The 57,671-nt window shown below is 38.7% G+C and carries 55 protein-coding genes and 1 tRNA gene (2 of these 56 cut by a window edge); 32 read left to right on the top strand and 24 right to left on the bottom strand.

What is annotated here, in order from left to right:
- The 3 genes from ACINWC141_RS06690 to yccS all read right to left on the bottom strand — a co-directional run.
- On the bottom strand, positions 1–1,654 hold the 5' portion of the coding sequence (locus tag ACINWC141_RS06690; RefSeq protein WP_009389600.1) for a PepSY domain-containing protein. Its footprint begins 929 nt before the window's first position; only the first 1,654 of its 2,583 coding nucleotides appear in the window; its start codon is at positions 1,652–1,654; its stop codon lies beyond the left edge, outside the window.
- Between the two features lie 155 nt (positions 1,655–1,809).
- The gene (locus ACINWC141_RS06685; protein ID WP_009389622.1) at positions 1,810–2,385 is read right to left on the bottom strand and encodes an SdpI family protein; all 576 of its coding nucleotides are present in this window, start codon (positions 2,383–2,385) and stop codon (positions 1,810–1,812) included.
- A gap of 100 nt (positions 2,386–2,485) precedes the next feature.
- Positions 2,486–4,660 carry a YccS family putative transporter gene (yccS, locus tag ACINWC141_RS06680; RefSeq protein ID WP_034677895.1) on the bottom strand — a complete coding sequence of 725 codons (2,175 nt, stop codon included), beginning with the start codon at positions 4,658–4,660 and terminating at the stop codon, positions 2,486–2,488.
- Between the two features lie 127 nt (positions 4,661–4,787).
- On the opposite strand from yccS, the gene ACINWC141_RS06675 reads away from it, so the two are divergent.
- A complete protein-coding gene (locus ACINWC141_RS06675) occupies positions 4,788–6,002 on the top strand; it encodes a multidrug effflux MFS transporter (protein WP_009389560.1) in 1,215 nt (404 codons plus the stop codon).
- A gap of 25 nt (positions 6,003–6,027) precedes the next feature.
- On the opposite strand, the gene ACINWC141_RS06670 is transcribed toward ACINWC141_RS06675, so the two are convergent.
- Positions 6,028–6,735 (bottom strand): nitroreductase, encoded by a 708-nt coding sequence (locus tag ACINWC141_RS06670; RefSeq protein ID WP_009389341.1) that lies wholly within the window; start codon positions 6,733–6,735, stop codon positions 6,028–6,030.
- Between the two features lie 507 nt (positions 6,736–7,242).
- Between ACINWC141_RS06670 and ACINWC141_RS06665 the strand changes: the two genes are divergently transcribed.
- The 6 genes from ACINWC141_RS06665 (at position 7,243) to sbmA (ending at position 13,364) form a co-directional block, all read left to right on the top strand.
- Positions 7,243–7,446 (top strand): hypothetical protein, encoded by a 204-nt coding sequence (locus tag ACINWC141_RS06665; RefSeq protein WP_009389704.1) that lies wholly within the window; start codon positions 7,243–7,245, stop codon positions 7,444–7,446.
- A 157-nt stretch (positions 7,447–7,603) separates the two neighbouring features.
- Positions 7,604–7,771 (top strand): hypothetical protein, encoded by a 168-nt coding sequence (locus tag ACINWC141_RS20045; RefSeq protein ID WP_009389685.1) that lies wholly within the window; start codon positions 7,604–7,606, stop codon positions 7,769–7,771.
- Between the two features lie 99 nt (positions 7,772–7,870).
- Positions 7,871–9,346, top strand: coding sequence for an alanine/glycine:cation symporter family protein (locus ACINWC141_RS06660; RefSeq protein ID WP_009389459.1), 1,476 nt, complete (start codon positions 7,871–7,873; stop codon positions 9,344–9,346).
- A gap of 171 nt (positions 9,347–9,517) precedes the next feature.
- The gene (locus tag ACINWC141_RS06655; RefSeq protein ID WP_009389695.1) at positions 9,518–10,492 is read left to right on the top strand and encodes a patatin-like phospholipase family protein; all 975 of its coding nucleotides are present in this window, start codon (positions 9,518–9,520) and stop codon (positions 10,490–10,492) included.
- A 203-nt stretch (positions 10,493–10,695) separates the two neighbouring features.
- Positions 10,696–11,931 (top strand): threonine ammonia-lyase, encoded by a 1,236-nt coding sequence (locus tag ACINWC141_RS06650; protein ID WP_009389407.1) that lies wholly within the window; start codon positions 10,696–10,698, stop codon positions 11,929–11,931.
- Between the two features lie 236 nt (positions 11,932–12,167).
- A complete protein-coding gene (sbmA, locus tag ACINWC141_RS06645; RefSeq protein ID WP_034677892.1) occupies positions 12,168–13,364 on the top strand; it encodes a peptide antibiotic transporter SbmA in 1,197 nt (398 codons plus the stop codon).
- A gap of 39 nt (positions 13,365–13,403) precedes the next feature.
- Here sbmA and ACINWC141_RS06640 read toward each other — a convergent pair whose 3' ends face one another.
- Positions 13,404–14,153 carry a DUF4850 domain-containing protein gene (locus tag ACINWC141_RS06640; protein WP_009389625.1) on the bottom strand — a complete coding sequence of 250 codons (750 nt, stop codon included), beginning with the start codon at positions 14,151–14,153 and terminating at the stop codon, positions 13,404–13,406.
- A gap of 124 nt (positions 14,154–14,277) precedes the next feature.
- Here ACINWC141_RS06640 and ACINWC141_RS06635 point away from each other — a divergent pair, with 124 nt between their 5' ends.
- The 3 genes from ACINWC141_RS06635 (at position 14,278) to ACINWC141_RS06625 (ending at position 16,778) form a co-directional block, all read left to right on the top strand.
- A complete protein-coding gene (locus ACINWC141_RS06635) occupies positions 14,278–15,342 on the top strand; it encodes a DUF1176 domain-containing protein (protein ID WP_009389424.1) in 1,065 nt (354 codons plus the stop codon).
- A 63-nt stretch (positions 15,343–15,405) separates the two neighbouring features.
- Complete coding sequence (locus ACINWC141_RS06630) at positions 15,406–16,149, top strand: hypothetical protein (RefSeq protein ID WP_034677933.1); 744 nt, start codon at positions 15,406–15,408, stop codon at positions 16,147–16,149.
- A 110-nt stretch (positions 16,150–16,259) separates the two neighbouring features.
- Positions 16,260–16,778: a hypothetical protein gene (locus ACINWC141_RS06625; protein ID WP_009389601.1), complete on the top strand. Its 519-nt coding sequence runs from the start codon at positions 16,260–16,262 to the stop codon at positions 16,776–16,778.
- A gap of 79 nt (positions 16,779–16,857) precedes the next feature.
- Here the strand turns inward: ACINWC141_RS06625 and ACINWC141_RS06620 are convergent, their stop codons facing one another.
- The 4 genes from ACINWC141_RS06620 to gatC all read right to left on the bottom strand — a co-directional run bounded on the left by ACINWC141_RS06620 (position 16,858) and on the right by gatC (position 20,921).
- A complete protein-coding gene (locus ACINWC141_RS06620; protein WP_009389640.1) occupies positions 16,858–17,436 on the bottom strand; it encodes a DJ-1/PfpI family protein in 579 nt (192 codons plus the stop codon).
- 169 nt (positions 17,437–17,605) lie between these two features.
- On the bottom strand, positions 17,606–19,075 hold the full coding sequence (gatB, locus tag ACINWC141_RS06615; RefSeq protein ID WP_009389620.1) for an Asp-tRNA(Asn)/Glu-tRNA(Gln) amidotransferase subunit GatB: 1,470 nt from the start codon (positions 19,073–19,075) through the stop codon (positions 17,606–17,608).
- Positions 19,075–20,553, bottom strand: coding sequence for an Asp-tRNA(Asn)/Glu-tRNA(Gln) amidotransferase subunit GatA (gatA, locus tag ACINWC141_RS06610; protein ID WP_009389302.1), 1,479 nt, complete (start codon positions 20,551–20,553; stop codon positions 19,075–19,077). The genes gatB and gatA overlap by 1 nt, the downstream gene beginning before the upstream one ends.
- Before the next feature lie 53 nt (positions 20,554–20,606).
- Positions 20,607–20,921, bottom strand: a complete 315-nt coding sequence (gatC, locus tag ACINWC141_RS06605; protein WP_000107699.1) for an Asp-tRNA(Asn)/Glu-tRNA(Gln) amidotransferase subunit GatC — start codon at positions 20,919–20,921, stop codon at positions 20,607–20,609.
- Between the two features lie 133 nt (positions 20,922–21,054).
- On the opposite strand from gatC, the gene ACINWC141_RS06600 reads away from it, so the two are divergent.
- The 6 genes from ACINWC141_RS06600 (at position 21,055) to ACINWC141_RS19470 (ending at position 25,870) form a co-directional block, all read left to right on the top strand.
- Positions 21,055–22,095, top strand: coding sequence for a rod shape-determining protein (locus ACINWC141_RS06600; protein WP_004789315.1), 1,041 nt, complete (start codon positions 21,055–21,057; stop codon positions 22,093–22,095).
- A gap of 16 nt (positions 22,096–22,111) precedes the next feature.
- Positions 22,112–22,969 (top strand): rod shape-determining protein MreC, encoded by an 858-nt coding sequence (gene mreC, locus ACINWC141_RS06595; protein ID WP_009389719.1) that lies wholly within the window; start codon positions 22,112–22,114, stop codon positions 22,967–22,969.
- The gene (gene mreD / locus ACINWC141_RS06590) at positions 22,956–23,447 is read left to right on the top strand and encodes a rod shape-determining protein MreD (protein ID WP_009389483.1); all 492 of its coding nucleotides are present in this window, start codon (positions 22,956–22,958) and stop codon (positions 23,445–23,447) included. Before mreC ends, mreD begins: the two co-directional genes overlap by 14 nt.
- Complete coding sequence (locus tag ACINWC141_RS06585) at positions 23,435–23,995, top strand: Maf-like protein (RefSeq protein ID WP_034677886.1); 561 nt, start codon at positions 23,435–23,437, stop codon at positions 23,993–23,995. Before mreD ends, ACINWC141_RS06585 begins: the two co-directional genes overlap by 13 nt.
- Positions 23,996–24,102: 107 nt before the next feature.
- Complete coding sequence (rng, locus tag ACINWC141_RS06580; protein ID WP_034677884.1) at positions 24,103–25,557, top strand: ribonuclease G; 1,455 nt, start codon at positions 24,103–24,105, stop codon at positions 25,555–25,557.
- Positions 25,558–25,696: 139 nt separating this feature from the next.
- Positions 25,697–25,870, top strand: coding sequence for a PA1571 family protein (locus ACINWC141_RS19470; protein ID WP_002116397.1), 174 nt, complete (start codon positions 25,697–25,699; stop codon positions 25,868–25,870).
- A 28-nt stretch (positions 25,871–25,898) separates the two neighbouring features.
- Here the strand turns inward: ACINWC141_RS19470 and ACINWC141_RS06575 are convergent, their stop codons facing one another.
- Positions 25,899–27,284 (bottom strand): WS/DGAT/MGAT family O-acyltransferase, encoded by a 1,386-nt coding sequence (locus ACINWC141_RS06575; protein WP_009389445.1) that lies wholly within the window; start codon positions 27,282–27,284, stop codon positions 25,899–25,901.
- Positions 27,285–27,455: 171 nt separating this feature from the next.
- Positions 27,456–28,190 (bottom strand): phosphoadenylyl-sulfate reductase, encoded by a 735-nt coding sequence (locus ACINWC141_RS06570; protein WP_004789321.1) that lies wholly within the window; start codon positions 28,188–28,190, stop codon positions 27,456–27,458.
- A gap of 184 nt (positions 28,191–28,374) precedes the next feature.
- On the opposite strand from ACINWC141_RS06570, the gene thrH reads away from it, so the two are divergent.
- Entirely contained in the window at positions 28,375–28,992 is a 618-nt protein-coding gene (gene thrH / locus ACINWC141_RS06565) for a bifunctional phosphoserine phosphatase/homoserine phosphotransferase ThrH (RefSeq protein WP_009389629.1), read from the top strand.
- 60 nt (positions 28,993–29,052) lie between these two features.
- Here thrH and ACINWC141_RS06560 read toward each other — a convergent pair whose 3' ends face one another.
- Both ACINWC141_RS06560 and ACINWC141_RS06555 read right to left on the bottom strand, forming a co-directional pair.
- The gene (locus tag ACINWC141_RS06560; protein ID WP_009389346.1) at positions 29,053–30,564 is read right to left on the bottom strand and encodes an OmpP1/FadL family transporter; all 1,512 of its coding nucleotides are present in this window, start codon (positions 30,562–30,564) and stop codon (positions 29,053–29,055) included.
- 600 nt (positions 30,565–31,164) lie between these two features.
- Positions 31,165–31,863 carry an NAD(P)H-dependent oxidoreductase gene (locus tag ACINWC141_RS06555; RefSeq protein ID WP_009389489.1) on the bottom strand — a complete coding sequence of 233 codons (699 nt, stop codon included), beginning with the start codon at positions 31,861–31,863 and terminating at the stop codon, positions 31,165–31,167.
- Between the two features lie 157 nt (positions 31,864–32,020).
- On the opposite strand from ACINWC141_RS06555, the gene ACINWC141_RS06550 reads away from it, so the two are divergent.
- Entirely contained in the window at positions 32,021–33,046 is a 1,026-nt protein-coding gene (locus ACINWC141_RS06550) for an AraC family transcriptional regulator (protein WP_009389475.1), read from the top strand.
- A 48-nt stretch (positions 33,047–33,094) separates the two neighbouring features.
- Here ACINWC141_RS06550 and ACINWC141_RS06545 read toward each other — a convergent pair whose 3' ends face one another.
- Both ACINWC141_RS06545 and ACINWC141_RS06540 read right to left on the bottom strand, forming a co-directional pair.
- Entirely contained in the window at positions 33,095–34,087 is a 993-nt protein-coding gene (locus tag ACINWC141_RS06545; RefSeq protein WP_009389501.1) for a fatty acid desaturase family protein, read from the bottom strand.
- Positions 34,088–34,192: 105 nt separating this feature from the next.
- A complete protein-coding gene (locus ACINWC141_RS06540) occupies positions 34,193–34,993 on the bottom strand; it encodes a PaaX family transcriptional regulator C-terminal domain-containing protein (protein WP_009389463.1) in 801 nt (266 codons plus the stop codon).
- Positions 34,994–35,346: 353 nt separating this feature from the next.
- Here ACINWC141_RS06540 and ACINWC141_RS06535 point away from each other — a divergent pair, with 353 nt between their 5' ends.
- The 4 genes from ACINWC141_RS06535 to hchA all read left to right on the top strand — a co-directional run bounded on the left by ACINWC141_RS06535 (position 35,347) and on the right by hchA (position 39,357).
- Complete coding sequence (locus ACINWC141_RS06535; protein WP_009389310.1) at positions 35,347–36,165, top strand: undecaprenyl-diphosphate phosphatase; 819 nt, start codon at positions 35,347–35,349, stop codon at positions 36,163–36,165.
- A 157-nt stretch (positions 36,166–36,322) separates the two neighbouring features.
- A complete protein-coding gene (locus ACINWC141_RS06530; RefSeq protein WP_009389614.1) occupies positions 36,323–37,219 on the top strand; it encodes an AraC family transcriptional regulator in 897 nt (298 codons plus the stop codon).
- A gap of 31 nt (positions 37,220–37,250) precedes the next feature.
- Complete coding sequence (locus tag ACINWC141_RS06525; RefSeq protein ID WP_081400043.1) at positions 37,251–38,261, top strand: NAD(P)H-quinone oxidoreductase; 1,011 nt, start codon at positions 37,251–37,253, stop codon at positions 38,259–38,261.
- A 220-nt stretch (positions 38,262–38,481) separates the two neighbouring features.
- Positions 38,482–39,357: a glyoxalase III HchA gene (gene hchA, locus ACINWC141_RS06520; protein ID WP_009389618.1), complete on the top strand. Its 876-nt coding sequence runs from the start codon at positions 38,482–38,484 to the stop codon at positions 39,355–39,357.
- Positions 39,358–39,370: 13 nt separating this feature from the next.
- Here the strand turns inward: hchA and ACINWC141_RS06515 are convergent.
- A tRNA-Arg gene (locus tag ACINWC141_RS06515) sits at positions 39,371–39,443 on the bottom strand.
- A 59-nt stretch (positions 39,444–39,502) separates the two neighbouring features.
- Complete coding sequence (locus ACINWC141_RS06510; RefSeq protein ID WP_004789335.1) at positions 39,503–40,882, bottom strand: amino acid permease; 1,380 nt, start codon at positions 40,880–40,882, stop codon at positions 39,503–39,505.
- Positions 40,883–41,260: 378 nt separating this feature from the next.
- Here ACINWC141_RS06510 and prpF point away from each other — a divergent pair, with 378 nt between their 5' ends.
- The 3 genes from prpF to ACINWC141_RS06495 all read left to right on the top strand — a co-directional run bounded on the left by prpF (position 41,261) and on the right by ACINWC141_RS06495 (position 43,948).
- Positions 41,261–42,448: a 2-methylaconitate cis-trans isomerase PrpF gene (gene prpF / locus ACINWC141_RS06505; RefSeq protein WP_009389563.1), complete on the top strand. Its 1,188-nt coding sequence runs from the start codon at positions 41,261–41,263 to the stop codon at positions 42,446–42,448.
- 161 nt (positions 42,449–42,609) lie between these two features.
- Positions 42,610–43,521 (top strand): polyprenyl synthetase family protein, encoded by a 912-nt coding sequence (locus tag ACINWC141_RS06500; RefSeq protein WP_009389335.1) that lies wholly within the window; start codon positions 42,610–42,612, stop codon positions 43,519–43,521.
- A gap of 58 nt (positions 43,522–43,579) precedes the next feature.
- Positions 43,580–43,948: an MmcQ/YjbR family DNA-binding protein gene (locus ACINWC141_RS06495; protein WP_009389408.1), complete on the top strand. Its 369-nt coding sequence runs from the start codon at positions 43,580–43,582 to the stop codon at positions 43,946–43,948.
- A 63-nt stretch (positions 43,949–44,011) separates the two neighbouring features.
- Here ACINWC141_RS06495 and ACINWC141_RS06490 read toward each other — a convergent pair whose 3' ends face one another.
- From ACINWC141_RS06490 to ACINWC141_RS06475, 4 genes are all read right to left on the bottom strand, one after another.
- A complete protein-coding gene (locus ACINWC141_RS06490) occupies positions 44,012–44,866 on the bottom strand; it encodes an SPFH domain-containing protein (protein ID WP_009389644.1) in 855 nt (284 codons plus the stop codon).
- Between the two features lie 28 nt (positions 44,867–44,894).
- The gene (locus ACINWC141_RS06485) at positions 44,895–45,356 is read right to left on the bottom strand and encodes an NfeD family protein (protein ID WP_009389571.1); all 462 of its coding nucleotides are present in this window, start codon (positions 45,354–45,356) and stop codon (positions 44,895–44,897) included.
- Between the two features lie 104 nt (positions 45,357–45,460).
- On the bottom strand, positions 45,461–46,378 hold the full coding sequence (locus ACINWC141_RS06480) for a patatin-like phospholipase family protein (protein ID WP_009389441.1): 918 nt from the start codon (positions 46,376–46,378) through the stop codon (positions 45,461–45,463).
- A gap of 66 nt (positions 46,379–46,444) precedes the next feature.
- Positions 46,445–47,071 carry a lysophospholipid acyltransferase family protein gene (locus tag ACINWC141_RS06475; protein ID WP_009389699.1) on the bottom strand — a complete coding sequence of 209 codons (627 nt, stop codon included), beginning with the start codon at positions 47,069–47,071 and terminating at the stop codon, positions 46,445–46,447.
- A 129-nt stretch (positions 47,072–47,200) separates the two neighbouring features.
- Between ACINWC141_RS06475 and ACINWC141_RS06470 the strand changes: the two genes are divergently transcribed.
- The 6 genes from ACINWC141_RS06470 (at position 47,201) to ACINWC141_RS06450 (ending at position 54,205) form a co-directional block, all read left to right on the top strand.
- The gene (locus ACINWC141_RS06470) at positions 47,201–48,460 is read left to right on the top strand and encodes an MFS transporter (RefSeq protein WP_009389481.1); all 1,260 of its coding nucleotides are present in this window, start codon (positions 47,201–47,203) and stop codon (positions 48,458–48,460) included.
- A 73-nt stretch (positions 48,461–48,533) separates the two neighbouring features.
- The gene (locus ACINWC141_RS19465; RefSeq protein ID WP_081400048.1) at positions 48,534–48,725 is read left to right on the top strand and encodes a hypothetical protein; all 192 of its coding nucleotides are present in this window, start codon (positions 48,534–48,536) and stop codon (positions 48,723–48,725) included.
- 272 nt (positions 48,726–48,997) lie between these two features.
- A complete protein-coding gene (locus tag ACINWC141_RS06465; protein WP_009389573.1) occupies positions 48,998–50,323 on the top strand; it encodes a DcaP family trimeric outer membrane transporter in 1,326 nt (441 codons plus the stop codon).
- Between the two features lie 184 nt (positions 50,324–50,507).
- Complete coding sequence (locus ACINWC141_RS06460; protein ID WP_009389689.1) at positions 50,508–52,157, top strand: phosphoethanolamine transferase; 1,650 nt, start codon at positions 50,508–50,510, stop codon at positions 52,155–52,157.
- 14 nt (positions 52,158–52,171) lie between these two features.
- A complete protein-coding gene (locus ACINWC141_RS06455) occupies positions 52,172–52,846 on the top strand; it encodes a DNA-binding response regulator PmrA (protein ID WP_009389484.1) in 675 nt (224 codons plus the stop codon).
- Between the two features lie 24 nt (positions 52,847–52,870).
- On the top strand, positions 52,871–54,205 hold the full coding sequence (locus tag ACINWC141_RS06450; protein ID WP_009389343.1) for a two-component system sensor histidine kinase PmrB: 1,335 nt from the start codon (positions 52,871–52,873) through the stop codon (positions 54,203–54,205).
- 1 nt (position 54,206) lies between these two features.
- Here the strand turns inward: ACINWC141_RS06450 and ACINWC141_RS06445 are convergent, their stop codons facing one another.
- The 3 genes from ACINWC141_RS06445 to ACINWC141_RS06435 form a co-directional block, all read right to left on the bottom strand.
- Positions 54,207–54,902, bottom strand: coding sequence for a phosphatase PAP2 family protein (locus ACINWC141_RS06445; RefSeq protein ID WP_009389244.1), 696 nt, complete (start codon positions 54,900–54,902; stop codon positions 54,207–54,209).
- Positions 54,903–55,138: 236 nt separating this feature from the next.
- On the bottom strand, positions 55,139–56,326 hold the full coding sequence (locus tag ACINWC141_RS06440) for an ammonium transporter (RefSeq protein ID WP_009389617.1): 1,188 nt from the start codon (positions 56,324–56,326) through the stop codon (positions 55,139–55,141).
- A 301-nt stretch (positions 56,327–56,627) separates the two neighbouring features.
- A complete protein-coding gene (locus tag ACINWC141_RS06435; protein ID WP_009389645.1) occupies positions 56,628–57,512 on the bottom strand; it encodes a LysR family transcriptional regulator in 885 nt (294 codons plus the stop codon).
- A 115-nt stretch (positions 57,513–57,627) separates the two neighbouring features.
- Between ACINWC141_RS06435 and ACINWC141_RS06430 the strand changes: the two genes are divergently transcribed.
- Positions 57,628–57,671, top strand: partial view of an AEC family transporter gene (locus ACINWC141_RS06430; protein WP_009389453.1) — the beginning only. Its footprint extends 862 nt past the window's final position; 44 of the gene's 906 nt are visible here — the first part of the coding sequence; the start codon lies at positions 57,628–57,630; the stop codon falls past the right edge of the window.

The raw sequence follows: 57,671 nt of genomic DNA, 5'->3' as shown, positions 1-57,671 counted from the left end.
GCAAATCTAATTTAGTTGCTTTCGCGAGTGCTTGATTCCAGTTTTGAATATCCGATAGGTTTGCATTATCAACTTCAATTGTATTGAAGAGGGCATGTGCACCACTGGTTTTAAGCCAAGCATCTACTGCATGTCCAAAACTACAATAAGTATCAGGATATTCTTTAGAACCCAATGCCAAAACGGCATAGTTCATATGCTTAAGGTCTAGTTCCACTTTTAAAAGCTTTTTGGCAAAGCTTGTAGCGAGGTCAGGCGCATCACCAGTACCATACGTACTGATTACAAATAGAACCTGCTCATGTTGCTCTAAATCAGATTGGGTTAGCTGCTGTACAGGTTTAACCTGAACTGGCTGATGAGCTTCTTGTAAACTTGTTGCCGTACTCCAGGCCAGTTGTTCAGCTACACCTGTTTGAGTTGCATAGGTAATAAGCCAAGGCTTTGCATTTGGATCAATGTATTGTCCAGCTAAAGACTGGCGAGCCGCCTGTGTTAATTTTTTCTGTTTACGGCGTTTAAGATAAAGCATCCATCCTGTAACCAAAAACAGAGGCATTGCCAATGAAGCCAGCATTGCTACAAATTGATAAATTGGTCCAAAGAAACTACCACGATGCACAGGTAACATGCTGCTCATGATCTTTTGATTAAGCTTTTTATCTTCGTAAAGCTCCATCTTTTCGATATTACCAGTTTGATAATTATAGATGGCTTGGTTACGTGCACGCTCATGTTGTGGCGTAGCATCGACAAAGCTTAACTCAACTTTTCCATCATCTTTTTTGGGTAAGTTCAATGTTAGTGTTGAATAACCACGCCCGACCTGACTATTGAAGCCACTCCATGTTTGATTAAGTGCTGTAATGAGTTGAGTATTATCTAATTGAGGTTCTGATTTTTTATCCTTATTACGGTCAGATTGTTTACCTTGTTGCATTCCGCGATTTTGAGGAGTGGTGCCATGACCTTGTGGTTTAGGTTGTTCAACTCCCATTACTTTGAACATACCACTACGCCACCAGTCATAAGACCAATATAGACCTGTACACGCGAAAAGCAGATAAAAAACAATGACCCACGTACCTACAACAGCATGTAGATCCCAAATAAAATTTCGGCCTTTGAGTTTCGGCTTCACAGCGAGCCATTGACGAGCAGAATGCTTTTTAGGCCAGCGTAAATATAGCCCACTGAGTACGAAGTAAATTAACATGAGTGCGCATGCACCAGTAATTTGTTTACCAACTTCACCAGCTGTTAAATTACGATGAATTTGTTGTATGAGTAACAACAACTTTCGGCCTTTTACATCTGGCAGAACTTGAGCGTTATATGGATTAACCATCATATTGTAGCCACGACGTTCACCTTCTTTTTCAATATTCACAACAGAAGAGGAGGTGGGATCCTTGGCAATCGTAATGCTATTAATTTTAATTTCAGGCTGAGTTGTATGGAAATGTTGATATAGCTGAGCAGGGGTTAATTTTGATGTGTTTTCAGCTTGAACAACATAACTGTCAGAATTCACCCATTTTAAAATTTGTTGGTCATAAGAATAAATTGCACCTGTTACACCCATAATGGATAAGATGAGGCCAGCAGTAATACCCAGAAACCAATGAATTTGAAATAAAATTTTTTTAAACATGGTCAAAAATGAAAATATGATGGAGATCTTGTAACGAAGTATAGCCGAAGATTGAGTAGATAATATGGATTTTGGAGATAATATTAATTTTCATTATCATTTGTCTTTAGCATAATAAAAAACCTCCATCAGGAGGCTTTTTATAAAATTAAAACTTACAAGGTTTTTGGTTCGCCTACAGCTTCTTTTAAATGCGTGCGAATTGTATTGAAAGAGAAGTTCTTAGAATCCATGCGTTTAGGTAAAATATACGCACCTTGTTGTTCTTGGCCTTTTGGGTCTTTTACTTTGAAATTAACCAAAATAAAATCAGGTGCATTGTACCATTCATAGATATTTTTCCATCCAATAGTACCCACGCCTTCTTGGTGGCCCATTTGTTGGCGCATTACAATACCATGAGGCTGTACACCTAAACGAATACCTTTGATTTCCTGTACTGGAAATTCATTCATTTTGCGTTTAACGTACCATTCTAATCCGTATTTACGACCTAGGTAGTAAAGTACTACAGCAACAATAGCAACCCAGCAAAAAACAGTAGAGTAGTTCTTAATAAAAATAAGACCTAAAATAGCTAGGGCTAAAACGACACCCATAATTGCCCAAATTTTTGTGCTGATTTTATTGGTGCTGCGCCAGATAAGAAGCTGTGCATTACGTTGTTCAGCTTCTGACACGTCATATGGAACAGGCTGAAGCGTATAAGCGTATAAAGTTTTCGCGGTCATAGTGCAAATAACAAATTGTAAACTGTTTTAAGTTTAGCACTAATTGGCATAAGTCAGGAAAGGATATTATGCCAATTTAATACTAAATTCCGAGGCAAATTTATAATGACGCAAGCTCACTGGCATCATTATCAAGATCATGACTTAGCCGTTGTTTTAACATACTAAATCGATTCAATACACCAAGCATGAGCGAGAGCTGCTGCAAAATAATGAGTGATTTTTGGTCATCTTCATCATTTTGGCTTAGTCGCTGACGTATCGTTTGGAGCATATTTTGTGCTGTAAGATCAGGCATTTCATCTCTTAAGAGAGCTCCTTGGATATCATCTAAGGCTTGGTCTAATAGTTTAAGGACAGCTTGGTCTTGAATGTTTTCTCGATGTGCTCCAAGTGCCGCGATATAACTTAAAAATGTATGATTTAAACATAAAAATTCAAAAATATCGGACTTACGAGTCGGGTCAAAGTCTGGTTCAGTTGCTAAAGTTGAAATAAGTGAAGCAACTTCAGCATCAGTATTATGTGCAGCTCGACGTACAATACGGTAATTCAACGCATGATTACGGCCTTCATGATACTGTTTGACGACTTCAGCTAAATAATTACATTGAGCTTGTAGTGAGCGTCTGATGTTACGAGGCAAACGTCGAAACTTCCAGTCAGGCCAAATAAATGTCACGCCAAACCAAGCTAAAGCACATCCCATTAAAGTATCTACAAATCTTGGAATCGCCGCAGCCATTGCTGAACCGTCTAGATTAAAGTTAATTAATGCCAAAATTGTAATGAAAGCAGTTGCTTGTGCATATTGTTTACTGCGTAATTCAAAAAACAGGACACCACTTAATATCAACATGAATAGCTGTCCTTCGGTTGAAGGAATTAAGAAGATAATCGCAAGGCCAACAATAATACCAACTAATGTTCCGACAATTCTTAGACGTAAACGGCGCTTGGTCGCGTTAAAGTTGGGTTGGCTTACAAATAGAGCCGTAAGCATAATCCAGTAGCCATATTCAATATGGGTCATTTGAATAAAGACATATCCAATAAATAAAACAATCGATACACGAATCGCGTGGCGGAACAGCACAGATTCAGGAGTTAAGTTCTGTTTTATTCGGATGACAATATCATTCCATCCTTGCAAATCATCATCTTTAAGCTGGTTTTCGGCTTGTTTCACTTTGTCCGATTGAATGTGTTGCTCTGTTTCTAAGTTGAGTAACTGGGAATCGATAGACTTTAAATTTTGGTATAAAGCGAAAAGAGCATTTACCCATAAAAGGTCATAATGCTGATCACGACGTAACTTCTCTAAAGAGAGGCGCAGGTTTTCAAAGCTTTGTTTAAACCTTTTATTATGGTTATAGGGTTTACGTTGCAAAATGCATTCATTTAACTCTTGGCAAGCTTTACCTTGAACTGCCAGAATTCGTTGGAATCTAAATAAAATATCACTATGCTGAAAAATTTTGGCTAATTTTTGATAGTCGATATGAGCAGAATCAGCTCGCTCGTGAATATCTTGAGCGACAAAATAATAATGTAAGCTTCGGCGCGTATCTTTTTGTCCACGGTCGCCTTTTAAGCGCGTCAATAACGCTGTTTTTAAGTCATTAAAAATCGTAATTAACTTACCGTTTTCTAATGACAGTTCGATCATACTTTGCTGATAGCTGGCAGCAGTCATATCCACATCAAACAAATTTGATTTTGCAAAAAGAAAATCGCCTAGAGATGCATAAGAGGCAGCCAGTTTGTCTTGTAGTTGTCGAACCGGAAATAATAAAAAACTAATAGTGGCAATTAAGCCATACCATGCCGCACCTGCAACTAAAAGGGCAGGTTGAATATACCAATGGTCAAAAAGGTGAACACCTAGCATGGTATAGACTGAAACAACCAAACAGCCATAAGAGATGGTTGCGTAACGGCGTCCTAATGAACCGAGTAAAATCCAGCCAATACACGAAGCAATCAACCCTAAAGCAAAAGCCATTGGGTAGGGGAAAAGTAATTGTACAGAAGCTGCGGTAACGAAGAACCCAATATACGTATAAATCAGGTTCATGATTCGCACTGAAAAGCGATCATCGATATCGCTTAACCCTGCTGCGACCACACCTAAAGTGAGGGGAATTGTTGCTAATTGATAGCCTAAAAAATAAGGCACGAAAGCAGTTCCTGAAAAGGCTATCAGCATTCGCACGTTATACATAAATGTTGTGTTGTAAGTCGCTCTTTTTAGGCGTTTAAACCAAGATTTCAAAGGAAGTCCTTGCTGATCAACCTGAGTGATAAAGGATTTGTGTATTTCTACACCAATGTTGCACAAATCATACGATAGACAGTGTAAGCTTGTCTGTATGCAAATGATTGAAAAATGAAATATCGTTATGTCTGAACAAACAGCCCAGCGTCAATACTCTATTGGCTGGATTATGTTGCTCGCTTTGCTTACGGCTTTAGGGCCATTATCCATCGATATGTACTTACCTGCTTTGCCTCAAATGGCACATGATTTTGGGGTAAGTACGCAAATGGTGGCAAATACACTGCCAGCTTACTTTTTTGGTTTAGCTGTTGGGCAATTGGTTTATGGCCCTTTAAGTGACCGGATTGGTAGAAAAAAACCACTTTATTTTGGCCTCGCACTTTACGCTGTCGCGAGCTTATTTTGCGTATTGGCTACAAATGAATGGAGCTTGATTGCTGCTCGTATTTTGCAAGCTCTAGGTGGCTGTGTCGGTGTGGTCATGGCTCGTGCAGCAATACGCGATAGATTAGATGTTCAAGGCTCGGCACAAGCTTTTTCAAGCATGATGATTGTCATGGGGCTTGCACCAATTTTGGCGCCTATGATCGGGGCATGGATTTTAATCTGGTTCCCATGGCAAGCTATTTTTATTGCTCTTTCAATTGTCGGCGCAATATGTTGGTTATGCGTGCATTTCTTCTTTAAAGAGACCTTGGCAACTGATAAAAGACTTAAGCTGTCCCTCTATCAAGTCGTTACCCTCTATGGGGCTATTTTCAAAGATGCGAGTTTCCGCTTACCTATGTTTGCAGGCTGTTTAACCGGGGCGGCGCTATTTTGTTATATCAGCTCAGCACCTGCAGTTTTTATGGATCAGTATGGACTCAATCAGCAAGAGTTTGCTTACGTATTTGGATTAAATGCTTTTGGCATTATGTTGATGTCATCTTTAAATAAGCATTTAACATCACGTGTTGAAATCACTAGACGGTTAAAAGCTGGTTCACTTGTTCAAGTGACTGGAGCCATTATCGTATTTATTGCGGGTTTAATTCCTGAAGCGCCTTTATGGCTCGTTATGTTAGGGCTATTTTTAGCTATTTCAGGCATTGGTTTGACAGGACCAAATGCAATGGCGCTCGCTATGTCCAAACAAGGTGCCCGCGCAGGCACAGCGAGTGCCATTATGGGAAGTATGCAATTTGCTTGTGGCCTCTTGGGTGGAGTGCTGCTTAACTTCCTTATCTGGTCTGCATCGCTCAATATGGGCGTGATGATGGTGTTATTTACGCTGAGCGGTTTTATTGTTGTGTTAAAAGCGGTGCAACAGGTAAAAAATAAGCCATTCTCATAGTTTCAAGAGAATGGCAACTTAGATTTTATTCGTCTAGAAAAACTGCGAAATTTTCAACTGGTTCTCTAGGTGTAATGAAGGTATTTACAATATGGTTAGGGTCAGCATGGCCTAACGCAATTGCACATACCAGTTCTTCATCATCTGATGCACCCAAAATATCTAAAACAATAGGGTGAAAATGGTTCCACGCTGCTTGTGGGCATGTATCTAAACCACGTCCCTTGGCAGCAACCATCACATTTTGGATCATCATTGCAATATCCATTTTTGATCCAATTCCCATCGTTTTATTTACTGTAAAGAATAGGCCGACTGGTGCATCAAACAGTTTAAAGTTACGTAACTGCTGTTCGGCCATTTTTTCCTTTTCGCCTTTTTTAATTTCGAGTAGACCATAGAGGCCCCAACCATTTTCGCGACGGCGATCAATAAAAGGCGATATCCATTTTTCAGGATAATAGGCAAAAGTTTCTTTATATTGTTCTGCAAGTTCCGGGTTTTTTGATACTTCGATTTGGGCTGCGCAGACACGTTCAACCATTTCATCACGCTTGTTGCCTGTTATTACATAGACTTTCCATGGCTGAGTATTTGTTCCAGAAGGAGCTCGACTTGCGACTCGTAATATATCTTTAATGACTTCTGGCTCAATTGGTGTATTTAAAAAAGCGCGGACAGAATGTCGAGAAGTGATCGCTTGATCAACGAGACGAACTTGTTCCAGATTCATGAGTACTCCTATATCTTATTTCATAAATATTTCATACTTTTTGAAGCTTAATTTCATGATTTGAAAGTAGTTCATTTATAAGCAAAAAATATTAGAAAAGAGAAATTCTTACAGGTATGATAATTTAATTAATTTAGACATATTGTCTGATTAATCATAATTCGAATATGCCACTTTAGATTTAAATAGACAAAATAGTGTGATTTTGTCGGTTATAAAAATAAAAGCATAACAGTAAGTGGGTGAAAAATATTCAATTGAAAGAAAGGTATAATATGTTTAAAAACAGTGCAAAACGGATAGTTTTATATAAAATATGACCATTTTTTATATAAAATTTTAATGAAAAACATACACAAAACTTTAAATTTCTGCATAATACCGACTTTTTTACGCAGGTATGATTTCTCCATACTCATGTTAGGAATAGTGGCTGCATACAAAATCCTTTTACAAAAGGGATCTGGGTGCAGAAATGGAGAAATACACGAGGTATAGGAGCTTTACATGAGTCTACCACTCATCAACAAGCAGTTCATGAAACAAGGATTGGCGATTACCATTGCAACCATGAAAATGAACGTAACTCAAGCAGCTACTGAGCCACAAAAAATACAACAGCTTAGTACAGGTCTAAACGCACTCTTCTTTGATCATGGAGAAAAGGGCGCAGATAGTCGCGTTATGGCGATGGCTCGTTACAGTCTTTGAAATTTATATCCAGTTTAGACATTTGCTCAAAAGTATATGTAAATATGCTTATTGGCTTAAATCCAGATTTTGTATAACTCGCTTAATTGATGGGAATCATTGGACGAGTTTATTTAGCGGTGGTCATTTGTTAGTTTCCAAGTTTGTAGCTGAGTCGATGCATACTGTTTTTCCAAAAGCGGAAAAGTTCGGTAGTGCAATGATATTATTTTATCTGAAGGTCGCGTTCTCTCATGCAACTTTCAAAGGCTTAGTGTTGGGCATGATGTTGCTTAAACTTGTGACGATAATTGCTATTCAATTGACATTAAAAGTTTTTTCTTGAATTTACTGAAAAGTCCCGGTTTTTAGGGGCTTTTTTGTTTATTGCAGTATTTTGGCATGTGCTCTTAGCACATTAGCAAGGAACGTAAGCGGACCGAGTATGAATGAACAACTCAATGCCACACTGATGTCGTGGGTAAAATTTTTTAATGACCCTTTATGGGACTTTTTGGTTATTTTCTTGCTGGCTGTAGGTATTTTTTATACGGTCTTAACAGGAGCTGTGCAAATTCGCATGTTCTTGCAAAGTATCCGTGTTATGAAAAGCAGTCGTACAGAAGGCGCAGATGAGCATGGTCTTACACCTTTTCAGGCGTTTGTAACTGGCCTTGCGAGCCGTGTTGGGGTAGGTAATATTGCTGGTGTAGCAATCGCTATCGCAATTGGTGGTCCTGGTGCAGTGTTCTGGATGTGGGTAACTGCTGTTCTTGGTATGAGCTCTGCTTTTATTGAGTCTACGCTTGCTCAGCTATTTAAAGTTAGAGATAGTAAGAGTAAACAGTTCCGTGGTGGTCCAGCCTACTATATTACTCAAGGTTTACGTAGTAAAACCTTTGGTGTGGTCTTCGCACTTGCATTGATCTTTACCTACGGTTTCGTATTCAACTCAGTTCAAATCAATGCGATTGCTAATGCATCTTCACATGCTTGGGGTTGGGATAAAGCCAATGTTATTGCTCATTTAGGTGGCGTTGATCTAGAAATTTCATGGGTTGGTCTTGCGCTTGTTGTTATGGTTGCATTGGCAATTTTTGGTGGTATTAAGCGTATCGCTAAATTTGCAGAGATGTTTGTACCTTTAAAAGCAGGTCTTTACCTGTCTGTTGCTCTTTATATTGCAATCAGTAACTATGCAATTTTGCCTGATATTTTAAAGCTGATTGTGACTGAAGCTTTCAATTTTAATTCTGCAGCAGGTGGTTTCTTTGGTGCGGCAGTGTCAATGGCAATGATGCAAGGGATTAAGCGTGGCTTGTTCTCTAACGAAGCTGGTATGGGTTCTGCACCAAACGCAGCGGCTGCATCTGATGTAAAACATCCTGTAAACCAAGGTTTGGTACAAATGCTCGGTGTATTTGTAGATACTTTTATTGTATGTACAAGTACTGCAATCATCATTTTGGTTTCTGGTGTTTACCAGGATGCAGGTTTTGTCGGTGTTGAATTAACTCAACGTGCTTTAGAAACTCAAGTTGGGCATTGGGGATCGGACTTCCTTGCTGTTCTATTATTCTTGTTCTGTTATTCAGCTGTACTAGGTAACTATGCCTATGCAGAAGGTAATGTGCAGTTTATTAATAACAACCCGAAAGTCATGTTCATCTTCCGTATTTTTGTATTGGTGATGGTGTACTTCGGTGCAATTGGTAGTGTTCCGCTCGTTTGGTCTATGGCTGACTTGTTTATGGGTATCATGGCAACCATTAACTTGATTGCAATCGTACTATTAACGCCGATGGCACGTACATTGTTGAAAGATTACCGTGAACAATTGAAAAAAGGCATTAAAGAGCCTGAATTTAAAATTGATAAGTATCCAGAATTGAAGAAAAAAGTTGATTCAGATATCTGGTAAGTTACAAAAGGCCTCTTATAAATAAGGGGCCTTTTTCATAAGGGGGATAGATAAAATACTTGAGTCTAAATTTTAAACATGACAAATTAAATAAATTCAATACAGCTTTTCACGAAACTAGCAACTAAAATTGCAATCCAAACTTAAAACCTCATAGTGCGAAGATGGGCCATGAAACAGCTTAAATTGTGGGTTCTCGGACTCTCTATGGTATTGGCGGGATGTCAAACCACCACACACTTGTCTGCTGCTCTAAAACCGCAAACAGCGGAGGCTTATGCTCGTTCTGTGGATCAGCCTTTTGCAAGAATCAAAAAACAGCAAAAACGACCTGTGGTTGCGCTCGTCTTGGGTAGCGGTGGAGCACGGGGTTATGCTCACATAGGGGTTATTGAGGTTTTAGAACAACACGGTATTCGACCAGATTTTATTGTAGGGACCAGTGCGGGTAGTATTGTTGGAGCACTTTATGCCAGTGGTAAAAGTCCTGCTGAATTGCGTAATACAGCATTAAAAATGAAAGCTGGCGATGTGCGTGACATTAGTATCGGATTAAAAGGTTTCTTTGATGGTAAAAAAGTAGAAAACTACGTTAACCAGCAAGTAAACAACATGCCGCTCGAAAAAATGAAAATTCCAATGTATGTGGTTGCAACCGAATTAAAGCATGGCACTAAAACCGTATTTAATTACGGCAATACGGGGCAAGCTGTTAGGGCTTCTGCTTCAATTCCGAGTATGTTTGTCCCCACCAAAATTGGTAAAGCTGAATATGTCGATGGCGGGTTGGTGAGTCCTGTGCCAGTGGAAGTTGCCCGAGATTTAGGGGCTGATGTGATTATTGCAGTTGATATTTTAGCTCAGCCTATTTACACAGAAACATCGAATGTCTGGGGGCTGTTTAACCAGAATATTAATATTATGCAAGGTCGTCTAGCAGCAGAAGAGTTGCAATATGCGGATGTTGTGATTCAGCCAGATTTAAGAGAAAAAGCGCATATTTTTGATGTAAAAGGCCGTGAAGCCACCATGAAATCTGGTATTGATGCGGCCAATGCCAAACTTTCCGATATTCAGTTTGCTATTGATGAAAAAATAGCTGAACAGAATATGTCTACTGAAGGATTAAGTGCACAAACTCAATAATATGACGTTAATTATTTGAAAATTAAATAAAAAGCCTGAATAGGGCTTTTTTTATTGCAGTTTAAATCTTTAATTTTTGAAATAAAAATTTTTGTATATTAGAAACATGTTGGATATGCTGAAAACTCTGATGACCAATAGGTAATATTGATGTCATTGTTAAAAAATAATTGATTTGTAATGTATTGAGGCTGACTAGATAAATGATACAGCAACAGGTTGAAAATGGGTTTCCAACATTAGATGATGTTCATGCTGCCGCAGAGCGTTTGGAAGGTTTAGTCGTAAAAACTCCTTTTGTTTTCTCTGAAACCATTTCTAAAACCTTAGGGGCTGAGATGTGGCTGAAATTTGAAAACTTACAATTTACAGCTTCTTTTAAAGAACGAGGTGCACTGAATAAACTGTTGTGCTTATCTGACCAAGAAAAACAACATGGTGTTATTGCAGCTTCGGCAGGCAATCATGCCCAAGGCGTAGCGTATCATGCTCAGCGCACAGGGGTGACCGCGACCATTGTAATGCCTAAATCTACGCCTAATGTAAAAGTACAACGAGTGCGTGAATATGGCGCACGCGTTATTTTGCACGGACAAGACTTTTCAGAAGCTGCTGCTGAAATGCATCGGGTTGCACAAGAAGAATCTTTAACGATTATCCACCCATTTGACGATGCAGAAATTATTGCAGGTCAAGGAACTATTGCGCTTGAAATGCTTGCAGCTGTTCCTGATTTAGACATTTTGGTGGTGCCAATTGGTGGTGGTGGCCTAATTTCTGGTATTGCCATTGCTGCTAAAGCAATAAATCCCAAAATTAAAGTGATTGGGGTGCAATCGGTTGTATATCCAAGTATGGCGAAACTTCTGTGCAATTATCAGCATGCTGTTTCAATGGGCTCTACTGTTGCAGAAGGTATTGCAGTTAAAACTCCAGGTGAGCTTACGACCCGAGTTGCTAAACAATATGTTGATGACATTGTCGTTGTTACTGAAGACATGATTGAAGAAGCAATTGCGCTGTTACTCAATATTGAAAAAACAGTGTGCGAAGGGGCTGGTGCAACAGGTATTGCTGCAATTATGTCTCGTCCTGATCTATTTTTAGGTCATAAGCTTGGTGTAGTTCTGTCTGGTGGCAATATTGATACACGCGTTATGGTTTCTGTATTGCAACGTCATTTAACGCGTACAGGTCGTATGGTTCGTATTCGCGTTGAATTACCAGATAATCCGGGTGCGTTAGCCCGTTTAACAGCAATTATTGCTGAGCAAGGCGGTAATATTTATGAATTGCGTCATGAACGCTTTGCAGCGACAAGCCGTGCCAAAGAAAGCGCCGTGAGTGTTGATGTTGAGCTTAAAAGCGCTTCAGACCTAGATTTGCTCATTCAGGCAATGCAGTTGGAAGGTTATATTGTTCGTAAAGAAGAGATTTAATCTCTGTATTGCTGTGTTATAAAAGCCGTATATGGCTCTATTGAGAGTCATATACAAGGTAATTTAAATGGATTAAATTGCCAAAAAGGGATGAATTTACAAAAAAACGATCAAATCCTTCAATGAAACGGGAAAAATTGACAATTCTCTAAACTTTGCCCTTCACAATTTTAAGGTTTAGGTTTTAGTATTCCTTCCATTGTAAATTTGAAGAAATATAAGGATATCCACGCTCAATGTTCAAATCATTTTTTCCATCACCACGGTATTTTTTTATATCTGCGGTTATTTGGATCGCATTAAATATGGTGCTCTGGTACTCAGGTGGAAACACATGGGGAACTTTTATCGGGTTTGCTAAGGGCTACCATGACGCACAACTACCCGTTGGTGTAAGCCGTTTTTGGTCTCCAACTTTCTTATGGTTTTACGTTTGGTTTTTAGTTTCTACAGCACTCTTTGCCGGCTTTTGGAAAATTATATCGAACAACCCATGGCAGCGTTGGTCTATATGGGGATCGGCATTTATTTTGTTTAATATCTGGTTTGGAGTTCAGGTCAGTGTTGCGATTAATGCTTGGTATGTACCATTTTGGGATTTAATTCAAAAAATGCTTTCTGATGGAGGTGGTGACCTCTCGGCATTATATAGTGAAACCCTAGTTTTTCTTTATATTGCTATGGTTGCTGTGACTCTTGCTGTAATTAATGCTTTTTTCACAAGCCATTACGTATTCCGTTGGCGTACAGCAATGAATGAATACTACACAGAACATTGGGAACAACTGCGTCATATTGAAGGTGCTTCGCAGCGTGTGCAAGAAGACACTATGCGCTTTGCAACTATTATGGAAGACTTAGGTGTTGAACTGGTAAAAGCAGTCATGATTTTAATTGCCTTTTTACCTATTTTATTTCAACTGTCTAAACATGTTCCCGTTTTACCAATTGTTGGTGAACTAGAACATTCTCTAGTATGGGCCGCAATTGTATGGGCTGCTTTTGGTACAGTTTTATTAATGGTAGTAGGTGTTAAATTACCTGGGCTACAATTTAATAATCAAAAAGTGGAAGCGGCTTATCGTAAAGAGTTGGTCTATGGTGAAGACCATGCAGAACGTGCAAAACCAGCTACTCTAAAAGAGCTATTTAGCCGAGTTCGTAAAAACTACTTCCGACTCTATTTCCATTATGCTTACTTTAACTTGGTAGCAACTTGGTATAAGCAGTTAGATATTTTATATAGTCTAGTCGTTTTATTCCCTGCAATTGCAAGTGGAAAGATGACGTTAGGCTTGATTAACCAAATTGGCGGTGTATTCGATAAGGTCCGTGAATCATTCCAATATTTAATTAGTTCATGGAAAACGATTATTGAATTACTTTCGATTTATAAGCGTTTAAAAGCTTTTGAATCGATACTACATAAATAAAAGAAAGCCCGCGAAAGCGGGTTTTTTACAGATGTGGATTTAATGAGTCGCGTTGTAAAAATTAAGGATAGGGCCTACAAGAGACTGTTGTGATTTATCTAAGGTGATTTGAATTTCTTTATAGTTAAAAGTGTTTTCATCGTAATATTTGGCAATACCGTGTGTTCGATTATTTACTTGTGGAATTTGATAACTAAAAAAAGCCACTTTTTTAGAGGGATGAACAATGTTGATGAGTTTTTTAGGGTCTTTAAACCCGCCAAACTCATTTTCCAGACTTTCTTTTAACAGCTCGGGAAAGTAAAGTGTTGCATTTGGTAGTCCGCAACCAACACAAAATGAAGAATCATAGAGTTCTATTGCTTGTTTTTGATCTGTACTCATTATTAGAGTAAAACCAGTCCCGTTAGCGCCTGCATTTGCTTGCACATCTTGCCAATTTCTTGGAACGAGCACTAAACCTGTTTCAGGTAATGCAAGAAGCTTGAGTTGTTTTGCATGCTGAGCATCGAGTTTAAAATTAAAACGACAACTTTTAGGTGTACAGGTTTCAAAATCTTTAAGTAAACCATTCTCTGTTGGGCTTTGTGCTGTAACACCATAAAACGGCACTGTAACGCCGTTTAAAAACTTTGCCTCTCCTAGAGCGTAGAATTGATTATCAGCTTTGCGGGTTGCAGCAGAGCTATAAAACTTTGGGAAATGGGGCGTAAAGCTTTTTACTTCTGCATAAGCAGTTGAAGTTAGACTGACCAATGCTGTGCATAATAAAAAATTTAGTTTTTTCATTTTTAGAAAGTAATCAATTTAATTCTTATATAAATCTAACATATTCTTTTAAACTATAAGGCAATTCAAAATTTAAAACTGTTTTTAACTTCATAATAAAACAGACCAGCAGAGACATGAAAAAATGAAAAAAATCCTTTCAATTTGCTGTTTATCAGTCATCAGTTCTTATGGTTTTGCTCAAGACATAAAAGGTATTTCATTTTCTCACCAAGAATGGGAAATTTCTTGTAGCAATACCGGCACATGTAAAGCCGCAGGCTATCAAAATGAAGAAAATGGCGATAATCCAGCATCGCTTTTATTGGTACGTAAAGCAGGGCCAAAACAAGCTGTGCAAGCTGAATTTGCTTTATCAGACTATGAGCAAAGCTTGCCAGCCAATCAGCTTAAAAATATTCATTTTTATGTAAATGGCAAAGATTTAGGCGCTGTGACTATAGATGCTACCGATTTGCCATTGATGGGGAAATTGAATAATTTACAAGTCAACGCTGTACTACAACAGTCTAAACAGAAACCTGAAATTATATTTAAAAATACTCAGCATGAATGGAAAATTTCTGATGCAGGAATGACCGCTGTGCTATTAAAAATGGATGATTTTCAGAAGCGTATTGGGACTGTTGGTGCTTTGGTTAAAAAGGGCAGTGCCAATGAAACTAAAGTACTTATGCCTGAGCCAAAACTGGTTGTTAAACATATTAAAACTACAGCTAAACCTTATTTAACGCTAGAACCGAAAAGCAAGCAGTATCAAGCAATACACCGTAGCTTGATGGGAGCTAATCCGAATCCTAAAGAAGACTTTTGTGAAGGAATTTATGGCGGTAATAGTGATGGAGCTGAACCACAAAAAATTGAGCTATATAAACTAACCAATAAGAAAGTTTTGGCGACTACATTGTGTTGGAGGGGGGCTTATAACGAAGGGTATGGGGCATGGGTACTCGATCAGTCTTTGGCTGGTAAGGCAACGTTTGTGACAGAAACAGCTTCTGATTTCGATAGCGGTATTATTAGTAGTGCTCAAAAAGGGAGAGGCATAGGCGATTGTTGGGCAAGTGAAGAATGGGTCTGGGACGGCAAGAGTTTTGTACATACTAAGGATATGTGGACAGGGATGTGCAAAGGCTTGGCAGCAGGTGGGGTGTGGGAGCTTGATCGAATTGAAGCTATTGTAAAATAATGCATTGAATATATAAGAATAGTCTAAGGAAGTAAGATTTTGAATTATAAAATTAATTTAAAAATGGTTGCTTTAGCAGCTGTATTAAGTTGTTCGGCCATATCCGTTTTTGCTGCGCCATTACAAATTTTGGAATTTAAGAAAGGGCAATTGAGTTCAACAGAGCAAAGTCAATTGTGTGAACAAATAAAAGATTTATGCCAGCAAGGCGCGCAATGGCGTAGTCTAAAAACTCCAGACCAGAATTTATGGATATTATCGAGCCGTGATGATATCGCACAGTTTAAACCTACATCTACAGGTTTTAAATTAGTCAGCAAATGGAATATTGTGACAACAGGAAGCGAAGATAGCTTTCATAAACAATATATATTTCCTAAGCTTTTTCCCATGACCCAAAATCGTTATGCAATTGCAATAATTGATCAGCTTTCTGAAATGTATTCGGGTGGTGGGGCTGGAATTGAACGGGTTAGCTTTTATGAGTTAAAAGATTCTGGAACGACACATCAATTTATTGCGAACTATCCATTTAGTTTTAGTCGGATGATTAGAGCATGTTTTTCTGAGCAAGATTATGAGAGTTCTAAAGGAAATTGTCATGATGAAGATAGTCTTAATCTAGATATTCGTCCGATTAAACCTATGTTGTGGCAATTTCGCTATCGTTATAGTTTAAGCGTATCACCTGCCTCAGATTCAGGTGAGAAATCTTATCAGGGCAGTAGAAACTTAAATATTGATTTAAATAAAGCACCAGAACAGCCAAGTATTCCAGAAGCATGGAATTATGCGGGAATGGGCTAATTATTAAAGTAATTGTTAAATTTGAAGAAATAGACGATTTACAGAGTCATAACAGGTAACACTACTAGCTCTGTGATACAAAGAACAGATTGTTTATTGGAGCTAGACCTATGTCACGTCAAGTTTATGCGATTGCCCGCCGTAAGTTTTCACATTTGAGCCGTTCAGTTTGTATGGCAGTTGCTGTACTGGGTACAACACAAATTGCGATGGCGGGTCCCACGGTTGATCAGTTAAGTGACTGTTTAGTTAAGGCTACAACGGCTTCAGACAAGACCACTGTGCTTCAATGGACATTTACAGCTTTAGCTGCTCACCCTGATTTAAAAGCATTTAGTAATGTAACGCTTGAGCAAAAGGATCAGTTAGATCAAAAATTGGCGCAGGTTTTACAACGTGTGATTGTGGAGCAATGTTCTACGCAAACTAAAGCTGTGATTCAGGCTGAAGGTGTGAAGGCAGTTGGGGAGGCTTTCCAGCAGTTAGGCCAAAGTGCTGGTGAAGATATTGTTAAAGACCCCGCAGTTAAACAGCAGTTGCAAGGCACATTACGCTATATCGACTTAAATAAATTGGTGACAACGTTTTTAACGCCAGAGATTTGGAATAAGTTGGGAATTACGAGATAAAAAATCTAGTTTTCTATTTTAGTAATAAAGCCTGCTATCTAAGAGCAGGTTTTATTGTATTTGGGATAAAGTGATTTATTTAGATTGTAATTGTAGCGCCTAAGACTTTCACGAATTGTGCTAACCAAGCTGGATGTGCAGGCCAAGCTGGGGCAGTCACCAAATGTCCATCTGTAACTGCTTCAGTTACAGTAATATCTGCGTATTGTCCACCTGCCAATTTTACTTCGGCAGCACATGCCGGATAAGCTGAGCAGAGGCGACCTTGTAATACATTTGCCGCAGCGAGTAACTGAGCGCCATGGCATACGGCTGCAATTGGTTTTTTCACTCTATCGAACTCACGTACAATTTCGACAACACGATCATTCATACGTAAATATTCTGGTGCTCGACCACCCGGAATAACTAGACCTACATAGTCTTCGGTATTAACGGCATCAAAATCATAGTTAATCGTAAAGTTGTGGCCACGTTTTTCGCTATAAGTTTGTTCACCTTCAAAATCATGAATAGCCGTCGCAATATGGTCGCCGTTCTTTTTATTTGGGCAAACAGCATGCACGGTATAACCTAAACCAGTTAAGAACTGAAAAGGAACCATGGTTTCATAATCTTCAGCGTAGTCACCGACCAACATTAAAATATTTTTAGACATGATTTATCTCTCTTTTTAAAATATAAGTTATCTAAATTCTGAATTTAAATTAGCACAGTCACTGAGTAATTCTTTAGCAAAAAGTCCATTCTTTAGTCGAAGAATAATTCATAGGTGATATAAAAAAGCCCCGATAAATCGAGGCTTTTTGTTGAGTTGACTAATGAAATTAACCAATCAATTTTTTCATTAATTCATTTACTTGAGCAGGGTTGGCTTTACCCTTAGATGCTTTCATGACTTGACCTACAAGACCGTTAAAGGCTTTTTCTTTACCAGACTTGTACTCTTCAACCATTTTCTCATTGGCTGCAAGCACTTCTTTAATGATTGCTTCAATCGCACCCGTATCAGTTTCTTGCTTTAAGCCTTTTTCCGCAATAATGTCATCGGCAGATTTACCTTCCGATTCCCACATAAAGCCAAAGACTTGTTTTGCAATTTTACCGCTAATGGTGTTATCAACAATACGAGCAATCATTCCACCTAGCTGTTCAGCAGAAACAGGCGAGTCAGCCAAATCTAGACTAGCTTTGTTTAACGCAGCTGAGAATTCGCCCATCACCCAGTTTGCAGATACTTTACCTTGTGTAGCGCCGCCCGCAGCAGCCACAACAGCCTCATAGAAGTCCGCCATTTCGCGTGAGAGTGTAAGTACATGTGCATCGTACTCGGTTACACCAAAGTCTGCGATAAAGCGTGCACGGCGTGCAGCAGGTAGCTCTGGAAGTGCAGCGCGAGCAGCTTCAATTTGCTCATCTGCAATAATCACGGGTAACAAGTCTGGATCTGGGAAGTAGCGGTAGTCATTCGCTTCTTCTTTAGAACGCATAGAGCGCGTTTCCATTTTGTTTGGATCGAACAAACGTGTTTCTTGGTCGATGCTTCCGCCGTATTCCAAAATTTCCATTTGGCGTTCAATTTCAACATTGATTGCTTGTTCAATGAAACGGAATGAGTTGAGGTTTTTAAGCTCACAGCGCGTACCAAACGGTTGACCCGGACGACGTAAAGACACGTTACAGTCTGCACGGAATGAACCTTCAGCCATGTTACCGTCAGAAATACCTAACCAACGCACAAGTGTGTGAATTGATTTGATATATGCCACTGCTTCTTCAACTGAACGCATGTCCGGTTCAGAAACGATTTCAAGCAAAGGTGTACCAGCACGGTTTAAGTCAATGCCAGACATGCCTTCAAATTGGTCATGAATAGATTTACCTGCATCTTCTTCAAGGTGAGCACGAGTTACTCCAATACGTTTAGTCGTACCATCCTCAAGCTGGATATCAATGTGGCCTAAGCCAACAATTGGGTTATCCATTTGACTAATTTGATAGCCCTTTGGAGAGTCAGGATAGAAGTAGTTTTTACGTGCAAACACAGATGCTTGGTCGATATAAGCATCGATTCCAAGACCGAAACGAATTGCAAGATCAACTACTTTTTCATTTAAAACAGGCAATACACCCGGCATAGCCAAGTCTACAAGGCTTGCTTGCGTGTTGGGGTCTTGACCAAATTCAGTCGATGAACCAGAGAAAATTTTAGAATTGGTTGCAAGCTGAGTATGAATCTCGATACCAATAACGACTTCCCAACCGTCAATCAATTTCAACTTTTGAGCTTCAGCCATTATGCATTCTCCTCAGCAATTGCCGCACGTTTGGTATGCCAGTCAGTGTTTTGTTGGTATTGATGAACAATCGACAATAATTGTGACTCTGACCAGTAGTTACCAATCAACTGTAAGCCTACAGGTAAGCTGTCTTTATCAAAACCAACAGGAGCATTAATCGCTGGTAAGCCTGCTAAGTTCACTGCAAGTGTATAGATATCACCTAAATACATTTCAGTTGGACTTAAGTTTGCACCAATTTTATAAGCTGTCGTTGGTGCAGAAGGAGCCGCGATCACATCTACATTTTCAAATGCTTTTAAGAAGTCTTGTTGAATTAAGCGACGTACTTTTTGTGCTTTTACATAGTAAGCATCGTAATAACCTGCAGAAAGCGCGTATGTACCAATAAGGATACGACGTTGAACTTCAGGGCCAAAGCCTTCTGAACGAGAACGCTTATAAAGATCCATCAAGTCGGCTGGGTTTTCACAGCGGTAGCCATAACGAACACCGTCATAACGAGACAAGTTAGAAGATGCTTCTGCTGGCGCAATCAGGTAATACGTTGGTACATAGGCTTCAGTCATATTGAGGTCAATCTCAACAAGGGTTGCGCCCATTTCTTCAAGCTTTTTCAAAGATTCTTCAACACGAGCTTTTACGTCTGCATCTAAGCCTGCAACGTTAAAGTACTGTTTAGGAATACCAATACGTAAGCCTTTTACAGATGTGCTATTTAAGTTCGCAACGTAGTCATCCACTTCTTTTTTAACCGAAGTCGAGTCTTTTGTATCATGGCCTGCAATTACATTCATCAGGTAAGCACAGTCTTCAGCAGAGCGTGCCATTGGACCTGCTTGGTCTAAAGATGATGCATAAGCAATGATCCCGAAACGAGATACACGACCATAGGTTGGTTTTAAGCCTGTTAAGCCACAGAAAGAAGCAGGTTGGCGAATTGAACCACCTGTATCTGTACCCGTAGCGAAAGGCGCTAAGTCAGCCGCTACAGCCGCAGCAGAACCACCTGATGAACCACCAGGAACGTGGTCAAGTGCCCATGGGTTACTTGTTGCGCCAACATATGAGCTTTCTGAGGTTGAGCCCATCGCAAACTCGTCCATGTTCACTTTACCTAAAGTGACAAGACCAGCCGCTTTAGTTTTTTCAACAACAGTTGCATCGTAAGGAGAGATGAAGTTGTCTAGAATTTTTGAACCAGCAGTTGTTTTTATGCCTTTGGTACAAAAGATATCTTTATGAGCAAGTGGAATACCCGTTAGAGCAGTTGCATTACCTGCTTTTAAGGCAGCATCGGCAGCATCAGCTTCCGCGAGTGCCTGTTCAGGTGTAACCGTCACATAGCTTTTTACCAGTGGGTCAATTTTAGCAATACGTTGCAAATAATGTTCAGTCAGTTCGCGAGATGAAAACTTCGCTTGGCTTAAGCCCTCAGCAAGTTCACGAATTGATAAGCGATGTAAATCAGTCATGAGTAAAATTTCTTTACATTCAAAATAGGGAAGATGGGTTAATTGAGTAAAAGTTATTCAATCACGCGAGGAACAAGATACAAACCATCTTGAGTTGCAGGTGCAACTGCTTGGTATTCATCTCGATGATTGCTTTCCGTTACCACATCAGCACGTAAAGGTTGAGGATTGTCAAAAGGACTTTTCAAAGGTTCTACGCCTTCCGTATCAATGCCTTTTAAGGTTTCCATCATGCCTAAAATTTTATTTAGACTTTGAGCATATTCAGCAGATTGCGTATCATTGAGCGACAATCGAGCAAGATTGGCGATTGCTGAAACTGTTTGTGCATTTAAATCTGCTGAATGCTGTGCATCCGATGTAGACATAACATCACCTAATCAGTATTAAAAATTTTCAAAATATCGTGCGTTATAATAAGCGATTGACTTGTTCAAATCATCACATTTAGTTTAAAGTTGCCACCTTGCATCCACATGAAAGTTTAACTGAGAACGAACCGTGATTCTAAAACGACTAATTGGCTTGTTTTCGCCGGATCTAGCCATTGATTTAGGTACAGCAAATACACTTATTTATGCACCAGGCCGCGGCATTATATTAAATGAACCGACAGTTGTGGCAATTCGTCACAGTGGTTCACAAAAAATTGTTGCTGCTGTAGGTCTAGATGCTAAGCAAATGCTGGGCCGTACGCCTGCGAATATTTCTGCAATTCGTCCAATGAAAGACGGTGTAATTGCGGATTTTGAAGTGACTGAAACCATGTTGAATCAGTTTATTGGTAAAGTTCACGAAAAACGTTTGTTCCCACCTGCACCTCGTGTAGTTGTATGTGTACCATGTAAATCAACTTTGGTCGAGCGTCGTGCGATTCGCGAAGCAGTATTTAATGCTGGTGCCCGTGATGTTCGTTTGATTGAAGAGCCTATGGCTGCTGCAATTGGCGCAGGTATGCCAGTTGAACAGGCGTGTGGTTCTATGGTTGTGGATGTTGGTGGTGGTACAACTGAAATTGCAATTATTTCATTGCAAGGTTGTGTCTATGCTGACTCTTTACGCATCGGCGGCGATGTTTTTGATGAGCAAATCATCAATTATGTTCGTAAAGCTCACGGTTGTGTAATTGGTGAAACCACTGCTGAAATTATTAAAAAAGAAGTAGGTATGGCTGTTTCTGATGGCACAACATTAGAAATTGAAGTACGCGGTCGTAATCTTGCAGAAGGTGTGCCTCGCGCAATTACTGTAACTTCTGACGAAATTACTCAAGCAATCTCTGATCCATTACAAAATATTGTAAGTGCAGTAAAATCAGCACTTGAGCAAACTCCTCCTGAACTTTCTTCTGATATTGCTGAGCGCGGTATTGTGTTGACAGGTGGTGGTGCGTTACTTCGTAATCTCGATAAATTGTTAGCTCAAGAAACTGGTTTACCAGTTGTGGTTGCTGAAGATCCTCTTACTTGTGTAACTCGCGGTGGCGGTAAAGTATTGGAATTCTTCGACAACCCGAACCATGACATGCTTTTCGTCGGTTAAGTTTAAGGATTAGGCGGTGCAACCGAATATTTTTTCAAGACAGCCGCCATCTTTCCGCTCGTTCATTATTGCGGTCATTACATGCTTGGTTGTGCTGTTCTTTGATTGGCGCATGCCCTATGTAATTCAGCCAGCAAGGGATGTCCTGTACGCTGCATATAACCCAATTTATGCATTGGCCAGTTATCCAGTACTGTCGAGAGAATGGCTGAATCAACAAACAAAATCTGAAGCACAACTGCGTCGTGAAAATACTGCGATGCAGGCTGAGCTTTTACAAGCTCAGGTTCGTTTACAGAAGCTTTCTGAACTGTCAGCTGAAAACACCCGTTTGCGAGGTCTTCTTGATACTCCATTAATTATTGATGGACGTATGGAGATTGCCGAAGTGATTGGGACAGATGCAGACCCATTGCGTCATATCATCATTGTTAACCGTGGTTCTATGGACCATTTAAAGGTCGGTCAAACGGTTCTGGATGATAAGGGGATTATGGGACAGATCATTAATGTATATCCTCATAGCTCACGTGTAATGTTGTTATCAGATAAAGAACATTCACTTTCAGTACGTCTTGAACGCACTGGAATGCGAGCGATCGTGTCTGGTACTGGTGATTTGGGCCGTTTAAAAATGGAATATGTGCCGACCAGTGCGAATATTCAAGTAGGCGATAAAGTGTTTAGCTCAGGTTTGGGTGAACATTTCCCAGCAGGTTATGCAGTGGGTACAGTTGCTAAAATAAGACGTCATAATTCAGGCGAGTTTGCAGAAATTGATGTTACACCAGCCGCGCAACTAGCAACGGGACACCATGTCGTTATACTTTTCTCAGAGTCATTAGCGAAGGAGCAGCCATATGCCGATCGCTAAACTGAAACGAGAAAAGCGCCAAGATCCATTATGGGGAATAATTATCTCTGTAATTGTAGGCTCGGTGCTCATGGTTTACCCGCTATCCTACGATATTTCAGGTTGGCGCCCATTATTCATGTTGATGATTATGCTGTTTTGGGTGGTATGTCAGCCAACATGGTGTGGGGTCTGGTTTGCATTTGGAATGGGGATTTTTACAGACTTATTGCTTGATGCTCCTTTAGGTCTCAATGCCTTAAGTTTTGTAATTATGACTTTCCTTACCCGATTTTTAATTCGGGAGCGCCGTATTTTAACCTTTGGTAATTTATGGACAATTGCAACGCTGGTCATTATTGCTCATTTAGCGTTTATGTGGGTAACCCAGACCATGGGTGGAATTCATTTTTCGATTGCTAGACATTGGCAACCATTGATGACAAGTATCATCACGTGGCCAGTCGTCTATTATTGTTTGGCAAAATGGCGCATATAGTTTTAGCATCTAGCTCTCCTCGTCGGAAGGAGCTGTTACAACAGCTGGGCTTGGATTTTGAAACCTATAGCCCGGATATTGATGAGTCTGTTCATAAGAATGAGCTGGTTCATCACTATGTTGAACGGTTGGCTAGAGAAAAAGCGCAAACTGTACTGACGCTTTTTCCAGAAGCAATTGTTATTGCTGCCGATACAAGTCTTGGGCTTGATGGTCAAATTATTGGTAAGCCTGAATCAAAGAACCATGCCTTTGAAATCTGGAAACAATTGTCTGGCCGTTGGCATGATGTGTTTTCTGGACTATGTATTGCTACGCAGCAACAAATGTTAAGTCAGGTGGTGCAAACACAAGTCGAATTCCAGCATCTGACTGCACAAGATATGGAAGATTATTGGACTACAGGTGAGCCTATTGGGAAGGCCGGTGGATATGCAATTCAAGGAATTGCTTCTCAATATATTCCCCAAATTCAAGGAAGTTATAGTAATGTGGTAGGACTTCCTTTATACGAATTTGCACAGTTATTCAAAAGAGTAAAGACATAAGAGGTTGTTATCATTCTTAATTGAATAGCATTGTCGATAAACACTAGGCAAAGTTAACAGCTTCTCTGACTCTTTAATAAAAATTTTATAACGCTTTGAGTTTATGTATGTCAGAAGAATTACTTATTAATGTCACGCCTATGGAGTGTCGGGTGGCATTAATCGAAAATGGAACTGTTAATGAGCTGTATGTCGAACGTACAGTCAAACGTGGTCTAGTCGGCAATATTTACAAGGGTAAAGTCGTGCGGGTGCTTCCGGGCATGCAAGCTGCTTTTGTTGATATTGGTTTGTCTCGAACAGCCTTTTTACATATCAATGATATGGTTTGGCCTCGTTCACAGCCTACCCCAAATGTTTTTGAACTCTTACATCCCGGGCAAACGCTTACTGTCCAAGTAATGAAAGATATGTTGGGAACAAAAGGTGCACGTCTGAGTACCGACCTTTCAATCCCTTCTCGTTATCTAGTTCTCATGCCATATGGTAATCATATTGGTGTATCTCAGCGTATTGAGTCTGAAGAAGAACGAGAGCGACTACGTAATATTATCGAAAGTATTCAATCTGAACATAATTTGCCGGGTAGCGTGATTGTACGCACAGCTGCTGAAGGTGTCGATGAGGCAGAAATTGCACAGGATATGTGCTATCTGAGTAAATTATGGGAATACATTCAACGAAAACAAATTGATGTTGCTGTTCCTTCCTTAATTTTTGAAGAGCTACCATTACCTCAACGTATTATTCGAGATTTGGCTAGTGATGAAACTGCAAAGATCTATGTCGATTCGAGAGAAATTCATGCCAAGCTTCTTGAGTTTGTTGAAGAATTTGTCCCGAATATGCAGAGTCGACTCATTCATTATCCAGGTGAACGACCACTATTTGATCTTTATAACGTCGAAGAAGATATTCAAAAAGCCTTACAAACCCGCGTAGCTTTGAAGTCAGGCGGCTATCTGATGATCGATCAGACTGAAGCCATGACAACGATTGATGTTAATACGGGGTCATATGTAGGTGGTCGTAGTCTTGAGGACACAGTTTTTAAAACCAATATGGAAGCGACTCAAGTTATCGCGCGTCAACTTAGACTGCGTAATTTGGGTGGTATTCTCATTATTGATTTTATTGACATGCAAGAGGCAATTCACCGTGAAGAGGTGATGCGTCAGTTTGAAAAAATGCTTGAGCGTGATCACGCCAAAACCAAGATTACTCAGGTATCAGAACTTGGTCTGGTCGAAATGACGCGCAAACGAACACGTGAATCGTTAGAACATTTGTTATGTGAGTCGTGTCCAACCTGTCAAGGACGTGGTTTTGTCAAAACAGCAGAGACAGTGTGTTACGAAATATTTCGTGAGATATTACGATATACCCGTGCATTTGAGTCAACGAGTGGCTTTACTGTTGTTGCTCATCCTTCTGTGATTGACCGATTATTAACAGCAGAAGCGCCAGCAGTGGCAGATTTAGAGCATTTCATCAACCGCGTAATTAAATTTCAGGTCGAAAATTTATATACGCAAGAGCAATACGATATCATTTTAAGTTAAAGTTGTAACAAGATATCGCTTAATCCTTGTTACAACTGAAATTTTACTTTCATTCATGAATTTTAAATACTACTTACATACAGTAGCCGTAGACGTTCTCCCTATTTAACGTCTTAGCAAACAATAAGAGGTATAACCCATGAATGTAAGTGAAAACTTAATTAGCAACGGTCTTAAACATGTTTTAGAAAGCACGCCAGTAAATAGCTGCTATATGTTGAATGACCAAGGTAAAGAAGTACCGATCACAACTGCAATGATTCGTTCAGTATGTCATCAGTTGCTTAACCAGTGCCGCACAATCAAAAAATAAGGGGCCAATTCAAAGCCCCTTAATTTTTCTAACTTGCTGAATGATGTTTCAGCTGCTTTTCTGCAATAATTTCTTCAAAACGTTGAATCTCATCTTCTAAGTGAGTTAAAAGGTTTTGCATTTTTGGCAAAGCATTTCGACAAGCTGTTAATCCAACTTCAAGCTTATCTAAATAACTGGTCATGGTAATGTTTAGAGCTTGTCCATCCATGACAATTGAAGCAGGGTAGAGAGCATCTAATTTCGCGCCATTCCAATAAAGCGGCTCACGTGGTCCTGGGACATTGGAAATGACTAAATTGAACGCCTGGCGCTTAGGAAGCATTCCTGACATGATGTTTAATCCTGCCGGACCATAAACAACTGCACTGTAGTTTAAAATTTCATTCGCAGTCATACGGCTAAAGCGTTGCTTTGAATTTTGCATACTGCGACGAATAATTTCTAGACGTTCTAATGGTTGGTCTTTATGAGTCCCTAGATTTGCCAAAATCATTGTAATTCGGTTACTCATGTCAGAATCATCTGTGTGTAATGAAGCTGGAACCATGGCAATAAGTGGCTTTTTAGGTAAGCTATTTTGACTAATCAAATATTCACGTAAAGCTCCAGAACATACAGCCAGCACAACATCGTTAATTGTGACACCTAATGCCTTTGAGATTTTTCTAAGGCGGCTGAGTTCAAATGATTGGGCAGCAAAGCGACGTGAAGCACTTACTCTTTGGTTCAATATCGAAATTGGCGCCTGAAAGGTAGAAACATAATCAGGATTTTTACCCATTTCTTTAAATATAGTCTGAGATAGCTCTTGCATCACTTTAGGAGCTATATCGAGTTGAGATTTAATACCACCTAAAATACTCTTAATTTTGCTTGTACTTGGAGTAGGTACTTTTAGGCGTTTAGTTCTTTTGCTCTCAACACACCATAGAGGAACCACGTGTTTCTCTTCAGGTGTTTTTGATAGGGATTTCTCGATCAAACGCATACCCGCAACGCCATCGACCATTGCATGATGGATTTTAAAATACATGGCAAAACGATTGCCTTCGATTCCTTCAATAATGTCGCACGTCCAAAGTGGCTTTGCACGATCAATTAATGAGCTATGCTGCTGTGAAATATAAACCAGTAGTTCACGAATACGGCCCGGATGAGGCAAAGCAATGTGGCGAAAGTGATGATCGATATCGAACTCTTCATCTTCATCCCAAAATAAGCCATTTAAACGGTTATTGAAGGGTGGGATAGGAATGCTTTTTGAGCGTTTAATATCTTCAACTAAATCATGTACAAAAGTTTCAGGTGCATTTTCAGGAATTTCAAATAAAAATAATCCACCGACATGCATGGGTTGCTGTCTTTTTTCAAGTGACAGAAAAATGAAATCAATTGGGTGTAATGGACGCATAAATCATTGTGCCTCATGCATTTTTCTAAGAAGCCCTTATCTGAGCTCTTATTAGAATTATAGAACCGTAAAATTAAGTATATAGCGTTTAGAGTAGATAAAATATGACTTTGTGTACGGAACATGACATAAAAAAAACCACTGATTTAGCAGTGGTTTTTTGATAACAAATTACTTTTTCATGTTGCCTGCATGTAATCCACACTCTTTTTGAGTCGCTTCTTCCCACCACCAGCGTCCTTCACGCTCATGTTGATTTGGTAATACAGCACGTGTACATGGTTCACAGCCAATAGAAACAAAACCACGTTCGTGAAGAGGGTTATATGGAATTTCCATCATACGGATGTAGCTCCATACTTCCGCACTTGTCCAGTTTGCTAGAGGATTATATTTAATGAGCTGCTTACCTGGACCTGAGAAACCCGCATCTGCTTGTACTACTGGAATTTCTGTACGTGTACCAGGGCTTTGATCTTTGCGTTGACCCGTAATCCAGCCATCTAAAGTCGCAAGTTTTTTACGTAAAGGCTGAACTTTTCGGATACCACAACATTCTTGGTGACCATCTGTAAAAAAGCTGAATAAACCTTTTTCGTTTACCATGTTTTGAACAGCTTCAGATTCAGGGAAACAAATTTCGATATTGATATTGTAGTGTTTACGGACAGTTTCAATAAATTGATAAGTTTCAGCATGCAGGCGGCCAGTGTCAAGACTAAAGACACGGAACGGCTTACCCAAACGTGAAGCAATATCAATTAAGACAACGTCTTCTGCTCCCGAAAAAGAAATTGCAATTTCACCTTGCTGGCTTAAGGCAAGCTCTAAAATTTCTCGCGGGCTTTTGGTTGCATATTCAGCAGCAAGAGCATCTACGATATCAATAGTCGGAATAACGGTCATGTGTGTTCCTGGCAAAAGGCTTGGGCGCATTGAGTTATGAAAAATATTCTAAAGGATAGTTGATAAACTGCTTAGCACTTTAATTTCGATCCTTATGAATAAAATTGATTTGATCAATAACAACGCAAAACTGAAAATCTTAGTGGTATGATACAGCAATTTTTAACCAACGTTGGAAGCATTCATGGAAATCGTATGCCTAGATCTTGAAGGGGTTTTAGTTCCTGAAATCTGGATCAATTTCGCTAAAAAAACAGGGATTAAAGAACTCGAGGCGACAACTCGTGATATTCCGGATTATGATGTTTTAATGACTCAGCGTCTTAATATTTTGAAACAACACGGTTTAGGCTTAAATGACATTCAAGAAGTCATTGCTGAGATGGGGCCATTACCAGGCGCAAAAGAATTTGTTGAATGGGTGAGCACTCATTTCCAACTCGTGATCTTGTCAGATACTTTCTATGAATTTGCGCATCCTTTAATGAAGCAATTGGGGTGGCCAACTATTTTCTGTCATAAATTAGAGACAGATGAAGAAGGAATGATTACAGCTTATAAATTACGCCAACCAGATCAAAAACGTGAGTCGGTTAAGGCGCTACATGGCTTAAATTTCCGAGTAATCGCAGCGGGTGACTCGTATAACGATACAACCATGCTTGGTGAAGCGGACCATGGTTTCTTATTTGATGCGCCAGAAAACGTGATTGCTGAGTTTCCACAGTTTCCAGCTATCCACGGATATGATGCATTAAAAGAAGCAATCCGTTCGGTTTCACAGCGTACAATCCCAGCTTAAGAGATAAGTAATAAAAAAGGCGCTTTAAGCGCCTTTTTTATATGAATGATTTTTTAAAACTTAGAATTTATAACCAAGTTTTAAACCATAAGCGATTGCATTGTTGTCAGAAAACTCTGCAACATATTCATCACTACCTGCTTGCGCACCTGTTTGAGCTTTAGCATCGCCTAACCAGAAGTATTTTACACCACCAGCAATGAACGTTTGAGGAGTAGGGCTATATTGAACACCTAAACCTACGTTCCAGTAACCTTCTGTTGGTCCTAATGTTGTTATAGGATTACCTGCACCAGAGTCCCAACCTACAGAAACGTTACCAGCCCATTTATCGTTAAGTTTACGGCCTACACCAGCGTTCACAGACCATTGGTCATCAGAATATTCAACTAGGTTAAAGCCATTTGGACGTCCAACAAGACCACCTACAGCTTCTGAGACTTTGCCAAATTTATATGGTTGAATTGAGAAATCTTTCCAGTTCACCCAACGTACATTGGCAAATGCAACTGTATCAGCCATGACACCTGTTTGGAAATCAAGGTTAACAGACTGTGGTGTTGTAATTGTAGTTTTACCAGATGAGTTAATTGCTTGAAGTTTAGAAGCTGGAACATCTAGACCAGCAAGTACTGAAGTAAGACCAGGGAAATTTAATATAGATAAATTTTCATTAATATCTACTTTATGATCAATTTCAGAACGATAAGTTACAGATGCTTTAAGTGCAATTTCAGGAATTTGATAAGCTGCGCCTGCTAACCAACCCGCACCTGTTGTTTCTTTAATATTTGCATCATAACCATTATAAAGACTATAAGCTTGACCTCGTAAACTTACATTACCTTTAATTGTTTGTAATACAGGACCAGCGTAGAAATTGAAGTTTTGAGTCGGTTGAAAACCAAAAACAAAAGATAAGTTTTGTGTATCAACTTTAACTTTAGTTGCGCCCTTACCTAAATAATTATTTGCTGCATTAATAGCAGCTTGGGTGTTTTGTAGTGCTGTTAGTCCTGCACCTACAGTTGTATTTCCACCTTTAGCAACTTGTTGTAATGCACCTAAGATCTCTGTTTGAGTTGGTTTTGTAGGATCACCGCCAGTAACCTTCGTCACAGCTATAAGAGCTGGTGTAAATGCTGATCCAGATGCTTGAACTAACTTACTAATTGAGCTAGTTGCTAATTCACCTAATGCCTTTTGACTTAAAATAGTATCAGTACCGGGATTCGAAACGAATACATTATTACCTGAATATTCTGCATCTGCTCCAAATGGTTGGTCGTAAAGTAAACCAAAAGAGAATTTATCGTTGAGTTGTAATTTTAATGCAGCACTTGGGAAGTAGTAATCATTACCCATATCGCTAATATCGCGGCGTGTTGCGCTTGAACCTGCTTCTTTACCCGCTACATCTGGGTCTAAAACAGAAATACCAGCTTCAAAGTAATTACCAGGCTGCAAAAATGCAGACATTGATTGTCCAGAGCGATCCAATGCTGCTGCAAAAACCCCAGTTGCAGGCAGCGTTGCTAAAATCATTGCAGTGCTCAGATGTTTTAATTTCATTTTTAATCTTTCCTTGAACTTCAAGACATTTTTTTAAAAGTAACAGAGTTAAACCGTTTAAACTGTGTTGCCTTCAAAGCTTTAAATTACAACTAATAAAAGCTTTGATAACTCCATGTAACAAAAATAGCATAATTACAATAAGAGTAAATCTGTTATATGAACTGAGGAGTACTCACTTTTTATACAAATAGTGTCAATAATGAATGAAATATGAAGGAATATTTTCATTGTTAAATTTATTTAATTAATTGATATTTATATTTTTTATCTATTAGTAACGCCCTTTGTTTTTATGACATTTTTGTCACAAATCTAAGAAAAATGGTCAAAGATTTTTTTGTAAAAATATGAATTAAGTGATTAGGAAATGAGTATTGGTTATCATTTTTACTTGATAAGTCTCGTTTCACTACATTTGTATATTATTGATTAAATTTTATATTCTTAATTTTATAAAAATTTTTACCTTAATTTTTTTACCGTTTGATCTATTTTTTGAGCAGTTTTGATCCTTTTGTTTGGGAGTAGCTATGAGAAAGAATAACCGAAAATAATAAGCTAGATTCGGCTATTCTATTTTAGAGCTAAAACACAGCATTAGAGTGGGTATAACTTTTCATCAAATTGCTCAAGCTTAGGAAATGTTAACGGTTCGAGTTGATCCAGATGAGTGAGATAAGTTATATAGTCTTCGAGTAGGGTTTCTCGTGCTTCGTGGCTAATATATGGCACGTGGTAAGCAATGAATGGTGGTAGAACTTCAAAGCCAGCATATGCCAAAGTACCACGCTGAATTGGCGATAAATAATTTTCGATTGGGCCGTGAATTGAGTTTTCTCCAAACATGTGCGTTCTGCCACCGAGTGTTAAAGAGAGCATCGCTTTTTTACCCGCCATACCACCATGGTTGTAAAACCGCTTACCCCCATAAAACAAGCCAGAGACGAACACACGATCAATCCAGCCCTTTAAAATTGCGGGCACAGATGTCCAGTAGAGTGGAAAATTTAAAATAACTAAATCAGCTTTTTTTACTTTTTCAATTTCTGCTTGAATATCTGGAGCTAGAAGTTGATTTTTGCTGGCATTTCTTTGTTCGAGAGCATAGTTAAAATAATCAGGTTGGTTGAGCTCTAAAAAATCTTCTTTTGATGCAATAGGGTTAAATTGCATCGCATATAAATCTGAAACTTCTACGCTGTGCCCCAAATTTTCAAAGGTCTGCTTGGCTGTACTTTTTAGAGCAGCGGTAAAAGATTGTGGTTCTGGATGAGCATGGACAATCAGAATGTTCATAAGTCGACCTGTATTCCTTTTCGGAAATTGTGCTGTCTAGTGCAATTCAGCGGATTTTGTTTTGAATCACTATGCCTCAATTTAAAAGCATGGCATAGTTCCTGAACTGACAGTTTTTACCATTTCACGCCATTCTATTTTGCTTAATAGGTTGCTCATGAATCCAGAATTACCCGGAACTTATATTAACTTATTAGTCGAGACTGTTAAGCGATGGGGTGTCTCTGGCGAGCAACTTTTAGATGGAAGCGGCATAACATCAGATCAATTAAAAAAGCCTTATTGGTATGTTGAGTTCAATCACTTAAATCAGTTTATTGAACGGGCCATTACTTTGTGTGAAGAACCAGCATTAGCTGGGTATTTAGCTTTGGAGATGACAGCCTCATGTTATGGTTCAGTCGGAATGGCTGCTATGGTTTCTCCAAATTTAGGAGAAGCGCTGAAAATACTTGAGCAGTTCATTGGATCTCGTTGTAATCTTTTTAAACCACAACTAAAACAAGAAAAGAATTATGTATGTTGGTCAATTCATCAGCCCGTAAAAGCATTTCAGCTGAGCCCAAACGCCAACATTTTTTTGTTAATCGGTTTTGTTCAAATTGCAAAAAAATTAACAGGGCTTTCTCATTTAGGAAAAGTTGAATTACAAATGCCGGAACCGATAGGTTTTGCTCAAATAAGCGATCAACTAGCAGTCACTTGTTTATTTAACCAAAAGCGTAATAGCTGGACATTTCCAAAAGAATATTTAGTACAACCTGTATTAACCGCAGACCCAATGCTAGCGCCGTTGTTAGATGCACAATGTAAGCGGGATATAGAGAAATTAAAGTTAAAAAGTGGTTGGAAAGGGCGAGTTAAACAAGTAGCTGAAAAATTGCTTCTGGATGAGCAAGGTGAAACCTTAAAAGTGGGACAGGTAGCTCAAATCATGAATATGTCAGAACGAACTTTACAACGTTACTTAGCCCTTGAGAATACAAGTTTTACAGTCTTGATTGACTTGCTTAAAAAGGAACATGCTCAGAAACTTTTAGCACAAAATAACATGTCGATTGAAAAAGTGGCTTTAATGCTGGGGTATGCCGAGACTTCTCACTTCACTCGTGCATTTAAGCGCTGGATGGGGATGACGCCTAAATATTTCCAAACCCAGCATAAAATGGCTGGTTTAAATTAAAAGGTCATAAATTTAACTTTATGGCCTTTTACCTATAATTTTAATGGGTTAATTAGATTGTTCTGGCTTAGATGAGAGTGATTCAATCACTTCAAAATAGCTAGGTGGTGCCGGAACATGTCCGCGATCTCTCAATAGACGATGCATACGCGGCAGTTTGAAGTAGGGCACGGAAGCCATTAAATGATGTTCCATGTGATAATTAACGTGAATAGGAGCCACAAAGCTTCTGGCAATCCAACCTGCACGTGTTGTACGGGTATTGGTTAAGGCTGTATTACTCGTTTGCATTCCTGCATGCTCGGCCATTGAGCGAATTCTTAAAAATAATGGAAATGGTGTCAAATAAGCTAAAGGCCATAACCAATAAAACCGCTGTTGACCAAAAGCCTTTAAAAGACCATAGAGTGCTACATTGGTCGCAATGGCCCCAGTACTATTTTTTACAAAACTTTTTGCATAATCAACCAGTTTTTTATTGCTGCGGTCTAACCAGACTTGATCATTTGCAACTGTCCATTTCATTAAATCTAGATCCATTAACACTCGACCAAAGCTAAACTTTAATCCGGTCATACCCGTTAAGTCGCGTAAGAATTTACGCGTAAGAGATTTTTTCCTTACTGGAAAACCAGAAACTAAAGAAAGGTCCGGATCATCTGGAGTAGATGTTTTTGCATGATGACGAACATGATGTACACGGTATTTTTGTAGATCATTCCAGATTGGTCGAGCGCATAGCCATTCACCTATAAAGTCATTTATTTTCTTATTTTTGAATAAGCTTTTATGAGATGCATCGTGCATTAAAATCGCTAGGCATAACTGGCGACCAGCCAATATAGCCAAAGCAAGCATACAAGCAAGTAATTTGCCCCAGCTTGGTAAATAATCCCACATCATGATTAAGCTAGCAAATGTTCCACCAATAACAGCCCATGTACTTGCAACCGCCCAAGCACCGTATGCATCTGAGGGTTGCGTGAGTTCTTGTATTTCTTCTCTGCTAAATAGATCGGTCACGCTCACTTGTGCATTCATTTTTATTCTCCCAAATCAGATTTTGGTTTCCATATTTTATATTACCAATATAATCATAAAATTTAAAAAAGTGTAATATTTGTTTGTAAAAAAATAAATCGCTCTTTAATGAGCTAATTCATTTTCATAAATTTTTTGCCACAGCTTTTGTCCAATTGAGTCGAGTTGCTGTACATTTTGAGCAAACTGATTGCGGGCATGTTCGTTAACAAATGGAGAGGGCAATAGAGGATCATTCATGAGTAAGGTAATTGTTTCACGTCCTAATAACAAAGCTTGGGTAGCGGCCTCATTTAAGGATAACTTTTTATAATTCAAAAACCATTCTTGGATATCTTGACTATACATCTCATAGTTTTTTTCAAGCTGCTTCGTATCCCATAAAGAAGGAATTAACGAAACTGTTTTTGAGTCAAATTTTTGAATAATAGAAATTTTGGCTTCATTTTCAAGGCCCGCTAAAACGAGCTCTTCACATGTTTTTTCAAAGCTATAGGCTAAATTATCTGGACGTATATAAATACCAGTTTCGAGCTCTCTAAAACCAAATTGGCGTAAAGCATGTTCTCTCTTTTTTAAAGCGGTCCGGTCTATACGGCCTAATGTACCTGTAAATACTGCCAGATATTGCTGTTGCCATTCTTTGGTCTGCTTAATGCCATTTTTACGATTTAAAATGACTTTTGCCCATTCTTTGGTAGAGGACGAAAGTTGATAAATACCGCGCTCGGCACTCTCGATCATACCTTCATTTAACAGTCGAGTGGTCGCAACGCGAATACCATTTTCACTCATATGAAAGAGTTTTGCTGCAATTAATATTTGTTTAATGGTGAGCTGAGAATAGGCCGAGGAAAGAAATAAATCGATAATGAGATGACGTGCATTAATTTTGGTATTTTTCATTCAGATAGAATTTTTGATATGAGCTGCATTTAATCAGAATAATATCATGTTTTTTTAAGGACTTTTTAAGATCATTTTGTAGAGTAACTAAAGACAAAAAGCTTTATCTGTACCAAGAATAATTTCGGTAGTTTTTAACCAAGTTTGATCTTTTTACGATAGTTAACCCAAGTTTGTCATCATGATGTGATACATTATCGCACTTTAAATAAACTGCCTTGAACTAGGGGCAATAACCACAAACGTTAGAAATGATCTGATATTGAACATGTGTTAAGTCTAATTTGCGACTTACCAATTGCGATAAAACAAATTTTAGATCGTTCTAGTGATTAACTTTCTTTGAGCAAGTTATGGAAAATTTTGAAGTTATAAAAGCACTCTTTTTAGGCTTTGTTGAAGGCTTAACTGAATTTTTACCCATCTCGAGTACAGGCCATTTAATTTTATTCGGCCATATTATCGATTTCCATTCAGACGGCGGTCGTGTATTTGAGGTCGTAATCCAGTTAGGTGCTATTTTGGCAGTGTGCTGGTTATACCGACAAAAAATTGTTAACTTGATTAAGGGCTTCTTTAGTGGTGATGTGGAGTCACGTCATTTTGCGATTAGTGTGCTGATTGCATTCTTCCCAGCAGTCATTATTGGGGTTTTGGCGGTAGACTTTATTAAAAGTGTTTTATTCAGCCCAATTGTGGTGGCAGTTGCCTTAATTGTCGGGGCTCTTATTATTTTCTGGGTTGAATCTAGACAATTTGAACATAAGACACTCGATGCAACCAAAATCACCTTTAAGCAAGCACTTTTAGTTGGTCTTGCTCAGTGTGTAGCAATGATTCCGGGAACTTCACGTTCGGGTGCAACAATTGTGGGTGGAATGTTTGCGGGCTTATCACGTAAAGCTGCTACAGAGTTCTCTTTCTTCCTTGCTATGCCAACGATGTTAGGTGCTGCAACTTTTGACTTGGTTAAAAATGCTGACGTACTGACTGCCGATAATATGATTAATATTGGAGTCGGTTTCGTTGCTGCCTTTATTGCCGCGCTGTTTGTTGTAAAAGCATTGGTGTTGTTTGTAGAGCGTCATACCTTACGTGTATTTGCTTGGTATCGAATTGCACTCGGTGTAATTATTTTGATTGCAGCAATGTTCTTTAATTTATCGGCTTAAATAATCTGATGAAGTGAAAAACCTAGAATGCTCTAGGTTTTTTTATGCCTAAAAATTGATTTGAATTGCCTATTTATACAAAGTCAACCTAAGACTGATGTTTTCATTTTAGGTTCATTGTTATATTGATTAGTAGATTACTTCTCACAATAAAACTATGCCGCAAAATCATCTTACAGTACATTTGGTCGATGCATTTTTGCACTTGGCTCCAACAGAAGGCCTCTATCCTACTTTTATTTCTAACATCACTTTGATGCGTGTAGATCATTCCACACCACCTGTTGCAGTGCTGCAAGAACCTTCAATTGTTTTAGTGATACAGGGGTTAAAGCGAGGATATATTGGTAAAGAAATCTTTCAATTTCAACAAGGACAGTGTCTATTCATCTCAATTGCAATACCGTTTGATTGCGATACTGTCGTTGAAAATAATGAACCAATGTTGGCGATAGCAATAAAATTTGAACCACAAATGATGGCTGATCTCATTACTAAAATGGATAAACAGCAACAAGTGGTTACTGAAGATCCTCACACGGAAGATTTAAAATTGAGCTGTGGGCTTAGAGTGATCGACATGAATGCCACCATTTCAGAAGTTGCTCTCAGATTACTCAATCTACTTCGCTCTAAACAAGATACTTTTATATTGGGGGAGCAAATTAAAAGAGAATTGGTTTATCGTGTGGTACAAGCTTCAGGTGGCAATCTAGTCGAGAGCTTATCGGCTATGGCAAGTCGAAATGGTGTGATTTACACCATTTGTGAAATTATTCAACGTGATTATTATCATAACTTAACGGTTCAAGATTTGGCGAAACAAGCGGGCATGAGCATCTCGCTTTTTCATCAGACTTTTAAAAAGGTGACGAATTATTCGCCCTTACAGTACATCAAAATTACTCGGCTACATAAGGCTCGTGAGTTGATCATGAACAATAAAATGGGTGTAGCAGAAGCCGCCTATGAAGTGGGTTATGTCAGTGCTTCGCAATTTAGCCGAGAATTTAAGCGACTGTTTGGCGTTCCACCCAAGTCCTCAATTATTTAACGTAGATTAGTATTTGAAATATAAATCAAACATGGAGCATTTTATGACCCTTCCAACAACCATGAAAATTATTGAAATTACGGCTCCTGGTGGACCTGAGGTTCTAAAAGTTCAGGATGCTAGTGTTCCCGTAGCTCAAGCAGATGAAGTCTTAATTGAGGTAAAGGCTGCTGGAATTAACCGCCCTGACGTTTTGCAGCGTATGGGATTATATCCAATGCCTAAAGGTGTTACTCAAATACCTGGACTTGAAGTCGCTGGTGTAGTGGTGGCTGTGGGTGAACAAGTAGATCAATTCAAGGTTGGTGATAAAGTCTGCGCCTTAACCAATGGCGGTGGTTATGCTGAGTACTGTGCGGTAACTGCAACTCAAGTATTACCAATACCTGAAAATTTATCTTTTACGCAAGCTGCTGCGATTCCGGAAACATTTTTTACGGTTTGGGCAAATCTATTTGATATTGGCCGTTTAAAGAAAGATGAAACCGCATTGATTCATGGTGGGGCAAGTGGTATTGGAACCACAGCTTTAGCCATTTGCCAAGCTTTAGGAATTAAAACTTTTGCTACCGTGGGTAGTGAAGATAAAGTTGAAGCACTTTCTAGTTTCACCACAGCAATTAATTATAAAACCCAAGATTTTGAGCAAGAAATTTTGAAACATACTCAAGATCAAGGTCTTGATGTTATTTTAGATATTGTGGGTGGCTCTTATTTCTCAAAAAATTTAAATCTATTAAAACGTGATGGCCGACTTGTCATTATTGGTTTTATGGGTGGTCGAATCGCAAAAGAATTTGATTTACAAAAACTGATTTTAAAACGTGCCACAATTACGGGTTCAACGATGCGAGCACATAATAGCCAAGAAAAAGCAGAGATTGCCCAATCTTTGCATGAGCATGTATGGCCACTCTTAGCTCAAGGTAAATGTTTACCGCAAATCTATAAAACGTATGCTTTTTCAGATGTGCAAAGTGCTCACGCATGTATGGAACAAGGTGACCATATTGGGAAGATCGTTTTAGAAATGAATGCGTAACGCTGTAAACATTAAAGTTTGGGCGAACGACAGGTTCGCCTAAACCGAATTTTATAACTCTAAATTATGCCTATTTCTCTATAAAAATTGCCAAATTCTATTGGCAGATTGCACCAGCTCTATAACTTCACCTATAACTTCACCTATAAATTGAGCAAGAAATAAAAATTGGTTCTTACCTTATTATTTCTTTCCATACTGATGAAAAAGGATAGTAACAATGAATACCGCAAATATTGATGATAAAAATCCTACTCCAGATTTGGCTGAAGACAATGCCTTTTTCCCATCACCTTATTCACTAAGTCAATATACTGCTCCTAAAACCGATTACGACGGCACGACTTATTCAACGCCGTATGCGGGCAATAAAAAAGTTTTAATGATTGCAACTGATGAACGTTATATCCAGATGCAAAACGGTAAGTTCTTTTCAACAGGAAACCATCCTGTAGAAATGCTTTTACCGATGTTTCATTTAGATAATGCAGGCTTCGAAATTGATGTTGCGACACTTTCTGGGAACCCTGCCAAACTTGAAATGTGGGCAATGCCAAAGCAAGAACAAGTTGTATTAGACACCTTTCAGAAATATTCAGACAAATTAAAAAATCCATTAAAGCTAACTGATATTTTAGAAAACGCAGTGGGGGAAAACTCACCATATGCGGCTGTATTTATTCCGGGGGGGCATGGCGCATTAGCTAAAATTCCACATAGCCTTGAGGTGAAAAAAGTTCTTAAATGGGCAGTTGAACAAGACAAATTTATTATTACGTTATGTCATGGTCCAGCTGCATTACTTGCTGCGGCAGTAGATGAACAGCCAGAAAACTATATTTTTAAAGGTTATCAAATTTGTGTATTCCCTGACTCATTAGATAAGGGAGCAAATATTGATATCGGTTATATGCCGGGGGCTTTACCTTGGCTAGTAGGTGAAAACCTTGAAAAACTCGGTGTTGAAATTTTAAATAAGGGCATTACAGGGCAATGTCATAGAGACCGTAAATTGCTAACTGGTGATAGTCCGCTTGCTTCTAATAATTTAGGAAAACTTGCAGCTGAAACATTGTTGGCTGAAGTGAAGGATTAAGTTAAGAAGTATGTGCGCCCTGCGGGACTCGAACCCACGTCGGTCGCTTAGGAGGCAACTGCTCTATCCAGTTAAGCTAAGGGCGCATAATTTTATGATTATAAACAAAAAAGCCATTGTCGAGACAATGGCTTTTTAAATTTATTTATTCTTCCGGATTCTCAATGGAATCTAGTTTTTTAGGATTTAAATAGTCAAAAAGTACGAGCATTGCCGTAATCCAAATAGGGATCATCATTACTGACTCTTTGAAGCCTTGAGTCCACATAATATAGAGAACCACAGCAATAAACGCTAAAACTAAGTAATTACTAAAAGGTGACCATAACGCTGGAAAAGATGTCTTAATATTCGCGTGCTTAACAAAGCGTCTATACTTCAAATGTGTAATTGATATCATTGCCCAGTTTAGAACAAGTGCACCAACCACAACATACATGAGATGTCCAAGGGCATCTTCAGGTACAAAGTAGTTTAAAAGAACACAACCAAAGATTAATAAAGCAGAAAGCAGAACAGCAGGAATAGGAACCCCCTGTTTATTGGTTTTTGCAAAAACTTTTGGCGCATTCCCTTGTTGAGCGAGACTGTAGAGCATACGGCTATTTGCAAACATCCCACTGTTATAAACAGAGAGAGCAGCAGTTAAAATAATAAAGTTCAGTAAGTGTGCAGCCCAACCAATTCCCATTTGGCTAAAAATCATAACAAATGGACTTTTATCGAGACCGCCAAGATCTAATTGGTTCCATGGCACTAATGAAAGTAAGATCGCTAGTGAGCCGATATAGAAAATCAAGATACGGAAAACGACTTGGTTAATTGCTTTTGGAATGGTTTTTTTCGGATCTTTTGCTTCTGCTGCGGCCATACCAATCAGTTCAATACCACCAAAGGCGAACATCAAGAAAGCCAACATATAGAACAGGCCGCTAAAGCCATTTGGAAAAAATCCACCATGAGACCAAAGGTTACTAAATGAAATGCTTGAACCTACATCTGCTGTAAATAGCAAATAAAGCCCAAACACAATCATAGAGATAACCGCAGCAACTTTAATAATAGCGAGCCAGAATTCGGACTCACCATAAAATTTGACGTTGGTTAAGTTAATTGCCGTAATCACGACAAAGAAAAATAAGACAGAAGTCCACGCTGGAATATGAGGCCACCAATAATTAATATATTTGGCTACCGCGGTGAGCTCGCTCATCGCAACCAGAACGTAGAGTATCCAATAGTTCCATCCGGTTAAAAATCCGGGAAATTTCCCCCAATATTTATACGCAAAATGGCTGAACGATCCTGCAACAGGTTCTTCAACAATCATTTCTCCCAAGTGACGCATAATCAAAAACGCGATTAAGCCGCCAATGGCATATCCTAAAATAATGGATGGTCCCGCAGATTGAATCACTTGCGCCGAGCCTAAAAATAATCCGGTACCAATTGCTCCACCCATAGCAATTAATTGGATATGTCGATTTTTTAGTCCTCGTTGCAGTGTAGAAGATTCGTTGGTCAAAGGTCTTCACTCACAATGAATAAGTAAATTATTCTAATAGATGGAGTTATTTTAGCCTAGACTACAAATTAATAAGCTGTGACTGAAAAGTAATCTTAAAAAACATTTAAAATCATGACCTTGCTTTTAATATTTCAATATCGAGTGAAAAGTGCTCTAAAAAATATAATTTCATATAGACTTTTTTTCTTAAATTTTGCTTAGATTAAGTCATTGCAAGCATATTGCTAAATTCTCAAAATATGCTTGCGTCAATACGATTGATGTATAAAGCAGATCGCTATCTCTTGGCCTTAAAACAATTTAAGATGCAGAGAAGGGTAAACAAGAATGTTTGTTTTGATATAGAAGAACATAATAGTAAGGATAACAGTTGATATGAGCTCAGTACCGCAAATTAGAATTCCAGCAACTTATATGCGTGGTGGAACCAGTAAAGGTGTCTTTTTTAAGCTTGATGATTTGCCGGAAAAAGCCCAAGTTGCAGGAAAAGCAAGAGATCAGCTCTTACTACGTGTCATAGGTAGCCCAGACCCATATGGAAAACAAATTGATGGGATGGGCGGAGCCACTTCGAGTACCAGCAAAACCGTTATTCTCGCTAAAAGTTCTCAGCCAGAGCATGACGTTGATTATTTATTTGGTCAGGTTTCAATTGATCAAGCTTTTGTAGATTGGAGTGGTAACTGCGGTAATTTGACTGCTGCTGTTGGTTCTTTTGCGATTTCAAACGGTTTGGTTGATGCCAATCGTATTCCAGAAAATGGCCTATGTACGGTTCGAATCTGGCAAAAGAATATTCAAAAAACTATTATTGCGCATGTGCCTATTACCAATCGTCAAGTTCAAGAAACTGGTGATTTCGAGCTGGATGGGGTGACATTTCCTGCCGCTGAAGTTCAAATTGAGTTTTTAGATCCAGCCGATGATGGTGAAGAAGGCGGCGATATGTTCCCTACAGGGAATGTCGTTGATGAACTAGATGTACCTGATATTGGTCGTTTCCAAGCGACATTTATTAATGCCGGAATTCCAACTATTTTCTTAAATGCAGAAGATTTAGGGTACGAAGGTACCGAATTACAAGATCATATTAATAGTGACGCGACTGCATTGGCACGTTTTGAAAAAATTCGTGCATATGGCGCGGTACAGATGGGCTTAATTAAAGATATTTCAGAAGCAGCTGCGCGTCAGCACACACCAAAAATTGCTTTTGTTTCTAAACCTAAAAATTATACGGCATCAAGTGGTAAATCAGTTTCAGAAAGTGACGTTGATTTACTGGTTCGTGCTTTGTCGATGGGTAAATTACACCATGCGATGATGGGAACAGCAGCGGTTGCAATTGGCACTGCTGCCGCCATTCCGGGCACATTGGTAAATCTAGCAGCTGGTGGGGGCGAACGTGAGGCCATTCGTTTTGGGCATCCATCGGGAACATTACGTGTTGGTGCTCAAGCAGAGCTTGTTAATGATCAATGGGTCGTGAAAAAAGCCATTATGAGCCGTAGTGCACGTGTATTAATGGAAGGCTGGGTGCGTGTTCCGGGTGACAGTTTCTAAAGCACTTAAAAATGAAAAAAGCCTCTCAATTTTGTAGAGGCTTTTTTACATAGACCTTTGAAAACCATCACGCACTTTTCACAGTGAATCGTGTATGATGTAGCGCATGAATGCTTCATTACATTCAATAAAATTTCTCTACTGATTTTATCGAGGCGACTGTGTCATCACTCTCTCAAGTTAATGCGGATGTTTTAAAACAAGCTCAACAACGTATTCAACAAGATTTATTGACGACATTGGCTGCGTTCTCTATTCCAGAACCTTTAAAAAGTGCAGTACATCATGCAGTTATGCTTGGTGGAAAACGTGTTCGTCCGGCTTTGTGTTATTCCACCGCTTCTTTACAGCCAAATCCAAATTTTGCTGCGGCTCGTCGTGCTGCGGTTGCAGTAGAACTTATTCATTGTTATTCACTGGCTCATGATGACTTGCCTTGTATGGATAATGATTTACTTCGTCGTGGGCAACCGACTTGTCATGTTGCATTTGGTGAAGATACTGCTTTGCTTGCGGGCGATATTTTACAATCGATGGCTTTTGAGGTTTTAAGTAGTCGTTTGTTTGATGAACAAGGGCAGGGCACTGATGCCGCGATTGTATTAAAACAAATCCAGATTCTAGCAACAGCCACCTCTAAAATGGTTTGCGGGCAGATTTTAGATTTACAAGCTGAAGCTAAGCAAATTGTTCAAGAAGAACTTGAAAACATACATCGTAATAAAACTGGTGCACTCATTCAGGCGGCCATTATGATGGGTGCAGTCACTATATTTTCTGGAACCGATCAAGCAATTCCAAAATTACGCCAATATGGGCAGACCATTGGGCTAGCTTTTCAAGTGTTAGACGATATTCTCGATATTACTTCGAGTACTGAAACTTTGGGTAAAACTGCTGGTAAGGATGAGCAAGTTCAAAAATCGACGTACCCAGCGTTAATGGGGCTTGAACAAGCACAGATTTATGCCAAAGAATTGCATGATCAAGCTTTTGAGGCCTTAGCTCATTTTGGTGACAATGCAAAAGAATTAGTGGATATCTCACAATTTCTTTTAGCGCGTACGAATTAACAATATTAAATTAATATTCGGTGCTTCTATTCATGCAAAATGAATAAAGGAGAAAAAAATGAATGGTGAACAACTCCATCAAAAAGCAATTGAAATTGCACGAAATCTTCCTTTTAGTGAGCAGACTCATCCATTTGGGCCTGACTATGAAGTTTTTAAAATTTTAGAAAAAATATTCCTGCTGACAGCGGAAGTGGCAGGCGTCAAAATGATTAATGTCAAATGCGATCCTTATAAAAGTCAGGAATATCAGGAGCTTTATTCATTTATTATTCCGGGCTATCACATGAATAAAAAGCACTGGATTTCAATTACACCACATAAGAACTTAACAGGTGATTTACTTCAAGATTTAATCCATGACTCTTATGATTTGGTTGTAAAAAAATTACCTGTGAAAGATCAAAAAAGATTACAAAACCAATAATATTAAAAGTAAAACGGCGACCTCTAGGCCGCCGTTTTATATCTTTTCATCTAATCAATACGATTAATTATGTTTACCCATAATACCGCGTATTGTATTTAAAACATCGGCAGGTAAAACCACAGTTTTAGCATTGCTTGATTTCGCCATATCTTGCATCGCTTTGACATATTGTTCACCCAAAAGGTAAGCAACCGGAATTTCTTTATCACCCACTGCGCTGGTCACCATTGCAATCGCTTTTTGAGATGCTTCAGCTAACACAACTTGAGCTTCTGCATCACGACGTGAAGCTTCTAAACGACCTTCTGCACTTAAAATAGCAGCCTGTTTTTCACCATCTGCTTTAGTGACAGCAGCACGTCGTTGACGTTCTGCAGCAGCTTGTTCTTCCATGGCAGCTTGCATGGTATGAGACGGTTGAATGTCCTGAATTTCGACTGTTTTTAGGGTAATGCCCCAATCTGAAATATCGTCAGAAATAGCAGCTTTTAATTTAGCCTTAATATGATCGCGTGAAGACAATGCATCATCTAGATCCATTTCACCAACAATAGAACGTAATGAGGTTTGTACAAGGTTTTGAATCGCCCATGTATAGTTTTCAATACCGTAAACTGCTTTTTCTGGTGTAGTTAAATTTATATAAGCCACGGCATTCATGAGCAATACAGCGTTGTCACGTGTAATCACTTCTTGCGATGGAATATCTAACACAATATCTTTAGTGGTAATTTTATAGGCCACTTCATCCACATAGGGAATAACAAAATTAAGTCCTGGATTTAGCGTAGAGTGGTATTTACCCAAACGCTGTACAATCCATTTATAACCCTGAGGAACAATACGTACCCCTTTAAAAATGGTAATAGCAACAAAAGCCAAAAAGGCTAAAACAATAATAGTACCAACTGGCATGAAAATACCCTCTCTTTATCTTTAATGTTTATGAAGTACCGTGAGACTGAACAATTAAATCATTACCTGAAATATCAATAACTCTCACTCGATCGCCCACTTTAACAGGAGTCGTGCTTCGACAATTCCACTCATCGGCTCCTAAGATCGGCATCGGAAAACGAACAATAATTTGGTCATGGTCAAGCCCAGTTTGAATGACCATTCCAATCTGACCAATTGTTGCCTCTCGGGGTAATCCGGCTTTGGTTTTATCAATTGATAAAGGTTTAATAAATTTGAACCAAAGAATGGTGCATAGCACTGATAATATTATCCAAAATACAATTTGCGTTGTGAGGCTAATATCTGGAAATAACCAATAGAGAATGCACACCATAATGGCGGCAATACCAAACCAGAGTGCGGCAAAGGCAGGTAGAATCAGTTCAGAAAGAATAAGTAAGATACCCAATACAAACCAATGCCAAGGTTGTACAACAAACTCCATAGATCTGCTCTTTTATATATCTTTATGTGAGTAAAAGTGACTCAATATCACTTTTACCACTGTAGCAGATGATGGGGAATGTGGACAGAAAAAAACCACTTCTATTAGAATTTAGGGCGTGGTGCTGGCTTAAATGCTGCTGGAGATTTTTTGAAGTTTGCAATTGCACCTTCAATTTGACGAATTTGAGCTTGAGCAGCTTTTTCACCTTCCAAAATTGCCTGATTGCTAGATTTTAAGTCAAGCGTGCCTAAATGGCCTACTTTGGGTTGAATAACCACATTCGCTTGCTTGAGTTCTTCATTAATACTTTGTTGGCCCATAATATTAATGGTTTGATCCAGTAATCCCCACATATTCGCTGGGCGATTACCTGCCGGACGTGCAGAAATATCAACCGCAATCACAATATCTGCACCCATATCACGAGCTGTTTTAACAGGAATTGGGCTAACTAATCCGCCATCAATGTATTTTTGATTGCCGATTGTGGCAGGTACGAACACGTTAGGAATACTACAAGATGCACGTACTGCTTGACCTGCATTACCTTTAATAAAGTCTGCCTTTTGACCATTATCAAGACGAGTTGCAACTGCTGCAAAACGGATTGGGAATTTCTCAATCGGTTTATTGCCAACATTACGATTAACGTAGTCTTGTAACTTTTGCCCGAGAATAATGCCTTGACGGTTAAGCGTTAAATCACGGATATCAGACTCTTGTAATTTCAGAGCTAGACTTTGCAATTGATAAGGCGTTTGTCCACTCGCGTAGATACTTCCAACAAAGCTACCAGCACTGGTACCCGTTACAATTTTAGGCTTAATACCATGAGACTCTAAAACCTTGATCACACCAATATGTGAAAATCCTTTTGCTCCACCGCCCCCTAAAGCAAGCGCAATGACAGGTTCTCGGGCTTTAATTGAGGTCGTCGGCGTTGGTGTTTTGCTAAATTTATCACAGCCAAAGAGTGCTAGAGAGATAAATCCAATACTGGCAAATTGAGCAATTTTCATCTTTAAAAATAATCTATGTCGAGATAAATTAAGAAGGGCAATAAGACCAGATTCGCTTAATTTTTGCTAGGTTTTTTTCACTAGATTTTGTAAAGGTTCGGCAAGCCAATTGCGATTTTTGGGTGAGATTTTTCCTTCATAGCGATCAAAAATCTTTTGTAGATCTTCATCATAGTTGCCACTTGGGTCTAGGTGGCCTAAACAGTGAATCGTCTTACGGTCATAATCAAAAGAAAACATCACAATGGGAATATTAGCTTTTGCGGCAATATGGTAAAAACCACTTTTCATTTTTTTTGCTTTTTTACGTGTGCCTTCAGGTGCCATCCCAATCCAGATCTTGTCATATTTTTGAATGGTTGCAACGACTTGCTCAGTAAGTCCATTGGCTGTGTCACGTTTAACTGGAATGACGCCCGCCCAGTCTAATGCTCGTTTAAAGGGTGGTTTAAAAAGAGCATCTTTACCTAATACCGTAATTTGGATACCTAATCCGAAAATGGCCAGAAAACCATACCATCCATCAATGTTAGACGTATGAGGTGAAATAATCGCAACAGCTTTTGGATAATTAGGAATTTCGCCTTCAATTGTCCAACCTTGCGCTAAAAAAAGCTTCTTAAATAGTGCTCGGCTTAAAGCATTGCCACGTTGAGGTACCAAATCAGGTAAATTAGGGAAATGTTGATCCATATTTTTTTTAAATTTTAACTTGTCCTAGTTTTATCTTAATCTTTTGAAATATATGCTTCATTGGCAAAATGTAAGAACAACATGACATTTGATGTTATTCCTTATTAAAGAAATAAAAAGTAGGTTTCTATGTGGCGGCAGCAAAATCTCTATCTTCTGCTATTTTCCTTATATTGGGCGCAAGGTTTGCCTGTCGGTTTTATGACCCATGCCTTACCCGTTATTTTAAGAGCGCAAGGTGTATCACTCGCCCATATCGGTGGGTTTGGCTTATTAATGTTGCCTTGGTCAATTAAGGTTTTTTGGGCGCCGTGGGTTGATCGACATGCACTTTCCCGTTTAGGACATTATCGTAGTTGGATTTTACCTACTCAGCTTTTAACGGTGGGTGTACTTTGCATTTTGTCTTTTTTCCCCATTCAAGCTTTAGATCAGCCCATTTATTTATTCGCCTTTTTCATTTCGCTTCTTTTTATGAACTTAACTGGAGCAACGCAAGATATTGCTACCGATGCTTTGGCGGTTAATTTATTGCAACATGACCAGCAACATTGGGGCAATACATTTCAGGTGATTGGTTCCCGACTAGGTTTTATTGTTGGAGGCGGTGCCGTACTCTGGTGTTTAGATTGGTTGAGATGGCAACCCACTTTTTTGCTACTAGCGGCTTTGGTATTTTTAAATACTTTACCTGTTTTATTATTTAAAGAACCTCAACATGCTTTTCATTTAAATCAGGAACTCAAACTTAACCAACAAAATTTAGTTATAAAGATTAAGGCTTACTTGAGTCATTTCTCTCAAAATAAAGAGCTCCGTTCTTGGTTAGTTGTACTGATTACTTTTAAAGTCGCAGATGGTTTAGCTGGACCACTGCTTAAACCTTTAATGGTTGATATGGGATTAAGCTTTACTCAAATCGGTGTTTATATCACGATGCTTGGTGCAGTAGCGGCACTGGCAGGGGCAGCAATAGCGGGTGGAGTACTTAAATACTTTTCAAGACCAACAGCTTTAATTGTTTTTTCAGGATTTAAAATCATGAGCTTAGCGGCGTATACCTATTTAGCTTATGCCTACGAAAAGAAAATTCAACTCAATGTCTGGTGGATTTATATCGTAAATGCTTTAGAAGATGCTTTCTCTGCCATGTTGTTGGTGGTTATGTTGACCTTGGTCATGCACTACAGTCGAAAAGAATATGCTGGTACAGATTTTACCTTTCAGGTTTCAGTCATGGCGACTGTGAGTGGTCTTCTTTATAGTTTTAGTGGAGTGCTTGGAGATGCATTCGGTTATTTCCATTATTTGATAGCTATTGTCATTATTGGCAGTGTTACTTTGCTTCCTATTTACCTTTGGAACCATGCAAAACTACACGAAAAATAATGTTAACTAAATGAAATAAAGAAAGTTAATATCGCTTAAGGAGTGATCTAAGCTTGATCTAATACCTTTGTCTATATTTTTAAAAATGTATGTTTTTAGCTATTTAAATGCTTTATTAATTATGCCATCTTGTTTGGGTAGCAAATGGAAGCTAACAGGAGTAAAAATGGATTTTGTTAACAAGAAAAATCATGTGAATCAATCAAAATGGATAGAAAAATGTTCAATTAGACTGGATATTAGCCTAAAGTCTAAAAAAGAATAATGAAATAACGATTTAATCATTCTATAAGATAAGAGAGTTGTGTAGGATTCGTTACAACATGAAGTTAAGGTAAAAATCTGTAAATCAAAGTATGTTTTTTATGTCTTTGGTTATTGGTTTTAGTCTTGCACAGCGTTGAAATTGGTTTTGGTTGCGGTAATAAAATTAATGTAACCAAAGTGGAGGAAAGTTGATTTTTTTAGCCCAAATTTAATGGCTTGAATCAGCTTGGCATGGATAGGCAACATAAAATATATTTTTTGGAGTTTTTGATGGATCTATTCCTTAATCGTAAATCTTTCGTTATTAAAAGTTTAGCTCTTACAGTAACAGCTTTAATGATGAGTGGGGCACATGCTGCGACTTCCGACAAAGCGGAAATTCAACAGCTTCGTAAAGAAGTTGAAGCTTTAAAAGCTTTAATTCAAGAACAACGCCAAGTACAGCAACAACAACAGCAAGTACAACAACAACAGCAAGTTCAACTCGCTGAAGTGAAAGCACAACCTGTTGCTGCACCAGTTTCACCTTTAGCAGGATTTAAATCTAAAGCTGGCGCTGATGTGAACCTATATGGTTTTGTCCGTGGGGATGCTAACTATATTATTGAAGGTGCGGATAACGACTTTGGTAAAGTAGCTGAATCAAAAGGCGAAGCAACTGATAAAATTCGTGCGACTGCGAAAACGACACGCCTTGGTTTAGATTTTACTGCTCCAGTAAATGATGCCAAAGTCGGTGGTAAACTCGAAGTCGACTTTGCTGGTTCAACAACAGATTCAAATGGTTCATTGCGTGTTCGTCATGCTTATGTGACATATAACAACTGGTTATTTGGTCAAACGACTTCAAACTTCTTGGCTAATCATGCACCAGAAATGATCGACTTCTCGACAAACATTGGTGGTGGTACTACTCGTGTTCCACAAGTACGCTATAACTACAAACTAGGACCAACAACACAATTGTTTGTAGCGGCTGAAAAAGGTGATAGCACTGGTCTTACTGGTAAAAAAGATACAGATGGTAGCTGGATAAATGACAGTATTAAATATAGCTTACCAGTATTAACTGCTAAAATTACTCAAGGCTATGCAGATGGTAAGGGTTCTGCTTCAGCTCGTGCATTAGTTGAAAACTATAAATCTAAAGCTGGTAGTGATAACCAAACTGGTTGGGGCGTTGCGGTTGGTACCGACTTTAAAGTATCTGATCCTTTAAAACTCTTTGCTGATGCATCTTATGTTGTAGGTAATAGTAACTACTTATATGGTAGCAACAAGGCTTATACCGTAGTAGATGGTGATATCGAGCAAAATAAATTTGTAGCGGTACAAGTAGGTGGAACTTATAAGATTTTACCTAACTTGCGTTCGACTTTAGCGTATGGTGCTCAGTTCGCTGATGATGGCACAGACTATGCTAAAGCCTATACAGCAGGAAACGAAAAAGTTCAACAAGCATGGCTTAACGTAATTTACACACCGGTTAAACCAATTGATTTAGGTGTTGAATACGTTAACGGTAAGCGTGATACCTTTGATGGCAAGTCTTACAAAGATAACCGTGTTGGTTTAATGGCTAAATATAGTTTCTAAGAACAATATTTAGTTAAAGATTAAAGAAGATGAGGTTAAATTTAACCTCATCTTTTTGTTAGTAAAAAATTTTAAAATAAGTGTTTTTTAAGATTTCTGTTTTTTAGATCATTTTTTATTTAAGTCATTTTTAAGTTTCAATTTCTACAGTAAAGCATCATAAAAAGATTGTAGTTCCCCCAAGATGCTGAATTTTTTTTCTACCTTAAAAAATAAACAGATTTCACTGTTTATGTTTAATTTCATTATAGCCATTTGGTTAGGTGCAATTCTAAATATTGGTTTTTATAACAAAGTACATCTTTTGACTCCATATTTTGGAGTAAAGGCTATTTTATTTTTAGCTGCTACAGTGATTATTGTTGTTGCTGGTTATTATGCGATTTTACAAATTTTAAACTGGAAATGGACGGCCAAACTTTTTGCAATTTTGTTGGTCTTTATTGGTGGTTTTAGCTCTTATTTTGTGAATACGTTAGGTGTAATCATCTCGCCTGATCAGATTCAAAATATGATACAGACAGATGTATCTGAAGTTTCTGATTTAGTTTCATTACGGTTTGGACTTTGGACAGTTTTCTTTGTTGTTTTACCTATTATTTTAATTACTCAAGCAAAGCTTAAAAAAGAAAAAGTATCTCATTTATTGTTGAAAAAAGCTGGCTCAATTGTCGCTTCTTTGGCAATTGTCGGTATTTTGCTTTTTACATATTATGTCGATTTTGCAGCTATTTTTCGTGAACATCGTGACTTGAAAGGCATGATTTCTCCTCAAAATAGTATTTCTTCTTTAATGTCTTATTATCATAAGAAGGCGCCTAAGAAGAATTTACCATTAATACATTATGGGGAAGATGCTCATCAAGTTCAGGTAGTACAAAAGAACCTGCCTAAATTAATGGTGCTCGTTGTCGGAGAGACAGCTCGTGCGGAAAGTTTTGCATTAAATGGTTATGCTAAAAATACGAATCCAGAGCTTTCTAAACAAGATATTTTGAATTTCTCTCAAGTAAGTTCATGTGGTACAGCAACCGCTGTTTCAGTTCCGTGTATGTTCTCTGGCATGCCTCGTGTTGACTATGATGAGCAATTAGCAAGTCATCGTGAAGGTCTTTTGGACATTGCAAAGCGTGCAGGTTACCAAGTGACTTGGATTGATAATAATTCTGGTTGTAAAGGTGCTTGTGATCGTGTTGAACAATATCAAATTCCAGAGAAGTTAAAGCAAAAATGGTGTAAAGATGGCGAATGCTTTGATGATATTTTAATTGATAGCTTAAATGAATATTTAGCCACTATTCCTAAAGAAGACACTCGCCCACGTCTCATTGTTTTACATCAAGTCGGAAGCCATGGTCCAGCTTATTACAAGCGTGCTCCTGCTACATATCAACCGTTTAAACCGACTTGTGATACTAATGCGATACAGGGCTGCTCTCAAACAGAGTTATTAAATAGTTATGATGACACGATTGTGTATACAGATCATGTGTTAAGTCAGATGATTAATAATTTAAAAGAAGTATCGAAATATCAAACAGGTTTATGGTATTTATCTGATCATGGTGAATCAACTGGTGAACATGGTTTATATTTACATGGTTCACCGTATGCAATCGCACCGAGTCAACAAACACATGTACCAATGATTATGTGGTTCTCTGATAAATGGAAACAACATAATCTTGCGCAAGTGAGTTGTTTAGGCCAACAAACGAAACAAAAGTTAAGTCAGGATAATTTATTCCCAAGCTTACTCAGTTTGTTGGATGTAAAAACTCAAGTCATCAACCCTCAACTGGATATGCTGCACTCTTGTGCCCATGTGAATTAAAGCGAGCCTAGAACATGACAAAAATCTTGATGATTGAAGATGATTTTATGATTGCTGAGTCAACTATAACGTTGCTGCAATATCATCAATTTGAGGTGGAGTGGGTCAATAATGGCTTAGACGGTCTGGCTCAATTGGCCAAAAATAAGTTTGATATCATTTTATTAGACTTAGGATTGCCTATGATGGATGGTATGCAGGTCTTAAAGCAAATTCGTCAAAGAGCTGCAACTCCAGTCTTAATTATTTCAGCACGAGATCAGTTACAAAACCGCGTGGATGGGTTAAATCATGGAGCAGATGATTACCTGATTAAACCATATGAGTTTGATGAATTACTTGCTCGTATTCACGCGCTATTACGCCGTAGTGGGGTAGAGGCTCAGCTTGCAAATCATGAACAGCTATTACAAAGTGGTGATCTGGTTTTAAATGTTGAACAACATATTGCGACCTTTAAAGGCCAGCGGATCGACTTATCGAATCGTGAATGGGCGATTCTTATTCCTTTAATGAGTCATCCAAATAAAATCTTTTCTAAAGCAAATCTTGAAGATAAGTTATATGATTTCGATAGTGATGTGACCAGTAATACGATTGAAGTATATGTGCATCACTTGAGAGCTAAACTTGGGAAAGACTTTATCCGTACGATTCGAGGATTGGGTTACCGTTTAGGACAATCGTAACTTAAATTTTGGAATTTCATAACAGTGCATTATTCATTAAAAAAAAGACTGATTTGGGGCACCTCAATTTTCAGTGTCATCTTAGGTTGTATATTAATTTTTAGTGCCTATAAGGTTGCGCTTCAAGAAGTTGACGAAATTTTAGATACCCAAATGCGTTATTTAGCAGAACGAACAGCTGAATATCCATTGAAAACAGTAAGTAGTAAGTTTGATTTTCACAAAACTTATCATGAAGAAGATTTATTTGTAGATATTTGGGCCTATAAAGATCAGGCCCACTTATCTCATCATTTACATCTGTTGGTTGCACCTGTTACACAAGCCGGTTTTTATTCGCATAAAACTAACCAAGGTGTAGTGAGAACTTATGTTTTGCCTTTAAAAGATTACCAGATTCAGGTGAGTCAACAAGAGCGGGTTCGTGAAGCCTTTGCTTGGGAGCTTGCGGGCAGCATGTTCATTCCTTATCTAATTATTTTGCCTTTTGCGATTTTTGCTTTAGCCGCGATTATTCGTCGAGGCTTAAAACCCATTGATGACTTTAAAAATGAACTGACTCATCGTGATTCGGAAGAACTGACACCCATTGAGGTTGCAGACTACCCTCAAGAGTTATTGCCAACCATCGATGAAATGAACCGTTTATTTGAGCGTATATCCAAGGCTCAAATGGAACAAAAACAGTTTATTGCCGATGCTGCACATGAACTTCGAACGCCTGTTACAGCTCTAAATTTACAAACTAAAATTCTAATTAGTCAGCTTCCCGAGCATGAGTCTTTGCAAAACTTGAGTAAAGGATTAGCGCGTATTCAGCATTTGGTCACACAGCTTTTAGCTTTGGCTAAGCAAGATGTCTCTTTAAGTGTGATTGAACCGACTAAAACTTTTCAACTTAATGATGTCGCTCTAAATTGTGTTGAACAGCTGGTTAATTTAGCTATGCAAAAAGAAATTGATCTAGGATTTGTCCGTAACGAACCTATTGAAATGCATAGTATTGAGCCAACAGTACACTCAATTATTTTTAACTTAATTGATAATGCAATCAAATACACACCTCATGAGGGAATGATTAATATCTCAGTTTTTACAGATGCAGATGGTTATGCATGTATACAGATTGAAGATAGCGGGGCGGGTATTGATCCTGAACATTATGATAAAGTTTTAAAACGTTTTTATCGTGTACATCACCATCTTGAAGTCGGCAGTGGCTTAGGTTTATCAATTGTTGACCGAGCAACTCAGCGTTTAGGTGGAACTTTGACGCTAGATCGAAGCTTAGAGCTTGGTGGACTTTCAGTTTTGGTTAAGCTCCCAAAAGTTCTACATATTCATGAAACAAGAACTTGATTTAAGTAAGTTCTTGTTTGATTCGTTTTTCAAACTCAAAACGATGAATACATATTTTATAAAATAAGATGTTTACTGCCCAAATGACCCAACCTGTCCATAAATTGTGGCTAAGGAAATGGGCACCACGCATCATTTGTCCCCAACCCATCATAAAGCCTAAGATGATGCCAGCGATGAGATAAAAATAGGCACGTTTAGGTTGCTCAAGACGATAAACAAAATAGCCCGTCATTAAAATAAAGCCTGCGCTTGCATGACCACCCGGAAAGCAATGACCGTGAGTAGCACTAAAGTCCCACACATAACTTAAAGCGGTTGGATGAACCATATTCCAAGGGCAAGCGTGAGCAGATTGTGACTTCAACAATCCCACTATAGCGCTACCAATCATACTCACAAAAAACATATAGCCATATTGCCAGCGATAAAGCTTTAATTTTTCTACTTTGAATGACGCAATCCACAGACCTAAAAAGATGACATAAACGGTGGTAATGATTTGTTTTACGATTTCATGGTTAACCCTTACCAGATACCAATTGTCCCGATTAAAAAAATGACCTGTTGAATCCATCCAAGGCTGGATGAAATACATATCAATTTTCCCACCTACTGGAAATATAAATAAAAGTATAAAAAAACTAAGGGCAAGAAAAATAAGCTGAAGTTGGAAAAATTGTTTTTGTTGATTCATTGCTGTGCAACATCAATTTGAATGTGAGTTGAAGGCATTACATAAAATCAAACTTAAATTGTTCTTAAACTAATCAAAATTTAATGTTTAAATAAAGCTGATCTTAAAAAATAGTATTAATGATTCATAGACATATATTATTTATAGAAATTATGTGTTTTTTAATCACTTTTGCCCATGCAAACTTTTAAATAATGATAAGCAGGATAGTTTGATCCTGCTTATCAATCGTTGAGTTAGAACATACCTTCTTCGGAATTTGCAGAAATTTTATGAATGGATAAATCTGCACCTCTAAACTCATCTTCTTGAGATAAGCGAATGCCAATAGTGGCTTTAAGTAAGCCGTAAACAATGAAGCCACCAATGAGCGCAATCGCAATCGCGAGTACTGTACCAATGAGCTGTGAGGCAAAAGAGACACCGCCTAAACCACCAAGCCATTTTTGACCGAATAGACCTACTGCAATACCACCAAATGCGCCGCATACGCCGTGTAAAGGCCATACACCCAACACATCATCAACTTTGAGTTTGTTTTGTGTGTAAGTGAATAAGTACACAAACATTGCACCAGCTGCGCCTCCGATAACAAGCGCACTGACAGGATGAACAATGTCAGAACCCGCACAGATTGCGACTAAGCCTGCAAGTGGACCGTTATGTAAGAAACCGGGGTCATTTTTTCCAATTGCATTTGCTGTAATGGTTCCGCCCACCATTGCCATGAGGGAGTTAATGGCAACTAAGCCAGAAATAGCATCAACACGCTGAGCGCTCATCACATTAAAGCCAAACCAACCGACAATTAAAATCCATGAACCAAGTGCTAAAAATGGAATAGAAGAAGGGGGGTGAGCACTTACGCGACCATCTTTCTTATAACGACCAGAACGAGCACCTAATAAAATAACCGCAGCAAGTGCAATCCAACCGCCCATAGCATGCACTACAACTGAACCAGCAAAGTCATGAAAAGCTGCACCAAAAGTCGCCTCTAACCATTTTTGCAGACCGTAGTTACCATTCCAGACCATGCCTTCAAAAAATGGATAAACCAGTGCAACTAACGCGAGTGTTGCAATTGCTTGCGAACGCATTTTTGCACGTTCAGCAATACCACCCGAAATAATGGCCGGAATGGCTGCAGCAAAAGTGAGTAAAAAGAAGCAACGCATGAGGTTGTAGCCATGATCACTCGCAAGGCTTGTGCCATCATGGAAGAAGTGCTGGCCGTAAGAAATGTAGTAGCCAACAAAGAAATAAGCGATTGCAGAGAGGGCAAAGTCAGTCAGAATTTTACTTAGTGCGTTCACCTGATTTTTATGGCGAACCGTACCAAGTTCCAAGAATGCAAAACCTGCGTGCATGGCAAGAACCAAAACTGCACCAAGTAATAAGAAAAATAGATCTACATTTTGCATAGCATGCTCGAAAAAAGTGCTAAATTCCATTTTGGAACAAATCTGGGTCTGTAAATTGCACCAAAATAGATTTAAGGAATCTAAAAACCTAAGTTTGTCGGAACAAACTCAATTGCATAAAAGTGAATATGCAATAAGTGCACCAATTTGAATTGGAAAAGTGTTTTTTGGCGATAAATGGTGCGTTGATTTGGTTAGGATGGGGCAGTTATGGCGCTTTTTACGTTACAAGTCATCTAATGCGCTGATAAATTGACCTGAAACAGTTCGTTATTAAAGTTTAAAAATTGCTCATATTCATTTAATGATTTGACCAAACCTCTTGAGCAACTTCTATAAAAGCTTTCACAGCGGGACTGATGTGTTTCTTGTTTTTTACTGCGAGACCAATGGAGCGTTTAAGATTCGGTTTAAAAGGGCGTTTGACTACATTTGGATAAAGTGAGAGTAACTCTTTGGTGATGACCATATCAGACACAATGGACACTCCTAATTGGTTGTGGACCATGCTGACGATACTCAGTATTTGTGACACATAAAATTTGATGTCTGGTTTCACATTAAAGTTTTTTAAAATTAATTCGACCTGATGTCGACTACCCGCCATTGTCATAATAAAAGGGCAGTTTTCTAGTTGTGCGGGATCAATATAGAGCTGCTGCGCAAGCGAGTAACTATTCGGAATTAGGGCAACAAAACGATCTTCAATTAGAGGGAATGTATCGAATCGCTCATCTGGCATAATCAAAAAACCAACCTCTATGCGCCGCTCCAATAACCACTGAGCAACTTCTTTATCTTCACCTTCATCAATATAAATTTCGATTTTAGGGTAGCGTTGCCGAAAGGTCTCTAAAATTTCAGGCAATAGATAAATGGATGATGACGCCCCAAAAGAGCCAATACGTAATGTGCCTTCGTTTAAACCATGGATCGCAGCCACTTCTTTTTCTAAGGTATCGGAAATACTCAATAGCTCTTTGACATGGGTCAATAACTGCTGACCTGTCGTGGTGAGTTCAATATCACTTTGGGTTCTTGAAATCAGATTAATACCCCATTGTTGTTCTAATGATTTAAGCGCATGAGAAACAGCCGACTGTGAAATTCCCAGCTTTTCTGCTGTAGCAGTAAAGCTTTTTAGTTCAGCAATGAGTGCGAAAATTTCAAGCTGGGTAAATGTCATGTTGTATTTGTTATGAGTAAAAACTCATTTTATCATGAGTTTTCATTATCTTTAATATATGAGTAAGCCAAGGTAGTTGCTAAACAGCAAGCCCTAACAAAACTCGAGTAAAGAAATGAATAGCATTGTTTTATCTCTTTTTCCCTTAGTTGCATTAAT

It is taken from the genome of Acinetobacter sp. WC-141, assembly GCF_000313935.1.
Lineage (GTDB): Bacteria > Pseudomonadota > Gammaproteobacteria > Pseudomonadales > Moraxellaceae > Acinetobacter.
This window is presented reverse-complemented; position numbering and strand designations above follow the sequence as displayed.

Excerpts from the sequence above, each read along its gene's own strand:
- ACINWC141_RS06685 (WP_009389622.1), bottom strand. The coding sequence starts at position 2,385 with ATGACCGCGAAAACTTTATACGCTTATACGCTTCAGCCTGTTCCATAT.
- ACINWC141_RS06675 (WP_009389560.1), top strand. The coding sequence starts at position 4,788 with ATGTCTGAACAAACAGCCCAGCGTCAATACTCTATTGGCTGGATTATG.
- ACINWC141_RS06670 (WP_009389341.1), bottom strand. The coding sequence starts at position 6,735 with ATGAATCTGGAACAAGTTCGTCTCGTTGATCAAGCGATCACTTCTCGA.
- ACINWC141_RS06665 (WP_009389704.1), top strand. The coding sequence starts at position 7,243 with ATGAGTCTACCACTCATCAACAAGCAGTTCATGAAACAAGGATTGGCG.
- ACINWC141_RS20045 (WP_009389685.1), top strand. The coding sequence starts at position 7,604 with ATGCATACTGTTTTTCCAAAAGCGGAAAAGTTCGGTAGTGCAATGATA.
- ACINWC141_RS06660 (WP_009389459.1), top strand. The coding sequence starts at position 7,871 with ATGAATGAACAACTCAATGCCACACTGATGTCGTGGGTAAAATTTTTT.
- ACINWC141_RS06655 (WP_009389695.1), top strand. The coding sequence starts at position 9,518 with ATGAAACAGCTTAAATTGTGGGTTCTCGGACTCTCTATGGTATTGGCG.
- ACINWC141_RS06650 (WP_009389407.1), top strand. The coding sequence starts at position 10,696 with ATGATACAGCAACAGGTTGAAAATGGGTTTCCAACATTAGATGATGTT.
- sbmA (WP_034677892.1), top strand. The coding sequence starts at position 12,168 with ATGTTCAAATCATTTTTTCCATCACCACGGTATTTTTTTATATCTGCG.
- ACINWC141_RS06640 (WP_009389625.1), bottom strand. The coding sequence starts at position 14,153 with ATGAAAAAACTAAATTTTTTATTATGCACAGCATTGGTCAGTCTAACT.
- ACINWC141_RS06635 (WP_009389424.1), top strand. The coding sequence starts at position 14,278 with ATGAAAAAAATCCTTTCAATTTGCTGTTTATCAGTCATCAGTTCTTAT.
- ACINWC141_RS06630 (WP_034677933.1), top strand. The coding sequence starts at position 15,406 with ATGGTTGCTTTAGCAGCTGTATTAAGTTGTTCGGCCATATCCGTTTTT.
- ACINWC141_RS06625 (WP_009389601.1), top strand. The coding sequence starts at position 16,260 with ATGTCACGTCAAGTTTATGCGATTGCCCGCCGTAAGTTTTCACATTTG.
- ACINWC141_RS06620 (WP_009389640.1), bottom strand. The coding sequence starts at position 17,436 with ATGTCTAAAAATATTTTAATGTTGGTCGGTGACTACGCTGAAGATTAT.
- gatB (WP_009389620.1), bottom strand. The coding sequence starts at position 19,075 with ATGGCTGAAGCTCAAAAGTTGAAATTGATTGACGGTTGGGAAGTCGTT.
- gatA (WP_009389302.1), bottom strand. The coding sequence starts at position 20,553 with ATGACTGATTTACATCGCTTATCAATTCGTGAACTTGCTGAGGGCTTA.
- gatC (WP_000107699.1), bottom strand. The coding sequence starts at position 20,921 with ATGTCTACATCGGATGCACAGCATTCAGCAGATTTAAATGCACAAACA.
- mreD (WP_009389483.1), top strand. The coding sequence starts at position 22,956 with ATGCCGATCGCTAAACTGAAACGAGAAAAGCGCCAAGATCCATTATGG.
- ACINWC141_RS06585 (WP_034677886.1), top strand. The coding sequence starts at position 23,435 with ATGGCGCATATAGTTTTAGCATCTAGCTCTCCTCGTCGGAAGGAGCTG.
- rng (WP_034677884.1), top strand. The coding sequence starts at position 24,103 with ATGTCAGAAGAATTACTTATTAATGTCACGCCTATGGAGTGTCGGGTG.
- ACINWC141_RS19470 (WP_002116397.1), top strand. The coding sequence starts at position 25,697 with ATGAATGTAAGTGAAAACTTAATTAGCAACGGTCTTAAACATGTTTTA.
- ACINWC141_RS06575 (WP_009389445.1), bottom strand. The coding sequence starts at position 27,284 with ATGCGTCCATTACACCCAATTGATTTCATTTTTCTGTCACTTGAAAAA.
- ACINWC141_RS06570 (WP_004789321.1), bottom strand. The coding sequence starts at position 28,190 with ATGACCGTTATTCCGACTATTGATATCGTAGATGCTCTTGCTGCTGAA.
- thrH (WP_009389629.1), top strand. The coding sequence starts at position 28,375 with ATGGAAATCGTATGCCTAGATCTTGAAGGGGTTTTAGTTCCTGAAATC.
- ACINWC141_RS06560 (WP_009389346.1), bottom strand. The coding sequence starts at position 30,564 with ATGAAATTAAAACATCTGAGCACTGCAATGATTTTAGCAACGCTGCCT.
- ACINWC141_RS06555 (WP_009389489.1), bottom strand. The coding sequence starts at position 31,863 with ATGAACATTCTGATTGTCCATGCTCATCCAGAACCACAATCTTTTACC.
- ACINWC141_RS06550 (WP_009389475.1), top strand. The coding sequence starts at position 32,021 with ATGAATCCAGAATTACCCGGAACTTATATTAACTTATTAGTCGAGACT.
- ACINWC141_RS06545 (WP_009389501.1), bottom strand. The coding sequence starts at position 34,087 with ATGAATGCACAAGTGAGCGTGACCGATCTATTTAGCAGAGAAGAAATA.
- ACINWC141_RS06540 (WP_009389463.1), bottom strand. The coding sequence starts at position 34,993 with ATGAAAAATACCAAAATTAATGCACGTCATCTCATTATCGATTTATTT.
- ACINWC141_RS06535 (WP_009389310.1), top strand. The coding sequence starts at position 35,347 with ATGGAAAATTTTGAAGTTATAAAAGCACTCTTTTTAGGCTTTGTTGAA.
- ACINWC141_RS06530 (WP_009389614.1), top strand. The coding sequence starts at position 36,323 with ATGCCGCAAAATCATCTTACAGTACATTTGGTCGATGCATTTTTGCAC.
- ACINWC141_RS06525 (WP_081400043.1), top strand. The coding sequence starts at position 37,251 with ATGGAGCATTTTATGACCCTTCCAACAACCATGAAAATTATTGAAATT.
- hchA (WP_009389618.1), top strand. The coding sequence starts at position 38,482 with ATGAATACCGCAAATATTGATGATAAAAATCCTACTCCAGATTTGGCT.
- prpF (WP_009389563.1), top strand. The coding sequence starts at position 41,261 with ATGAGCTCAGTACCGCAAATTAGAATTCCAGCAACTTATATGCGTGGT.
- ACINWC141_RS06495 (WP_009389408.1), top strand. The coding sequence starts at position 43,580 with ATGAATGGTGAACAACTCCATCAAAAAGCAATTGAAATTGCACGAAAT.
- ACINWC141_RS06490 (WP_009389644.1), bottom strand. The coding sequence starts at position 44,866 with ATGCCAGTTGGTACTATTATTGTTTTAGCCTTTTTGGCTTTTGTTGCT.
- ACINWC141_RS06485 (WP_009389571.1), bottom strand. The coding sequence starts at position 45,356 with ATGGAGTTTGTTGTACAACCTTGGCATTGGTTTGTATTGGGTATCTTA.
- ACINWC141_RS06480 (WP_009389441.1), bottom strand. The coding sequence starts at position 46,378 with ATGAAAATTGCTCAATTTGCCAGTATTGGATTTATCTCTCTAGCACTC.
- ACINWC141_RS06475 (WP_009389699.1), bottom strand. The coding sequence starts at position 47,071 with ATGGATCAACATTTCCCTAATTTACCTGATTTGGTACCTCAACGTGGC.
- ACINWC141_RS06470 (WP_009389481.1), top strand. The coding sequence starts at position 47,201 with ATGTGGCGGCAGCAAAATCTCTATCTTCTGCTATTTTCCTTATATTGG.
- ACINWC141_RS06465 (WP_009389573.1), top strand. The coding sequence starts at position 48,998 with ATGGATCTATTCCTTAATCGTAAATCTTTCGTTATTAAAAGTTTAGCT.
- ACINWC141_RS06460 (WP_009389689.1), top strand. The coding sequence starts at position 50,508 with ATGCTGAATTTTTTTTCTACCTTAAAAAATAAACAGATTTCACTGTTT.
- ACINWC141_RS06455 (WP_009389484.1), top strand. The coding sequence starts at position 52,172 with ATGACAAAAATCTTGATGATTGAAGATGATTTTATGATTGCTGAGTCA.
- ACINWC141_RS06445 (WP_009389244.1), bottom strand. The coding sequence starts at position 54,902 with ATGAATCAACAAAAACAATTTTTCCAACTTCAGCTTATTTTTCTTGCC.
- ACINWC141_RS06440 (WP_009389617.1), bottom strand. The coding sequence starts at position 56,326 with ATGCAAAATGTAGATCTATTTTTCTTATTACTTGGTGCAGTTTTGGTT.
- ACINWC141_RS06435 (WP_009389645.1), bottom strand. The coding sequence starts at position 57,512 with ATGACATTTACCCAGCTTGAAATTTTCGCACTCATTGCTGAACTAAAA.